This window comes from Iodobacter sp. (genome assembly GCF_025352645.1).
In the GTDB taxonomy this organism is placed as follows: Bacteria; Pseudomonadota; Gammaproteobacteria; order Burkholderiales; family Chitinibacteraceae; genus Iodobacter.
The window spans coordinates 1-47,736 of sequence record NZ_JANXSO010000022.1 but is presented as its reverse complement, the minus strand read 5'-3'; the positions used below and the strand labels follow the sequence as shown (position 1 = coordinate 47,736).

At 48.5% G+C, this 47,736-nt stretch carries 44 protein-coding genes; 19 read left to right on the top strand and 25 right to left on the bottom strand.

The features are described 5' to 3' along the window. Window positions 1–223: 223 nt before the first annotated feature. A complete protein-coding gene (locus Q0R17_RS02885; protein ID WP_374759849.1) occupies window positions 224–1,219 on the bottom strand; it encodes a TRAP transporter substrate-binding protein in 996 nt (331 codons plus the stop codon). Window positions 1,220–1,345: 126 nt separating this feature from the next. On the opposite strand from Q0R17_RS02885, the gene Q0R17_RS02880 reads away from it, so the two are divergent. Continuing rightward, window positions 1,346–3,244 (top strand): sensor histidine kinase, encoded by a 1,899-nt coding sequence (locus Q0R17_RS02880; RefSeq protein ID WP_293931958.1) that lies wholly within the window; start codon window positions 1,346–1,348, stop codon window positions 3,242–3,244. Then, the gene (locus Q0R17_RS02875) at window positions 3,241–3,834 is read left to right on the top strand and encodes a response regulator transcription factor (protein WP_293931956.1); all 594 of its coding nucleotides are present in this window, start codon (window positions 3,241–3,243) and stop codon (window positions 3,832–3,834) included. Before Q0R17_RS02880 ends, Q0R17_RS02875 begins: the two co-directional genes overlap by 4 nt. 199 nt (window positions 3,835–4,033) lie before the next feature. On the opposite strand, the gene Q0R17_RS20030 is transcribed toward Q0R17_RS02875, so the two are convergent. From Q0R17_RS20030 to Q0R17_RS02780, 20 genes are all read right to left on the bottom strand, one after another. Continuing rightward, window positions 4,034–4,204, bottom strand: coding sequence for a toll/interleukin-1 receptor domain-containing protein (locus Q0R17_RS20030; RefSeq protein WP_374759848.1), 171 nt, complete (start codon window positions 4,202–4,204; stop codon window positions 4,034–4,036). Window positions 4,205–5,147: 943 nt separating this feature from the next. Continuing rightward, window positions 5,148–5,909, bottom strand: a complete 762-nt coding sequence (locus Q0R17_RS02870; protein WP_293931954.1) for a hypothetical protein — start codon at window positions 5,907–5,909, stop codon at window positions 5,148–5,150. A gap of 113 nt (window positions 5,910–6,022) precedes the next feature. Continuing rightward, a complete protein-coding gene (locus Q0R17_RS02865; RefSeq protein WP_293931952.1) occupies window positions 6,023–6,601 on the bottom strand; it encodes a hypothetical protein in 579 nt (192 codons plus the stop codon). Between the two features lie 74 nt (window positions 6,602–6,675). Then, window positions 6,676–8,046 (bottom strand): hypothetical protein, encoded by a 1,371-nt coding sequence (locus tag Q0R17_RS02860; RefSeq protein WP_293931950.1) that lies wholly within the window; start codon window positions 8,044–8,046, stop codon window positions 6,676–6,678. 2 nt (window positions 8,047–8,048) lie between these two features. After that, the gene (locus Q0R17_RS02855; RefSeq protein WP_293931948.1) at window positions 8,049–10,817 is read right to left on the bottom strand and encodes a type VI secretion system Vgr family protein; all 2,769 of its coding nucleotides are present in this window, start codon (window positions 10,815–10,817) and stop codon (window positions 8,049–8,051) included. 363 nt (window positions 10,818–11,180) lie between these two features. After that, a complete protein-coding gene (gene mgtA / locus Q0R17_RS02850) occupies window positions 11,181–13,799 on the bottom strand; it encodes a magnesium-translocating P-type ATPase (RefSeq protein ID WP_293931946.1) in 2,619 nt (872 codons plus the stop codon). Between the two features lie 306 nt (window positions 13,800–14,105). Next, entirely contained in the window at window positions 14,106–14,444 is a 339-nt protein-coding gene (locus tag Q0R17_RS02845; RefSeq protein WP_293931945.1) for a hypothetical protein, read from the bottom strand. Between the two features lie 645 nt (window positions 14,445–15,089). Then, entirely contained in the window at window positions 15,090–15,737 is a 648-nt protein-coding gene (gene hisG, locus Q0R17_RS02840; RefSeq protein WP_293931943.1) for an ATP phosphoribosyltransferase, read from the bottom strand. 134 nt (window positions 15,738–15,871) lie between these two features. Next, on the bottom strand, window positions 15,872–16,276 hold the full coding sequence (locus tag Q0R17_RS02835; protein ID WP_293931942.1) for a DUF4870 domain-containing protein: 405 nt from the start codon (window positions 16,274–16,276) through the stop codon (window positions 15,872–15,874). A gap of 46 nt (window positions 16,277–16,322) precedes the next feature. Beyond that, the gene (murA, locus tag Q0R17_RS02830) at window positions 16,323–17,573 is read right to left on the bottom strand and encodes a UDP-N-acetylglucosamine 1-carboxyvinyltransferase (protein ID WP_293931940.1); all 1,251 of its coding nucleotides are present in this window, start codon (window positions 17,571–17,573) and stop codon (window positions 16,323–16,325) included. 103 nt (window positions 17,574–17,676) lie between these two features. Beyond that, window positions 17,677–17,856: a hypothetical protein gene (locus Q0R17_RS02825; RefSeq protein ID WP_293931938.1), complete on the bottom strand. Its 180-nt coding sequence runs from the start codon at window positions 17,854–17,856 to the stop codon at window positions 17,677–17,679. Continuing rightward, a complete protein-coding gene (locus tag Q0R17_RS02820; RefSeq protein ID WP_130106312.1) occupies window positions 17,853–18,098 on the bottom strand; it encodes a BolA family protein in 246 nt (81 codons plus the stop codon). The genes Q0R17_RS02825 and Q0R17_RS02820 overlap by 4 nt, the downstream gene beginning before the upstream one ends. A 7-nt stretch (window positions 18,099–18,105) precedes the next feature. Beyond that, window positions 18,106–18,861, bottom strand: a complete 756-nt coding sequence (locus tag Q0R17_RS02815) for an ABC transporter permease (protein WP_293931933.1) — start codon at window positions 18,859–18,861, stop codon at window positions 18,106–18,108. 273 nt (window positions 18,862–19,134) lie between these two features. Beyond that, entirely contained in the window at window positions 19,135–20,025 is an 891-nt protein-coding gene (locus Q0R17_RS02810; RefSeq protein WP_293931931.1) for an ABC transporter ATP-binding protein, read from the bottom strand. Then, a complete protein-coding gene (locus Q0R17_RS02805) occupies window positions 20,022–20,801 on the bottom strand; it encodes a VacJ family lipoprotein (protein WP_293931929.1) in 780 nt (259 codons plus the stop codon). The genes Q0R17_RS02810 and Q0R17_RS02805 overlap by 4 nt, the downstream gene beginning before the upstream one ends. 187 nt (window positions 20,802–20,988) lie before the next feature. Next, the gene (locus Q0R17_RS02800; protein ID WP_293931927.1) at window positions 20,989–21,255 is read right to left on the bottom strand and encodes a lipid asymmetry maintenance protein MlaB; all 267 of its coding nucleotides are present in this window, start codon (window positions 21,253–21,255) and stop codon (window positions 20,989–20,991) included. Then, window positions 21,252–21,854, bottom strand: coding sequence for a phospholipid-binding protein MlaC (locus Q0R17_RS02795; RefSeq protein WP_293931925.1), 603 nt, complete (start codon window positions 21,852–21,854; stop codon window positions 21,252–21,254). The genes Q0R17_RS02800 and Q0R17_RS02795 overlap by 4 nt, the downstream gene beginning before the upstream one ends. Continuing rightward, window positions 21,854–22,336 carry an outer membrane lipid asymmetry maintenance protein MlaD gene (gene mlaD, locus Q0R17_RS02790; RefSeq protein ID WP_293931924.1) on the bottom strand — a complete coding sequence of 161 codons (483 nt, stop codon included), beginning with the start codon at window positions 22,334–22,336 and terminating at the stop codon, window positions 21,854–21,856. Before mlaD ends, Q0R17_RS02795 begins: the two co-directional genes overlap by 1 nt. A 70-nt stretch (window positions 22,337–22,406) precedes the next feature. After that, complete coding sequence (gene mlaE, locus Q0R17_RS02785; RefSeq protein WP_293931922.1) at window positions 22,407–23,201, bottom strand: lipid asymmetry maintenance ABC transporter permease subunit MlaE; 795 nt, start codon at window positions 23,199–23,201, stop codon at window positions 22,407–22,409. Further along, window positions 23,194–23,997 (bottom strand): ABC transporter ATP-binding protein, encoded by an 804-nt coding sequence (locus Q0R17_RS02780; RefSeq protein ID WP_374759847.1) that lies wholly within the window; start codon window positions 23,995–23,997, stop codon window positions 23,194–23,196. The genes mlaE and Q0R17_RS02780 overlap by 8 nt, the downstream gene beginning before the upstream one ends. 351 nt (window positions 23,998–24,348) lie before the next feature. Between Q0R17_RS02780 and Q0R17_RS02775 the strand changes: the two genes are divergently transcribed. From Q0R17_RS02775 to Q0R17_RS02725, 11 genes are all read left to right on the top strand, one after another. Further along, window positions 24,349–25,701 (top strand): ExeA family protein, encoded by a 1,353-nt coding sequence (locus Q0R17_RS02775; protein ID WP_293931920.1) that lies wholly within the window; start codon window positions 24,349–24,351, stop codon window positions 25,699–25,701. Window positions 25,702–25,765: 64 nt separating this feature from the next. After that, window positions 25,766–27,616: a pilus (MSHA type) biogenesis protein MshL gene (gene mshL / locus Q0R17_RS02770; RefSeq protein ID WP_293931919.1), complete on the top strand. Its 1,851-nt coding sequence runs from the start codon at window positions 25,766–25,768 to the stop codon at window positions 27,614–27,616. After that, a complete protein-coding gene (locus Q0R17_RS02765; protein WP_293931918.1) occupies window positions 27,613–29,052 on the top strand; it encodes a tetratricopeptide repeat protein in 1,440 nt (479 codons plus the stop codon). Before mshL ends, Q0R17_RS02765 begins: the two co-directional genes overlap by 4 nt. Continuing rightward, window positions 29,049–30,755: a GspE/PulE family protein gene (locus tag Q0R17_RS02760; RefSeq protein ID WP_293931917.1), complete on the top strand. Its 1,707-nt coding sequence runs from the start codon at window positions 29,049–29,051 to the stop codon at window positions 30,753–30,755. The genes Q0R17_RS02765 and Q0R17_RS02760 overlap by 4 nt, the downstream gene beginning before the upstream one ends. Window positions 30,756–30,775: 20 nt before the next feature. Beyond that, entirely contained in the window at window positions 30,776–31,273 is a 498-nt protein-coding gene (locus Q0R17_RS02755) for a hypothetical protein (protein ID WP_293931915.1), read from the top strand. A gap of 73 nt (window positions 31,274–31,346) precedes the next feature. After that, complete coding sequence (locus Q0R17_RS02750; RefSeq protein ID WP_293931913.1) at window positions 31,347–32,543, top strand: type II secretion system F family protein; 1,197 nt, start codon at window positions 31,347–31,349, stop codon at window positions 32,541–32,543. Continuing rightward, window positions 32,540–34,093, top strand: a complete 1,554-nt coding sequence (locus tag Q0R17_RS02745; protein ID WP_293931911.1) for a hypothetical protein — start codon at window positions 32,540–32,542, stop codon at window positions 34,091–34,093. Before Q0R17_RS02750 ends, Q0R17_RS02745 begins: the two co-directional genes overlap by 4 nt. Then, window positions 34,090–34,677 carry a hypothetical protein gene (locus Q0R17_RS02740; RefSeq protein WP_293931909.1) on the top strand — a complete coding sequence of 196 codons (588 nt, stop codon included), beginning with the start codon at window positions 34,090–34,092 and terminating at the stop codon, window positions 34,675–34,677. The genes Q0R17_RS02745 and Q0R17_RS02740 overlap by 4 nt, the downstream gene beginning before the upstream one ends. Next, window positions 34,674–34,979 carry a hypothetical protein gene (locus Q0R17_RS02735; protein WP_293931908.1) on the top strand — a complete coding sequence of 102 codons (306 nt, stop codon included), beginning with the start codon at window positions 34,674–34,676 and terminating at the stop codon, window positions 34,977–34,979. Before Q0R17_RS02740 ends, Q0R17_RS02735 begins: the two co-directional genes overlap by 4 nt. A 2-nt stretch (window positions 34,980–34,981) precedes the next feature. Next, on the top strand, window positions 34,982–36,517 hold the full coding sequence (locus tag Q0R17_RS02730) for a hypothetical protein (RefSeq protein WP_293931907.1): 1,536 nt from the start codon (window positions 34,982–34,984) through the stop codon (window positions 36,515–36,517). After that, window positions 36,514–37,257: a type II secretion system protein gene (locus Q0R17_RS02725; RefSeq protein WP_293931906.1), complete on the top strand. Its 744-nt coding sequence runs from the start codon at window positions 36,514–36,516 to the stop codon at window positions 37,255–37,257. Before Q0R17_RS02730 ends, Q0R17_RS02725 begins: the two co-directional genes overlap by 4 nt. A gap of 60 nt (window positions 37,258–37,317) precedes the next feature. Here Q0R17_RS02725 and secA read toward each other — a convergent pair whose 3' ends face one another. Beyond that, complete coding sequence (secA, locus tag Q0R17_RS02720) at window positions 37,318–40,062, bottom strand: preprotein translocase subunit SecA (protein ID WP_293931904.1); 2,745 nt, start codon at window positions 40,060–40,062, stop codon at window positions 37,318–37,320. 100 nt (window positions 40,063–40,162) lie between these two features. After that, window positions 40,163–41,062 carry a M23 family metallopeptidase gene (locus Q0R17_RS02715; RefSeq protein WP_293931903.1) on the bottom strand — a complete coding sequence of 300 codons (900 nt, stop codon included), beginning with the start codon at window positions 41,060–41,062 and terminating at the stop codon, window positions 40,163–40,165. Window positions 41,063–41,089: 27 nt separating this feature from the next. Between Q0R17_RS02715 and Q0R17_RS02710 the strand changes: the two genes are divergently transcribed. Together Q0R17_RS02710 and Q0R17_RS02705 are read left to right on the top strand one after the other, a co-directional pair. After that, window positions 41,090–41,530 carry a DciA family protein gene (locus Q0R17_RS02710; RefSeq protein WP_293931902.1) on the top strand — a complete coding sequence of 147 codons (441 nt, stop codon included), beginning with the start codon at window positions 41,090–41,092 and terminating at the stop codon, window positions 41,528–41,530. Window positions 41,531–41,628: 98 nt separating this feature from the next. Continuing rightward, window positions 41,629–42,288, top strand: coding sequence for a type II secretion system protein (locus tag Q0R17_RS02705; RefSeq protein ID WP_293931901.1), 660 nt, complete (start codon window positions 41,629–41,631; stop codon window positions 42,286–42,288). Between the two features lie 106 nt (window positions 42,289–42,394). Here the strand turns inward: Q0R17_RS02705 and hda are convergent, their stop codons facing one another. Then, the gene (gene hda / locus Q0R17_RS02700; protein WP_293931899.1) at window positions 42,395–43,102 is read right to left on the bottom strand and encodes a DnaA regulatory inactivator Hda; all 708 of its coding nucleotides are present in this window, start codon (window positions 43,100–43,102) and stop codon (window positions 42,395–42,397) included. A gap of 184 nt (window positions 43,103–43,286) precedes the next feature. On the opposite strand from hda, the gene purM reads away from it, so the two are divergent. The 4 genes from purM (at window position 43,287) to Q0R17_RS02680 (ending at window position 47,511) form a co-directional block, all read left to right on the top strand. Then, the gene (purM, locus tag Q0R17_RS02695; protein WP_293931897.1) at window positions 43,287–44,324 is read left to right on the top strand and encodes a phosphoribosylformylglycinamidine cyclo-ligase; all 1,038 of its coding nucleotides are present in this window, start codon (window positions 43,287–43,289) and stop codon (window positions 44,322–44,324) included. 123 nt (window positions 44,325–44,447) lie between these two features. Next, window positions 44,448–45,083 (top strand): phosphoribosylglycinamide formyltransferase, encoded by a 636-nt coding sequence (gene purN / locus Q0R17_RS02690; RefSeq protein ID WP_293931895.1) that lies wholly within the window; start codon window positions 44,448–44,450, stop codon window positions 45,081–45,083. Beyond that, entirely contained in the window at window positions 45,083–46,237 is a 1,155-nt protein-coding gene (locus Q0R17_RS02685; protein WP_293931893.1) for a DUF3108 domain-containing protein, read from the top strand. The genes purN and Q0R17_RS02685 overlap by 1 nt, the downstream gene beginning before the upstream one ends. Window positions 46,238–46,242: 5 nt before the next feature. Further along, window positions 46,243–47,511: an RsmB/NOP family class I SAM-dependent RNA methyltransferase gene (locus tag Q0R17_RS02680; RefSeq protein WP_293931891.1), complete on the top strand. Its 1,269-nt coding sequence runs from the start codon at window positions 46,243–46,245 to the stop codon at window positions 47,509–47,511. Between the two features lie 69 nt (window positions 47,512–47,580). Here Q0R17_RS02680 and Q0R17_RS02675 read toward each other — a convergent pair. After that, a partial coding sequence (locus Q0R17_RS02675) for an IS3 family transposase (RefSeq protein WP_293931960.1) occupies window positions 47,581–47,736 on the bottom strand: 156 nt, incomplete at its 5' end.

Here is a 47,736-nt window from a genome sequence, read left to right as displayed (position 1 = left end):
CGGCACGATGGTTTTGGTACGGGAATCCCCCGCCGCATAAGTAGCTACATAATTTTAGGTGGCAGATCAGTGCTGCAGCTTCCCCCTTTGCAAAAGGGGGATTGAGGGGGATTTGTTTTTGTGTGGCTTGCTGCCGTAAATTATATGTAATGCCAAATCCCCCCTGCCCCCCTTTTTCAAAGGGGGAGAACACAATGCTGGTTCTTACCTCTCTCCAATCCCTTTATTCAACCGGTTTAAACGCTGTCTCTTTATAAATCTCTGTCAGCAAATCTTGGCCAAAGCGGGAGGCCATTTTTTGGTGGACGGGGATGAGCGCTTTGCGAAAAGCGGCGCGTTCGGCTGCAGTTGGGGTGTAGATGGTGGTTTTGCCACTGGCTTTGATGGCGGCAAGCGCTTTATCGGTTTCTTGCTTGGCGATCTGATTGGCGTAAGTGGAGGAATCATTCATCGCCGTGGTGAGAATGGTGCGAATATCTGCCGGTAGGCCTTCCCAGAAAGTTTTATTCACAATCACCGCATAACCCAAGAAGCCGTGGCCAGTTAGGGTTAAGTTTTTTTGCACTTCAAAAGCTTTGCTGGTGTAGAGGTTGGATGGTTCTAGCTCGGTGCCATCCACTACGCCGGTTTGCAGCGCTTGGTAAACCTCGGAAAACGCCATCACCTGCGGCAATGCACCTAAGGTACGCATTTCTTCATCTAGTACTTTGGATGATTGAATGCGGATTTTCATGCCGCGTAAATCTTCAGGCGTGCGCACGGCTTTATTGCTAGAGAAGTTTTTAAAGCCGTTTTCCCAGAAGCCCAGCGCCTTAATGCCCTTGGTTTCCAGCTTGGTAAATAGTCTGGCACCAATCGGGCCTTTCATGACTTTATCGACTTCTGCATAGTTATCAAAAATATACGGCAGATCGAAAATTTCGAACTCTTTCACGCCCAGTGGGCCAAATTTGGCTAGGCTAGGGGCCAGCATTTGTACTGCGCCTAATTGCAGCGCTTCCATTTCTTCTTTGTCTTTGTAGAGCTGGCTGTTTGGATAAACCTCTACTTTGACGCGGCCTTTGGTGCGTTCTTCGGCTATTTTTTTAAAGTAATCAGCAGCTTTGCCCTTGGGGGTATCCACGGCAACCACATGGCTGAACTTGATCACGATCGGCGCTTCGGCCGCAAAGGAAGAAGTGATAGTAAGTGCCAAGATGGCCGCTAGAAAAGTACGCATTACAATCTCCAAAGCTGTTGAATGTATTGATGATTGTTGACGAGCGAGATCATCTTTTCAATTGTGGTTGTCACGACTGTGGTAAACCACAGTAAGCTTATGAAAGGCTTGTGCTAGCATTAGCGCATGCATTTACTGACTACTATTTCCAAGCGTCTAAGCGCGCATCCATGGTTTGTTCCAAGACTGGCACTGCTGTTGTTTGTGGTGACGGTGCTCGGTTTATTTGCCTATTTACGTCATGGCGAGCATGAAGAAGCCCGCTTGGTGCTGATTAATGATGTGTTGTGGGTAGAGCAAAACCTGCGTTTTGTGCTGGGGCAATCAGAAGAGCGCTTGGCGGCCTTGTTGGAGCAGGCGAGAGATAGCGATCTCTCTGAGGCGGAGTTTCGGGATCGGGCACGTTTGATTATTGGCGCAAATTCGGCGATTACCGGGATTCATCTCAGCTCTAAACAGCAGCTGCTTAATTATGGGCAGGTGCTGACCAATGAAGTGAGCCGCGATGCTTTATTGCTGACCCGCTCTAATCGCCGCCCTAGTTATATTGTGCCCAGCCAATCCAAAGGTATGGTGGCGCTGCTGATTGCCGATCACGATCAGGAATTAATCGCAACCATAGCCTTGCCGCAGCTTTTGCAGCAGCAGGTGCCTTGGTGGTTTGCTTACAAGTATCGCCTTGCAATATTGAATGCGGATGGGCATGAGTTGGCGAGCAAATCCAGCATTACTGCCGATGATGAAAACTTGAGCTATCAACTCCCCTTTGATTCTTTAGGTAGCGGCATGTTGCTGCGCATTACGGCTTATCGTCACCCTACGGGGCTGGTGCAAAAGTTACTGACGGCGAGCGTGGTGGCTTTAGCTTTGATCGTATTATTTAGCTGGTGGCGATTGCGCCGCCAAATGCAGGCGCGGCTTTTAGCAGAAAACGCCCTGCGTGAAGAGCATGCGTTTCGCACCGCTATGGAAGACTCACTCTCGGTAGGGATGCGCGCCCGCGATATGGATGGGCGCATTGTCTATGTAAACCCAGCTTTTTGCGGCATGGTAGGTTATAGCGCTGAAGAGTTGATTGGTAAGCTGCCGCCGTATCCATACTGGAAGCAGGAAGATATTGCAGGGCATCAGGCACAAAACGATATTGTGCTCAGTGGTCTCGCCCCGCACGAAGGGTTTGAATCGATGGTGCGCCATCGTGATGGCCATTTGGTGGCGACGCGTGTTTACACCACGCCGTTGATTGATGCTACGGGTAAGCAGCGGGGCTGGATGAGTTCGGTGGTCGATATCACGGCCTTAAAAGCCGCCGAAGCACGGGAAAGAGAGCAGGAAGAAATGCTCCGCCATACGGGCAAGCTGATTACTATGGGTGAAATGGCATCCACCTTGGCGCACGAGTTAAACCAACCGCTAATGGCCATGAGCAACTACGCCAGCGCCGCCCGCCAGTTTGCTAATCAAAATAATCAGGAAATGCTGGATTCAACGCTTAGCAAAATTGCTGGGCAGGCCCAGCGTGCCGCCGCCGTGGTTAAGCGTATTCGCGAGTTTGTGCAAAAGCGCACACCACTACGCTCTTACTGCGATTTGAATGATATTGCGAGCAATGCTTTTGAATTAATCGATGCCAGCGCACGCAGCCAAGGCGTGCGTTTGCACTTTAATTTGGCGGCCGATCTGCCGCAAATCCATGCAGATGAAGTGCTGTTGGGGCAGGTGGTGCTTAATTTATTACGCAATGCGCTGGATGCTAGTGGTGAGCAGCCACAAAGCCGCCGCGATGTATGGCTGGCAACCTCTTGCGATAAGGATGGCGTGTATCTTTCGGTGTGTGACCGTGGCGCGGGCATTCCTCCCGAAGTAGCCAACCGCTTATTTGATGCTTTTTTCACCACCAAATCGCTGGGCATGGGTATAGGCTTAAATATTTGCCGCTCTATCTTAGAGCAGCACCAAGGGAAACTTTGGTTTGAAGCCCACCCACAAGGCGGCACCTATTTTTATATGAGCTTACCGCGATGAAAACTGTTTATTTAGTCGACGACGATATCGCCGTGCGCGATTCACTAGGCTTGCTGCTGCTTTCGCATGGCTATAGCGTGCACTCTTTTGCAAGTGGCGAGCAGCTCTTGGCCGAGATTCATCCAGAAAGTGAAGGCGTGGTGCTGCTGGATGTGCGCATGCCGGGCTTAAGTGGGCCAGATGTATTTAAGCTGCTGTATGAAATGGGCAGTGAGCTGATAGTGCTGTTTTTGTCTGGCCACGGTGATATCCCGATGGCAGTGCAAGCCATACGCCAAGGCGCGTTCGATTTTTTAGAAAAACCATGTAGCGAAAAGCAATTGTTAGAGCGGATCAATGATGCTCTAGATGTAGCGATTGGCCGCCATCAGCTGCGAAACAACCAACAATTACTAGAAAAACGCCTTGGCTCGCTCACCCCTCGTGAGCGAGAAGTGATGGATTGGATTTTACAAGGCAAGCTCAATAAACAAATCGCTGACGAAATGCAAATCGCCATCCGCACGGTAGAAGTCCACCGCGCCAACGTCTTCGCCAAAATGGGCGTGCGCTCGGCTTTGGATTTATCGCAGTTATTGAAGGTGGGGTAAAGATTGATCACTGTAGCTATGCAGCTGGCCGTATAAAAAAGCTTCAGCTAAAGCAGACCACGTACAGCTGTAAAACTTGCCAGCCTAGCAAACGGGCACTTATGCGACGATGGGTAGTGAGCAGGTGTGACGTTAAATCCTGCTATGTTTCATATCCTTAGAGCCGAAGCAAGCAGATTTAACTTTACTCTGACCCCAGTTATTCTCTGACCCCAGTTATTTTTCCCTCGGACAATGCTGCTGATAGGGACGCGCCAAGCTGGATGTCGTGAGTGTCGAAAAACACGTCATGCCCGAACGTCTTTAGGCGTTCGGCGAATTTCTCGACGATTGCTTTATCGCTGTGTGCGTAACTTAGAAATATGTGCATACCGTGGCTTTGGTGGAGGCATAACAATATGTAGACACCCTAAAGCGGCAGAAAAACCACCACCTTGGGGGCATAAAAACGCTGAGCCCCTTGTTAAACCCTTGCTGGGCGCAACCTGAAGTATTTTATGCCGATATATTACACCCGATTGAGCAGGGCTTCCCACCTTGCCTTGTTGTTTAGTCAGGTTAGCGATTGACTTCTTGGAGTGAGGCGTAAGGGCTGGGGCTGCATTTGAAATGAAAAAAATGTAATCAATAACTTATCTAATTAATTTTTATGCGGGATTTTTGCGGGGCAGGGTGATCATCTGTTGCGATTTGTGGTGATGTCTTTCAATATGACTTAATTCTAAGTGTCTGATTATGTTGGCTTGGTTTAAACCCCTCACGCATGGGGTACAAGGCTGAATAACTGGGGTCAGAACAAAATTAAATCCTACTATGCTTAATGCTCTTAGAGCCAAAGAAAGCGGATTTAACCTTATTCTGACCCCAGTTATTCTCGAAGCGGCTTCGGCTTGAATGAATTGTTAGGGCCCGCTCCACGCACCCCGAGTGCCCAGTACAAGGTTGAGCCGATGATTGAGTTAGCCGCGATGATCGAAGCCAGATCTAGGCCTAGCCACTCACCATGCTCAAGTGAGAGGAGCAAAAGGCTTAATAAACCCACCACTAAGCCGGCCTTTAGGTACTGTGAGAACCGCCGCTTATTGCGGGCATGTAAGCAAGTGAATCCAACAATGCTGAGAACAACCTGAGGCCACAGCCCAAGTATTGCGCCCACGAGTGCCCACTGTGTAGAAAATGGCCCTGGGTTAGGGCGTCCAAACTCATGCTCAAGGTAAAACGTGCCAACTAAAAGGACAGTGCAAAAACTAAAACTTGCGAGTGCCGCCAAAATTTGCCGCATGACCGGATCCTCCGTGCGGGGCCTAGTTTATTTATTCAATTTCACGCCAAACATTTTTCCATTTATCACCAAATAGTCGTTTTGGTAAAGTGTAATTTATATAAAAAACATAAACCATCATAAATATTAAAGGTGGCGATATTACAAATGAAATTGCGGCACAGAAAAACCTAACCATTAAATCTGGGTTGGGGGTCAGCTTATAAACGCCACCAACCATTGCCAATCCAACAAATATTAGCACTGGGAGCGCCGTCGCTATTAACTCTATAAATTTAAATGGGTACTTATTTATTGTGTCATCAACTGCATTTAAAGCCTTTTTTTGAAGAACAATTTTAATCCCATTATCAACAAATCCTAACTCTTCAAGTTTAATAACTGCTGGACAGGTATTTATTATTTTTATGGATCTTTGGATACTCATCCAAACATATACAGCAATGAATCCACCTAAAAATACAGCAAGAGAGAGGGGGACAGGTTTAGTTATCACGGCTAAGAAAAGCAAGTTAAAAGGAAATAAAACAAAGAGCACAGTAGAAAAAGAAATAGAAAATAATAAATAATTTAACGACGTGCTTTCAAGCTTGTTTTTTAAAATAAATAGCAACGAGACTAAGCATATAAAAAAGGAAAAAACATATGAAATGGTACTAACAAAGTAAATATCACTGCTAGTTTCACTGTATAGAACCTCACCAAATCCGTACCCAAATAAAACAAGAAAAAACAGCCCTATAAAAACCTGCTTGTATAACTGAGAAATAGAGAAATCGATTTCTTTACTCACAAAATACCTATTTTTTTTGATAAGCAGGATAATTACTTGCTGGGAATAACTCAATGCAGACAAGCCTGATCCCCAACAACTGTAGGCGGGTTATGACCCGCCCTTTAAGGCTTTCATTTTAATTTATTAATCCGGCCAGCGATCAGCCAGCAAGCGAATGAAAACTGATAGCAAATTAAAGAAATAAACCCAGCACCAAACAAAAGACATATGCCAGAAAAAGTAGGAAATACTCTAATTGTATTATAGCCCACGAGAAGTAGAGCAAGGATCGTCACAGAAAGGAATAATGGCAAATTATGCATAACAGATAAATTGTCATCAATTAGCTCTTGCGCACCCTTTTCAGAGTATTTTTGTTTTATAACTACTAATAGTTCTTCCTTTATCCCCCTTGCTTTTAACCACGTTTTAATTAGCATAAACGCTAAAGTCAGAACTAAAAGCGTGATCACGACAATTTTTGTTGTACCGCTATTTATTAGGTAGATACCAGGAAGACCAACTCCAGAAGAAAGGCAGGAAGCTACTAGAACAACCATACCTCTAGTTGCAATCTTTGCTGAGGCACTACTTGGAATGGCTTTGAAATTAAAAATTAAATTTACCATTGCAACAACCAGAGTGATTGTAATTAAAAGAATAACTGGGTTAAAAATCAAATCAACACCAACAGTATATTTTTTCAGCATCAGTACCGCGCCCAGTATAGACAATACCGTGATAAATATGAACCCGTATAATGCGGTCCTTTGTAGTGTGTTCATTATCTTGCCCATGCTGCAGCAGACTCTTTCGCACCTGTTGAGTTATCAACATAATCAACGATTTCAGCAGCAATGATATAGCCAACAATTACTATCGCTACAACCATAATTACAGGTGCACCTAAAGTGGCGGCCCCCATAGATATTATGGCAGCAAACGCTCCACCAATTGCAGCCGTTGCTCCCGCTTTTAAAACAGATACCCCCGCACGACCAAGAAACTCACTAAAGTCCTGACTACTTCCATCTTTCAAAAAAACTTCATTGGCATCGCCGAATATATCAATAACAGTGCCAATAGCGCCAATTTTCATACCCCCGCCAAAATTAGCTTTAGTTGTAATATAAATACGTTTCATTGAACCTAACCCTCCCCTCCCGCGATACTGGTAACCACTACCAAGATGCTCAAATTTTGCATTTCCAATTGGAGCTTTAATCGTCGTCTTTCTTGCCGCAACGCCTGTAAAAGTAAGTAAACGCCCTTTTAGTACATAGCGGTACATCCCTTTATTGGCTTTTTCAACATATAATTTCATGCCTAATGTGTTAAAAATACGCCAATTTGACTGTACATATCCTACAGTTTCTTTAAATGCATTAGCGGTCATAACATTACCAGTTAATGCTGAATTCGCTTCGTTTGCTAAATTGGCCACCACTACACCAAGTTGGCTATTATCTCTCGGTTCTTTGAGTAATTGAGCTGGGTCGCCACTAATTGATCCTGTTTGCTGAAGGGCATTAAGAGCTGCAGGCTTCAAGTCACTTTCAGCAATTAGGCCAACAACAGCACGCTCCTCAAACTTAGGTTTCTGCTCTACATATTTTATATAATCAAACTGGCTAGGTTTGAGCTTTTGGTCGGCAAGGTACTTTTGATAGAAATCCTGATTTCCTGGTTGGACTGATTGGTCATAAAACGAATTTAAATCCCCCACTTTACACTCAAGGGAATTACGTGATTGTTGCCCAATGATGACCATCATAGGCTCAGGTTTTATTTTTGGATCATCGTCATATTTTGTATCATCCAATTTATTTGGTGCATACTTTCCAATCACCACTCCATTAAGCTCCAGAACTAGACTTGTTCTAAAATTTCTAGATACCCAAATAGAAAAGCGCTCACCATCCTTAAATGTTGCTCTTTGGTTTTTGCTGGCTTCAACCAACACCTTGTCACGCTCATTATAAAAATCAGACTTTACAGCGCTTAAAGTATAGGTGTTTCCTTTTTTTAAATTTATATCAAAAACAACATCACGATGTTTACGTAAAATAACTCGATTAGCACACCCTGCAACAATCCCTTTTGCGTCTTGCCCCGGCAAGCAGATGTATATTTTTTTTTCTGGCAAATTATTCATTATTATTTACCTTTTCTAGTTATTTGACTTGCTTTGAAGCTATCAAAATCAATATCTTTTAATTCGGCCCAACCAGAGCTATCCAATGTCAATGAGTGCCCTGTGCCATCTTGGGACGCCAATTGAATTAATTCATTTTTTGGTGAGTTTCCATCTGCATCTTCATATCTTATTTTCATATTTGTCTTTTTGCCCTCAGATTTGAATGCCTTCACCAAGCTCGTAGGCCCACTGATCTCATGCTCCCCCCCTTTAATGCTTATTTCCCCTGGGCAATGGATTTCAATATTGCCGTCTTTTATCCGGATATAGCCGCCGCCAGAGGTGAAGAGCAGTTCATTACCTGCGGTGATTTCTGCATTTTCTTTGCAGGCGGTGATTTTAACGTTTTTATCGGCGGTGATTTCAATATCGTCGCTTTGGGCTTGCAGCTGGATTTTGCCTTTGGCTGCGATGATCTTCAGCGCAACCTTATCTTTTACCCCGGCCACAAACAGGCTGATGTGCTGGCCTACGTTGTGAATCCAGCGGCGGCCAGAGGTTTGATTGGTGTCACGCTGCGCGACTAAATCCAGGTTGGTGCCTGCGCTGAGGGTTTGGCTTTGCGGGCTGGTGATGGCTACGCCATCCTCGCCGTGCAGCAAGATAATTTTTTGCTGGCCTGCTTGATCTTTGGATTTGCTCTTGCCGTCTTTATCGGTGTTGCTGCCCGCTTCAAGGCTCTTGCTGGCGTGTACGTGGTGATAAAGATGGCCGGTGCTGGCAGTGCTGCCCGCGCTATTATCGGCCTCAATAGTTTTGCCTTCGTCGCCGGTTTCTATGCTGTCGGCAAGTTGGTTGGTGGCCGTTTCGCCTAGGCTTTGGGCCAACGCTAAAGCTGATTCAAGCTGGCTTTGCGCGGGGCTGTGGTCTAGCTGCTTGCCACTAGCGCCGCCTTTGGCTTCGGTGCTGATCAGCAAGCCATTGGCGCGAATTGCACCTTGATTGTCCGTGCGTAGCTCAAAGCCTTCGCCGCGTGGCTCGCCTTTTCCATCAGTGCGCGGGTGGATCAAATAACCAAGGTTGAGTTGGGTTTTACCATGTTCGCTAGATAGCTTAGTTCGGACTTCGCCCTTGGTATCATCGAATAGCAGTTCGCCGTATTGGCCGCCTTCATGCTCTTTGGTTTTAATGCCTGAAAGCGTTTTATTGGCAGGCAGAGCGCCAGCGCCGCTGAAGGCGGGCACTGGATGACTGCCGTTATAGGCAACCCCCGTTACAATTGGGCGGTCGATATCACCTTCAATAAAATCGACCAGCACTTCTTGCCCGATACGCGGGATGAACTGATGTCCCCAGCTTGCCCCTGCCGATGGATAGGCGACACGTATCCAGCAAGATGATTTATCGTCCAGATTAGCGCCAAACTCGGGGTGCTCAGCGGCACGTTGCCAGTGGAGCTGCACCTTGATTCGGCCATATTCGTCGGTGTGGACTTCTGTATCCGCAGGCCCAACCACGGTGGCGGTTTGCACGCCTAGGCTAGTGGGCTTGGTAAATTCTTGCCCACCCAGATGGCTAAGCACAGGCTGGCCGCGTCTTTGGGCGGTAAAGTCTGCTTGGTAAGGTGCGTTATCTTTTATCGAAGGGGCAAGCAGGCTGGGCGCAACTAAGCCAAGTTGCTGGGTTAAATCTACTGGCAAATTATTGTTTGCAGTGAATTTAAGCTCGGTGACGGCGAACTCTCGCTGCTCCGCGTCATCCCACTCGTGCGCGGGGTGATCTTCTAAGCGGAACCATTGCCCGGCTTGTAAGCTGCGCAATGTACCAGAACCGCTAAACGATTTTTTTTGCCCATCTAAAGCGTCCTGACGCAGCTTTGCATCGTTGCTGAGCTGGTCTAAATCGCTGGCGTAGTAATGTGCTTGAGGGTCGTAATATTCTAGGCTTGACTGAATTTGCTGCCCGCCTTCGCCCTGATCGATCGCGCTATTGTTCAGGCTGTGGCTGGTACTACTGGCTTTGTAATCGAAGCTGGCAAGGGAAACTGAGCTGCTGCCAATTTGACGCTGGCTGTGCCATTGGGTAAGAGAGTCACTTTTTTCGCTGGCATCGGCGCGATGAAAGCGAGCGATCGGCTCCAAAGCTTCGGGGATGGAGAAAACATCATCAAAAACCACGAGCTGCACTTGCGGGGAATCACCCGCCAAATGTACAAAGCGCCACGATAAACCGCATTCTTTCATTAAGCGGCATAGAAAGGCGTAATCATTCTCACGGTATTGCAGGCAATAAGAGCGGGGCGGGTATTCGCCCGATAGTTTGAAATCCAGCGTTTGCACTGAGGCAAATACAGGATTCTTGGCCTGATGTTCGGCCAGCACCTGTTTCACAATATCGACAGGGGATAAATCCTGAAACACCCGCGAAGTGCGGCGATATCTAAGCAACGCAAAAGGCGGCTCTACCGTCAGTGCGTACTTTGCAAAGCCCCCATCAGAGCCTAAAAGTTGTACCTGGCTAATGACCCCGCAACGCTCAATCGCATCACCATTGGCGTTTTCTATCGCCAATACCACCGGCAAGCCCAGTAGCGATTTGAGTTCTAAAGTACCATCGGGGGAGAGGCAGTCAATCTGATAGCAATAAGCCTGATTGATCCCCTCGCTACCTGTTACTCGCTGGGGCAATAACTGCTGGCCCCATGCTGCACCGTCGCCTAGTTGAAGAGAGATAAGGCGCTGATCTTGATTAAAAGCAGCGGCGAAAGAGGCAAGTAGATCAAAGGGCATGTTAAACCAAGGTCTTACGAGGAGGGTCATATATTACATGAAGCTTTTGCCATGCTGCTGTAGATATTTTGTGATTACTGCACAACACCTAAGAATTTTTATGATTGATGTAAGTAATATGCCCTATCCGCACACGGCTAAATAAAGTGGCAGGGGTTGAAATTGTTCTAATCCCCTGTTTTTTGCCAATAAAAATGCGGCCTTGTGAGCCGCATTTTTCCTAGAAAACATTAGAAACATTGATTGCATCATGGTAATGAAATTATATGGTTAAAAGGCATTCTTTCGACATATTTGCTGCTGAAGCCTTTTTTCATATTAAAAAAATTGGGTTATGGTTTGCATTTTGATACGCTTAATTGTTTAAAACCACACCCCATAACGGCGGATGTAGATAGTTTTAACGAATTGTGCCAGTGCCATATAGCCGATCATGGTGGCGATCAGCCAGTACCAGTAGGAAGAGTCTAGTGAGACAAAGCCTAGCGATTCGGCAATGGGCGAGAAGGGTAACCAGCAGCCAATTGCAACGGCAATCACGGTAGAGAGCATCACTGGCCATGCCGCGCGGCTTTGCAGAAAAGGAATCTTCTTGGTGCGTAGCATATGCACCACTAAGGTTTGCGAGACTAAGCCAACAATAAACCAGCCAGAATTCATGATCAGCTGACCACCGCCGTGGGCGTAATAGGCGGCTCCTGCGCCAAATACGGTCCACATCAAAATATAAGTGGTGATATCAAATACCGATGAGGTTGGGCCAAGCCAGATCATAAAGCGGCGGATATTGCCTGCTTCCCATTTACGTGGCTGCTGCAGGTATTCCTTATCCATTTTGTCCCAAGGTAAAACAATCTGGGAAATATCGTAGATTAAGTTTTGAATCAGTAATTGCATCGCCAGCATGGGCTCCCAAGGTAGCCAAGCCGATGCCACCAGCACCGAAAACACATTGCCAAACGCAGAGCTGGCCGTGATATTCAGGTATTTCAGAATATTGCCGAAGGTTTCGCGGCCCGTAATGACCCCTTCTTCCAGCACCATCAAATCTTTGTCTAGCAAGATAATATCGGCGGTTTCTTTGGCGATATCTGCCGCGCTATCCACCGAAATACCTACGTCGGCATCGCGTAGCGCTGGTGCGTCGTTAATCCCGTCACCCAAGAAGCCAACGGTGTGGCCATTGGCCTGTAGGGCTTTTACCACGCGTGATTTATGCAGCGGTGTAAGTTTGGCAAATACGCTGCAATCCTTGACGGCTTGGCAGAGCGCGATATCGTCCATCGCTTCGATTTCTGGCCCTAGCAGCGGGATGCCCGGCTCTAAGCCAACATCGCGGCAAATTTTACTGGTCACGATAGGATTATCGCCAGTAAGCACTTTGACCGTTACGCCGTAATCACGCAGCGCTTTAATGGCGGGTGCGGCCGAGGCTTTAGGTGGGTCGAGAAAGGTTAGAAACCCGCGCACGACTAGATCGGATTCATCAGCCACCAGATAGTGTTTTTTGTTTTTTGTAATGGTTTTAGTTGCCACTAATAAAACGCGGAATCCTTGTTCGTTATAGGCTTGGGTTTGGCTGAGTAGGCGGCTCCTTGCGGCTTGGTCTAAGGCGAGAATGTTGGAGCCCGCTTGATAGTGTGTCGACACGGCCAGCATTTCTTCTACTGCGCCTTTACAAATCATCAGCTGCTGATCTTGCTGATCGGCGACGACTACAGTTAAGCGGCGGCGGATAAAATCAAAGGGTAATTCGTCTACCTTGTGGTAATTCCTAGGTAAATCGCTCACATCTTTGGCGCGCTCCAGCACCGCAATATCCATCAGATTTTTAATACCGCTCTGGTGAACGCTATTGAGCCACGCCAGCTGTAAAATGCTTTCGTCCAGCAGGCCTTGGCAGTTGAAATGTTCTTCCAGAATGATTTTATCTTGAGTTAACGTGCCGGTTTTATCGGTACATAACACGTCCATTGCGCCAAAGTTTTGTACCGAATTCAGCCGTTTTACCACCACTTTGCGTTTGGCCATAGCGATTGCGCCCTTGGCCAAGTTGGCAGAAACAATCATCGGCAACATTTCTGGGGTTAAGCCCACCGCAACTGCCATTGCAAAGGTCAGTGCAGATAGCCAATCGCCCTTGGTTAGCCCGTTAATCAAAAAGACAATCGGTACCATCACCAGCATAAAACGAATCAATAGCCATGAAACGCTGCTTACTCCGCGGTCAAAACTGGTTTCTACCCGCTTATGGCTAAGGACATTTTTGGCTAGAGCGCCAAAATAGGTTTGGCTACCGGTGGCAACCACCCTAGCGCAGGCTGTGCCGCTAACTACATTGGTACCCATAAAGCAGATATTGTTGTTATCCAGTAGGCTTTCTGCCTCGCTACTGCTGGACTCGGCTGATTTTTCTGCTACATCGCCTAAGGTATCGTATTTCTCAACCGGCAGCGCTTCGCCGCTGAGTACGGCTTGGCTGACAAATAAATCACGCGACTCTAGCAGCTCGATATCGGCAGGAATCATATCGCCCGCTTGCAAATAAACAATATCGCCAACTACCACATTGCTCATTGGCACTTCTAGTTTGCGCGCCAAGCCCGTGGCGCTCGTGCGTAAAACGGTGGCGGTATTGCTGACCAAGGATTTGAGTTTTTCAGCGGATTTACCGGTACGGTATTCCTGAAAGAAGCGCAATAAGGCGCTTAAGGTCACCATGGTGGTGAGGATGATAATCCCTATCCAGCTTTGTTCTTCTGGGCCAACCATTTGCACATCGGTGATATAGGTGATGATGGCCAATACCAATAGCACCATCACAAAAGGGTTTTTAAATGCAAGATAGAGTTGGATGATGGCGTGTGGCGGCTTATCGTGAGCTACTTCGTTAAGGCCATGTGTATGTAAGAGTTCGGCAGCTTGGCTGTCGCTTAAGGCTTTGGGGTGTTGCGGATGAGCTGGTGTGTGATTTTGCGTCATGCTGCTTATTCCTGTTCACCAGCGTGCAGGGGTGCGATGCATTATTTAAGCAAAGCAGTCCCCTTGCGCACGGGTGTGGCGCTGAAATGAAAAAAGATATTTAATTCGCTCGCTGAATTGCTTAATTGCAATTCAGCGAGCGGTATCGGTTGGTCTGGCATGATTTTATTCCTTAGAAATAAAAATAGAATGATTAAATGGCCCATATCAAATATTCAGAACGAGCGTATCCTATTCATTAATTAATGGATTAATGATAAATTAAACTAATTGGCAGTTGATTTCAGATAATCAATGCACAAATGATTAATGTGCGTGACTAGCCATAGTTTTGCGCCTTAAGCCCCACTTAATTTGGTTTACATCGTGATGCTGGCTGAGGCTGATGGCCATCTGGTTAAAATTTTGCTGCAGATGGGCCGATAAATGCAGCAAGACCGACAAGCAGTATTTGCCTTCGGGCAGGCGAAAAACCTTCAGCTGCTGCGCCTGCAGGCCTAAGTGATTTAGATTTTGAATCAATAGCTTGCGCAAATTGCTGATGCTAGATTCGGCACTGGTAATTTGTAAAAAATACTGTGAGTTATTGGTTTTACGGCCGTGCAAAGCCCTTAGGGCAATGATGAGTTTTTTTAGATAATGCATGATTTTCCTCCGGTTAGGGGAGGATGCGCGGCTCCTGAAGAGCCAAATCAATAAGCATGTACCGGCCCATTAAACCCCGTGCGCATAAGCGTAGCGGCTGTTTATTAAGCGCTGATTTTTTCAGCAACAATGGAATAGGTGAGTACGGGCGGCCAAAAGCCAAAAGACACCACACCCTGCGTAACAGGATATGGCAGATTGAATCTACTTTATCCTGCTATACCGCGGTTACAAACACAGATTGATTACATCCGTCGTTGTCCACAGACAGCCTCTTAGATAGTTAATATGTGGCGGATTCTACCCAATAATTAATTAATGTCAATGCGAATTAATTAATTACTTTGTATTTGTGATTATTCAATGCGCTGAGCATTAAATATTGATTTGGAATTGAGCAGATTATCAGGCGTATTCATCTGCTTGAAATCAGTGGATTCAAATAGGTCATAGGTTCTCAAGTATTTCGAAAATCAGCATTGTCACTCCCGCGTAGGCGGCAATCCCGCTAGGTTACTGGATCCTTGGCAAAAGCACGTGTGTGTGACGCTTTTTTAGCCCGCTTAAAATTCATGAAAACTTGTGATTCACTACTTACTCGCAAAAATAATGCCCTCACGGTGATGAGGGCATTCAGTTTACGATTTAAGCGCTACGCGCGGCTACCGTTGCGGCAAAGGCATCCAGCATGGGCTGGATGCGCTCGTGTTTTAGCTTGAGCGAGGCCTGATTTACCACCAGGCGTGAGCTAATCTCACGGATGTCTTCTACCGCCACCAGATTATTGGCTTTAAGCGTGCTTCCTGTGGACACCAGATCAACGATGGCATCGGCTAGGCCCACCAGTGGGGCCAGCTCCATCGAGCCGTAGAGCTTGATTAGATCGACGTGTACGCCCTTATTAGCAAAGTGCTCGCGGGCGCACTGGGTGTATTTGGTGGCAATGCGTAAACGCGCACCTTGCTTAACTGCACCTTCGTAATCAAAGCCCTGTTGCACTGCCACCATGAGGCGGCATTTGGCGATATCTAAGTCGAGCGGTAGATAGAGGCCCGCACCACCGTGCTCTAGCAGCACATCCTTACCGGCAATGCCTAAATCGGCAGCGCCGTATTGCACATAGGTTGGTACATCGGTTGCACGAACAATGATGAGCCGCACATCGTCCATATTAGTGCCAATAATTAGCTTGCGGCTGGATTCTGGAGCCTCACTGGGCACAATGCCTGCGGCGGCCAGTAGCGGCAGCGTTTCCTCGAAGATACGACCTTTAGACAGTGCAATGGTAATCATGGTGTGTACCCGTGTAGGGGGCGCGGCAGCCGTGCCCAGTAGCAATTATTCTGTAAATGTAAGGGCACGGCACGCCGTGGCCTCAGGTGATTATTTTGTAGTGTAGGGGCACGGCATGCCGTGCCTTATGGTCATTATTTAAACAATTTAAGCGAAACGGGGTATTTAGAAGGCCAGCCGTTGATGGCTTTTGCACCTTCCCATAGTGCAAAAATAGCGGAGCCTATGGCCACCCACCAAAGGGGGAGTGGGCTTTGTAGGGCAAAACCTGCCAGCATTGCCAAGGCATAAAAGCAGCCCATTAAGAGCTGAAAATTGCAGGCGTTAATGGCATGTTGTTCAACAAAATCTGAATGTACGCGCGCAAATTGCAGCACCAGCACTGGAATCAACAACGCCAGCACCGCCATCGGCAAAATTGGCAGCCAAAATACCCCAGCTAGATGGGCCAGTGCGGCAGCGCCTTTTTCGTTTTGTGAAGGAGGACGCGGCTTATCGTCCTGCTCCTCTGCTGCGGGTTTGGGATTGAAGATCAACATGGGGTACCCAGGAGTAGGGACACGGCACGCCGTGCCCAACAAACAATTAGGAAATTCTTTCGATTTGCGCACCAACCGCCGACAATTTACGCTCGATATGCTCGTAGCCACGGTCGAGGTGGTAGATGCGATCAACAATGGTTTCACCAGTGGCGATCATCCCTGCAATCACTAAAGAGGCCGATGCACGAAGGTCGGTTGCCATGACGGTTGCACCTTCTAGCTTTTCTACCCCAGTCACAATCGCCGTATTGCCTTCGGTATTGATTTTAGCGCCCATGCGGATTAGCTCGGGTGCGTGCATAAAGCGGTTTTCAAAGATGGTTTCGGTAATGATGCCCGTGCCTTCCGCTACGCAGTTCAGCAGCATAAACTGCGCCTGCATATCGGTTGGGAAAGCGGGGTAGGGCATGGTGCGGATATTCACAGCCTTAGGGCGCTGTTTCATATCAATGGCGATCCAATCGTCACCTGCTTCGATATACGCACCGGCTTCGCGCAGCTTTTCTAGTACCGCTTCCATGATATCGGCACGGGTATTGCGTAATACCAGCTTGCCTTGCGCCACGGCGGCGGCGATCAGGAAAGTGCCGGTTTCGATGCGATCCGGCACGATGGCGTGCTCTGCGCCGTGCAGCTCGGCAACGCCTTCGATGGTAATGGTGTCTGTGCCGTGGCCGCTGATTTTTGCGCCCATTTTGATCAGGCAATCTGCCAGATCGACGACTTCTGGCTCACGTGCGGCGTTTTCGATAATCGTAATGCCGTCTGCCAGTGTGGCCGCCATCAGCAGATTTTCTGTGCCGGTTACGGTGACCATATCGCAAACAATGCGTGCACCTTTTAGCTTACCAGTGGCTTTTACATAGCCGTGCTCGATCACAATCTCGGCACCCATTGCCTGCAGGCCTTTGATATGCTGATCAACTGGGCGTGCGCCAATGGCACATCCTCCTGGCAGGGAAACCTGAGCTTCACCAAAGCGAGCTAAAGTAGGCCCAAGCACCAAAATCGATGCGCGCATGGTTTTAACCAGCTCGTAAGGGGCGATCAGGGTGGTGACTTCATTGGCGGTGATTTCGTATTCGTGGACATTATCGGTCATTACCCGCACGCCCATGCCTTGCAGCAGTTTTTGCGTGGTTTTAACGTCAGCTAATTGCGGAACATTGGTCAGGCGCAAAGTGCCTGCAGTCAGTAAGCTAGCGCATAAAATAGGTAAGGCGGCGTTTTTTGCGCCAGAAATTGAGATTTCGCCGGAGATTGGGTTGCCACCGATAATTCTTAGTTTGTCCATTTTTCTAACTCAGTTGTTGTCCACTAAAAGCACAAAAGCGTGATTTGTGGTTTTTTGGTCGTTTAGGGTGTGCAGTGTTTGCACACCGATTTCATTAGGGTTGTTATTTAAAACAATACCAAAACAGCGCGGCAAGGCCTGCGATCAGCCAAGGTAGATTGGTCAGGGCCGCCAGCTTTTGCGAGCTGCGATCCAGTGGTTTTCTGGCTTCAACGATGGCTTGCTCAAGCTTGGCGCGATTATTTTCAATGGCGTCTAGATTGAAGCGATCATCTTGGCTCATTGGAATTGCTCAGCCCATTCGCTAGGAGTTAGCGTTTTCTCCAGCGATAGGGCATGCAATTCGCCAGAGTCTAGCTCTGGTTTAACCGATTCTTTGACTAGGCGATGGCGGGCTAACAGGCCAAGGCCTTCAAAGCGTGGAGAGGCGATGCGGGCATAAAAGTGATGGCCATCACCGGTAACTTCAACGGCGGTTGCGGCGAGGCGCTCGGTAAGCAAGGCTTGTACTGATTCGGGAGTCATAGATTGCTTAATGCCTTAATTTGTAGCCAGATTTGATTAATGCGTAAGCCGCACTCGATAAAATGGTCAGTGAGAGCAACGCAACAGCAAAAGCATGCCAAGGCGATACATCACTCACACCAAAGAAGCCGTAGCGAAAACCATCAATCATATAAAAAACTGGGTTCCAGCTTGAGATGCCCTGCCAAAAGGCAGGCAAGCTGTGGATGGAGTAAAACACGCCGGATAAAAACGTCAGCGGCATGATTAAAAAGTTTTGAAACGCTGCAAGTTGGTCGTACTTTTCTGCCCAAATCCCTGCCAATATGCCAAGCGCAGCCATCAGCGCGGAGCTAGTCAGCGCAAAGGCTAAAATCCATAGTGGGTGAGCAAAGGCAGGCAGATTAAACCACATCGTCATCACAAGTACACCGGCCCCCACCACCAGCCCACGCACCATGGCGGCAAGCAGATAGGCAAGGAAAAACTCTAGGTGCGATAGCGGTGGCAGTAGCGCAAAAATCAGGCTGCCAGTGACTTTGGATTGAATCAGGCTAGATGAAGAGTTGGCAAAACTATTTTGCAAAATCGACATCATCACTAAGCCAGGAATCAAAAACGCCGTGTATTGCACACCAGGATAAGGCTCTACATGGCTATCAAGTACATGGGCAAAGATCAGCAGATACATCAGTGCAGTGAGCACGGGTGCAGCAACGGTCTGAAAAGCAACTTTCCAAAAACGCAGTACTTCTTTATAAAACAGCGTGTAAAAACCTTGCATAATCTCGTCTTGGCGTATGGGGCATTTGTAAAAAACTATTGGGGAGAAACCTTGTGCATTCGAGCGCCAGCATATCTTTATTTAAAACCCAAATCTTGTACCTTGGAGGGCACTAAGAGCACGGAGCTACACTGAGAAAAGCTGCAAACTGAGTATTGCATTAGTGTTTGTAACCCTATTGCCTTTCTCTGTGCTCCTCTGCGTTATCCTTTTACTCTGTGTGGTGCAAGATTTGGGTTTTCAGGCCATGTAGCTAAAAATCGCGTGCCCACCTTACTGCATCATGTCCACAAAAATGGTTTCTAGATCTGCCTTGCCTACTTCGATATCTCTGAGCTGCACTGCGTTATTTCTAAGCTCGCTTAAGATGGCTTCAAGGTCACGGCAATCTGCTAGTTTTAGCTCAAAGCCACTGTCTCTTTCGCAAATCAGCAGTGGGGCGAGTGATGCAGGCAGAATGGCGGGCTTAATCTTGATAAACAATTCACGCGCAGCGCCACGGCTCATCAGCGTGTCTTTGTCTTCTAGTGAAATCAGCTCGCCTTTTTTGAGCATGGCGATGCGGTTACACAGTGCTTCGGCTTCTTCTAAATAATGCGTTGTTAGCACAATGGTGTGGCCGTCTTTATTGAGGCGGCGGATAAAATCCCACAGGGTTTTACGCAGCTCCACATCAACGCCGGCCGTTGGCTCATCTAACACAATCACGGGTGGGCGATGCACTAAGGCTTGCGCCACCATGACTCGGCGTTTCATCCCACCAGAGAGCGCACGCATATTGCTATCGGCTTTGTCGGTGAGGCCTAAATTGTGGAGAATTTCATCAATCCACGCGCCATTATTGCGTAGGCCAAAATAGCCAGACTGAAACGTCAGTGTTTCACGCACGGTAAAAAAGGGATCGAAAACCAGCTCTTGCGGCACAATCCCTACTGCGCGGCGTGCTTCGCGGTAGTCTTTTTGTACATCAAAGCCCATCACCGAGATATGCCCCGATGTTGGGCGTGAAAGGCCTGCTAAAGCCGAGATCAGTGTGGTTTTTCCTGCGCCATTAGGGCCAAGTAGCGCAAAAAAATCACCCTGCTCTACCGTGAAACTCACCCCTTTTAAGGCGTGGAAATCACCGTATTGCTTGGCTACGGCATCAAAAACGATAGCGCTCAAGGAGCTACTCCAACTGCGGCACTGGCTGGTGTACTTGCATTGGGTGCTTTAGCTGCATCCATAGCATCTAACTCTGCATCCGTTGGGCCTAATTGCAGTGGTTGAGGTGGCGCGCCATCCCATACACGGTAATAACGCCGCTGTAGGTAGGAGTCACGCAAAAAAGCATATGGATCTGCTTGGGCATCGATCATTGGATCTAAAGGCAGCAGTTGGCGACGTTGTTCTACGCCCCAAGCGCCATAGCGGGCAATTTGCGTGCCAAAGTCTTGCGTGCCATTCCAAATATCTAAAGGATCGGCAAAGAGGCGTACAGCAAGGTCACTGCTATCGCGCAGGGTGGTTGGGCCGCGTAGTGGGATCATTAAATAAAGGCCGGAGCCCATTCCCCAGCTACCTAAGGCTTGGCCGATGTCTTCATCGCTTTTTTTCAGCCCCATATCACTGGCCCAATCGACTAAGCCAAACATGCCCAAGGTGCTGTTGATGGCGACTCGGCCTAAGCTATGACCAGCCTCAGTGCCCTTGCCTTGTAATAAAGCACCAAAAGAGGCGAAAAAGTCATCAATATTGGCGAAGAAATTGCTCGCGCCTTGTTTGATTGGGCCTGGTGAATATTTCTCGTGTGCTTCAGCAGCAGGTTTGAGAACCGCTTTATCAACCGCATTATTGAAGGCGAAAATGCCACGATTGACCGGCTCGATAGGATCGTAGTTATTCTGTGGCGTCGCACATGCGCCAAGTAAGAGAGCAAATAGGGGGAGAAGGCGGCGCATGTGTGTGTTTATATCAGTGATTAAGGTCGATATTCTAGGCTGATTTGGCCTGTTGCGGGCCGATAAATTATTATCTGCCCGCTGGATAAGCAGAACACAGCACTGCCCACAAAATATCGACCATTATTGCTAGCCGTTTTTTGCTGCACAGGCTGAATCCGGCGTATCGCTCTGTGGCTTAAGACTGCTATTTCAAGGGCAGTATTGTGCTTACACCATAGAGGCGAATCAGCCCAGCTAGGCCTTCAGTCAGCTCTGAGAAGCATAGCTCGGCCCCCTGCTTACGCGCACTACGCAGCCAGTGCAGTAGTACCGCCACTGCGGAGGAATCTGCTGCACTTATTTGGCTAAGATTTACTTCCAGTAGCTCGCCTTGGCTGAGCGTTGGCAAGGTGGTCAGCTGTGCTGCGGCCGTGTCTAAAGTGAGCTTGCCACTGGCTTGAAACACTTTCATTTGCTTGCGCTACGCTGTGCGTTATTGCGATCAGAGAGCTGCTTGATTAAGCCATCAATGCCGTCTTTGCGGATGATCGTATTAAATTGATTACGGTTGTTATTGATAAAGCTAATGCCATCTACGGCAATATCGTAGGTTTTCCAGCCAGCATCGGTTTTTTCAAAGCTAAAATCGAGTGGGATCGGTTTTTGCCCTGGTAGGCTAACTTCGGTACGCACGGCCATTTCGCTTGCATCGTTGCCTGGGCGAGTGCCTTTTACATCCACTTGAGCATTTTTATAAATAGAAAGTGCGGATAGGTAAGTGCGCACCAGCATGGTTCTAAATTCGCGGGTTAAGGCTTGCTGCTGCTCTGGTGTGGCTGTTTTCCAGTAACGGCCAACGGCCAGCATGGTCATACGATTGTAATCGGCCAAAGGGGCAACGCGTGCATCAACAAGATCGCGTGCTTTAAGGGGCTCTTTATCATTTTTTTTAATGATATCAAGCACATCGCGGCTCACATTTTTAACGATGACTTCAGGTGCTTCAATTGCTGCAGCTAAGCTACAGGTGGCGATAAAACCCATTGAGAGGGCAAGGATCCATTTTTTCATTATTTTTGCTCCGATTTTTGTTCACCAGCGGTTTCTGCTTTGTTAAACAGCACACGACTAATTAATTGCTCCAGCACGATCGCTGAAGAGGTAATGGTAAAGCTGTTGCCATCGGCAAGCATTTTGCTATCTGCACCCGAGGTCACACCAATATATTGCTCACCCAAGAGGCCAGAGGTCAGGATTTCTGCTGAAGCATCTTTACTAAAATGATAGCGGCTATCCATATCTAGCTTCACCCTTGCGACGTAACGCTCTGTATCTAGAGTGATACTACTCACACGGCCTACTAAAACCCCAGCACTTTTCACTGGCGCACGCACTTTCAGGCCACCCACATTTTCAAAATTTGCAATTAGCTCATAGCTATTCGATGCCGGCAGTGTGGTTTGGCTGCTGACACGTAAAGATAAAAACAGTAAGGCGGCAATGCCTGCAGCGGCAAATAGGCCTACCCAAAAATCAATCATGCCTCGTTTCATTCTTTAAAAACCCCTTAATCTGACACGTAACGACAACTGACACATCATGAAAAAACCTAAGCTTGCTGCTTTAGATGCCTCTAAACATAAAGGCCGTGAGTACAAAATCCAGTGCCAGAATCACCAGCGAGCTTGTCACCACGGTACGGGTGGTGGCTCCCGATACGCCTTCGGCGGTGGGTGGCGCGTCATAACCTTCAAAAACGGCGATCAGTGAGATGGCAACACCAAACACCACACTCTTTATCACGCCATTGATCACGTCTTGACGAAAATCAACGGCGCTTTGCATCTGCGACCAAAAAGCGCCTTCATCTAAGCCAAGTAGTTTTACACCGACTAAATAACCACCAAAAATACCCATCGCGCTAAACATTGCCGCCAGTAGCGGCATAGAAATCACGCCACCCCAAAAGCGCGGAGCCACCACACGGGCAATTGGGTTAACCGCCATCATTTCCATGGCAGCTAATTGCTCGGTGGCTTTCATAAGGCCGATTTCGGCAGTAATGGCAGAGCCTGCTCGGCTGGCAAACAGTAAGGCTCCAACCACGGGGCCAAGCTCACGAACTAAGGACAGTGCAACTAAAATACCTAAGGATTCGGTAGCACCAAAGCGCTGCAACGTGTCATAGCCTTGTAGGGCTAACACCATCCCAACAAATAAGCCCGATACCCCAATAATCAATACCGACAGCACACCTGCAAACCAAATTTCACGCATTGTAAGCTGAAAACGGATCAGCGAGGTAGGTGAATGACGCAGAATAGCCAGCATAAAGCGGCAGGCAAAGCCCAGCTTGATGATGACGTTGCTAAATGGTCGGCCCAATGCTGAAAGGGCTTTAAACAAAAAATTAGGCAAGGCGCTGCTCCAGACCAAGATCCGTGGCATAAGGCACGGCGGGTTTATGGAAAGGCACTGGGCCGTCGGTTTCCCCATTAATAAACTGTTTTACAAAGGGGTGAGTTGAGGCGCGAACCTGCTCTGGCGTGCCTTCTGCCACAATTTTGCCATCGGCCAAAAAGTACACATAATCGACAATCGAAAGCGATTCTTCTACATCGTGGGTCACAATCACCGATGCCGTGCCCAGTGCATCGTTTAAATCTCGAATAAGTTTGCCGATTGTGGCCAATGAGATTGGGTCTAGCCCTGTAAATGGCTCGTCGTACAGCATCACCGCAGGGTCTAGCGCAATGGCGCGGGCTAGCGCCACGCGGCGTGCCATCCCGCCGGATAGTTCGGAGGGCATCTGCTCGCTCACACCACGCAGGCCAACCGCGTTTAGCTTCATCAGCACTAAATCATGGATCATCGTTTCGGGCAGATTGCTGCGTTCTCTCAGTGGAAAGGCCACATTATCGAAGACGGATAAATCGGTAAATAAAGCGCCAAATTGAAACAACATGCCAAGCTTTTCGCGCATCTTGTAGAGGCGAGCTTCATTCATACTACCAACATCGTCACCCGCAACATTGAGCTTGCCAAGATCTGGACGAATTTGCCCGCCAATGAGTTTGAGGAGCGTGGTTTTACCTGAGCCAGATCCACCCATAATGGCGACCACTTGCCCACGCTTAATGCTAAGGGATACGTCGGTGAGCACCGCCCGTTCGCCGTAGGCAAAGCTTACATTCTCAAATTGCACCAGAGGCATTTCGCAAGATACTCCTGACATAAAGAGCGCTATTGTAGGTTGCTCTGTCTTAATCAGATAGATGAACTTTGTATGAAATGGTACGGAATTATTGCCATGCAGCAAAGGTAGTAATAGGTGGGAGTTGATAATTTGCTGTGATGACAAGCTTGTAGCGGTTCTTTATTGCATTTTCTTCTAATGTTTTTAGCTAAAAAGTGCGTATAAAAAAGCCCTAAATACAACACTTAAATTTGGCTCGTTTGCTATCGCTGCAATATCTAGCACTTAGCTTGCGGTCTGCTTTATTTGGGCAATACTTGTCTGCACCCTGCCAGTTCACTGTTTGTTTTAAGCAATTCGCGTACTAGTATGAAAGCCAGTGTTCATATTCTGGCAGGATTACTTATGTACTTAGAGCACTTTGGCTTAAATGAACCCCCTTTTAGAATTACACCGCACCCAGAGTTTTTCTTTGCGGGTGCTGAGCGTGGCGCAACTCTAGACGCGCTTATTTATGCCGTACTGGCAGGGGAAGGTTTAGTCAAAGTGGTAGGTGAGGTGGGTAGTGGTAAAACGATGCTATGTCGCGTTTTAGTTGAGCGCTTACCTGCCAATATTGATAGTGTTTACATCGCTAATCCGGCCATGAAACCGGATGAGTTGATGTTGATGATTGCAGATGATCTAGGTTTGGCCAGCGATGCAACACATACCAGCGCTAAAGTTAGAGATTTGCAAGCCGCCTTACTAGAGCGCTTTGCCGCTGGGCGGCAAGTGGTGATTTTGATTGATGAAGCACACGCTATGCCAACTGCCAGTTTAGAGGCGGTTAGGCTGCTGTCTAATTTAGATCATGGCCATCATAAATTATTGCAAATTGTACTATTTGGCCAGCCAGAATTAGATAGCCGTTTAGCGCAGCAAGATTTACGTCAATTACGCGAACGCGTGACCCATGCTTTTCAGCTTGCACCATTAAAAAGTGATGATATTGAAGCCTATATAGAGTTTAGGATGCGGGCCGCAGGCTATCGTGGGCCTGAGCTATTTCAAACTCAGGCGCTTAAGCAAATTTATATTGAATCAGAAGGTTTAACTCGGCGAATTAATATTTTGGCAGACAAATCGTTAATGGCCGCATTTAGCCGTGGCGAGCATTTAGTGAATGCGCAGCATGTAAAAGCTGCAATTAAAGACAGTAGTTTTAAATCGCTTAAAAAAAGGCCCATGATGGCGTGGGTGCTCTTTATGGGCGTATTAGCCGGGGGAGTTGGGGCGAGTTTAATTCAGCAGCCAAATATAAAAATGGCCTCCGCTCCACTGGCAGCCCCAGCGCCTTTGCAATCAGCTAGCTCGGCTGAAGTGCTTATACCTAGTATTAAATTAACTGAGCTATTAAAAAATAAAATAGCTCAATCAAGGTACAAATTTAATCATGCAGAGGCAAATCATATTGCCATCATGCTATTAGTGACTGATCGTGAGCATAGCGAAGATTTAGAAAAATACTTCATGCAAACTAGCCAGTTACTGCCAAAAGATCAATTGCTTATTTATCCGGCAGAAATACGCGGTAAAAAAGGTTGGGGTTTAGTCTATGGTTTATTTACAGATAAAGCTAGTGCACAAGTAGCCATGCTAGCTTTACCAGATCGATTAAAGAAAAATAAACCCATTTTGCGTACCGTAGCAGGAGTGCGTGATGAATTGTGGAATTTATAACTTAAGCTTTGCAGATTAATTATCTGCTTTATTTGATCTGTGGTATTTGCATGAGTACTCATCAATGCGGTGGCAAATTCTTATTCTGCTGTTATTACTTAGTGCATGCGCTAATCAAACGGGCTTGCAAGTTGAAAGCGGACGCCATTTAGAATTAAAACCCGTAGCCAGTAATATACCTAAGCCAATATTAAGCACGCCTATTTTAGCTAAACCACAAGCCGTAGCTAAGACGGCTACCTATAGCGTGGTGGTACACAATGTACCCGTGGCTGAAATATTATTTGCCTTAGGGCGCGATGCTAAAATTAATGTAGATGTGCATTCAGGGGTCAGCGGCAATGTAACCTTGAATGCTATTAATCAAACTCTGCCGCAAATTTTAGAGCGAATGAGCCGGCAAGTGGATTTGCGCTGGGAGTTAGAAAATGGTGTTTTGATTATTACTCCAGATATCCCTTACTTTAAAATATATAAGATGAATTATTTTAATTTATCTAGAAATGTAAAATCTAATGTCACCTTGGCTAATTCGGTAAGCAGTGGCAGTAGTGGTTCTGGTTCTGGTAATAGCTCAAGCACGCAAATTGATATGGTGGCCGAGCATCAATTGTGGAAGCAAATAGAGGCAAATTTAAAAGATCTTTTAAATGTAGCAAAAAATGATGCACAGTCCAATGGATCACAGCTTGGAAGTATTGTGCAGGAGAAAAGTGCGATCGCTGTAAAAACCAATAGCTCTGCGGATAAAAAAGAAGTGGTGCAAACGGCCGCAGAAGCAGCAAAAGCCGCCAAAGACGTTGCGCAGACAAATAAAATAAACGCAGAAACAGAGAAATTAAAAGCGGGCGAATCACAGCCCATCAATAAAATTACTAGCCCTGTGGTCATTAATAATAGTCGCCTTGTGATTATGAATCCAGAAACAGGAATTATCACCATAAAAGCCAGCCAAGCTGAGCATGTAAAAGTAGCCGAATATTTAAGCGCTATTCAGGGAGGCGCATTGCGGCAGGTTTTGATTGAGGCAACAATTGTAGAGGTATTGCTTTCTGACCAATATCAAGCCGGTGTGGATTGGAGCCGAATTGGCACCACTGAAAATCAATTAAATTTCACTCAATCTAATATCGCCAGTAATATGGCTACGCCACCCTTTAGTCTCTTGAGTTACGCTAAAACAGGGGGGGTATTTAATGGCACGTTTAATTTTACTATAAAGATGTTAGAGCAATTTGGTCGTACCCGCGTGTTATCTAGCCCTAAAATAATGGCGCTTAATAATCAAACGGCGGTGATGAAGGTAGTAGAAGAACAGGTTTATTTTACGATTAAAGTAACGCCCCCTGTGATTACCGATGGCAAACCAACCACTCAAGCCACTTACGACAGCGAATTACACACCGTGCCGATTGGCTTGGTGATGCAGGTTACACCGCAAATATCCGAAGACGGCCAAATTGCCTTAAATGTGAGGCCAACTATTACTAATATTAATTCTTTTGTGGAAGACCCTGCGGTTGCTATTTTGGCCGCCAGTAGCTCATCGCCAATTAAAAGCTTAGTGCCTATTTTGCAAGTGAGAGAATTTGATTCAACATTAAAAGTGGCCAGTGGGCAGGTGGCTATTTTAGGTGGATTAATTCAAGACTCTTTAAATAATGATAGACAGGGATTGCCAGGTGTTTCGCGTTTGCCCTATATAGGCGATTTATTTAGCTATCGGAATGATAAAGTTAAAAAAATTGAATTGGTGATATTTCTGCGGCCAGTTTTAATTAAAGATGCCAGCACGCAGGGTGATTTAAAAGATTATCAGCAGTTTTTGCCTAATGATCAATTTTTTAAAGGCAGTATGGATCATGATTTATCGGCATTTCAGTCAGGCAGTACGCCGTTAGAGTCATTGCCATGAGTTTATTACTGCAGGCACTTAAAAAAGCGGAAGAGGCTAAACGCTTACGCGAAGCTACCGCTCTGGAAGGGGGGCCACAGTATGAAGAGGCCGTGGCTGCCAGCCAGCCAGTGGCCGCAGCGCTTAGCGTAAGTGAGCTAGCCTTGGAGCTGGAGGCCCCGATTGAGCCGCCGCATGACTTGAGCCCACCGGCTAGAGAGGTAACAACAGTACCATTGCCGTTAGAGGCCAGCCCACCGGTAGAAGAATGGCAGTTTGTGCCACTGCCCTTGCTTGAAGAGGCGGTGCTTGAGGCAAAATCAAACCCTGTTATCCCTTTGTCTGAGCCTTTAATAACCGCAGAGCCTACAGCTTCTGCTGCAGAGATTCCTCCACCAATCGAGGATGATTTAACTTGGCTAAAGCAAGCCTCAGCAGCCTCTGTTCCAGCTCCTCTTCCCCCAGTTACACCCGTGCAGCCAGCAGAGCCTATGCTTGCGCCAACATTAACGCCTACTCCGCCTGCGCCTTTTGCAAAGCCCTTAGTTAAAGCGGCTTCACGCTCTAAAATCCTGCCTTGGCTAGTGCTAGCAGGTGTGTTGATTGCGGGGGGTATGGGGGGATATTTTTGGTGGCAATATCAATCCTTAATGGTTACGCAAGCACCTGCTGTTGCCGCTGCGGCGGTGGAGGTTGCGTCGCCGCCAGCTGCGTCAGCCCCCATTGTTTTATCGCCACCCCCATCGCCTGTTACTCCAGAGCTGAATGAGCCTACCGTGGTGGTGAAAGTACCCGCACAGATTGTGCCTACATCAATACCGCGCCAATTCAAGAACAATGTAGCCAGTGTAAAAGAGCGTTCTGGTGGTCCTGATGGGGCGGGCGTGCGCTTTGATACACAAAATAATGAGGCAGCAGTGCCGCTGCCGCTGGTGATGGCCTACCGCGCCTTTCAAGAAGGGGATTACCGCCGTGCAGAGGAGGCATATCGGCAGATGCTGCAGCTTGATGGTCGAAATAGGGACGCTTTATTAGGCATGGCGGTGTTGGCGGTGAAGCGGGGCGCGGGCAGTGAGGCTGCACAGTTTTATCGGCAAGTCTTGGCGCTTAATCCGCGGGATGAGGCTGCTCAAGCAGGCTTGTATGCGCTCACACCAAGCAGCGAAGGCTCAGAAGCGGGCTTACGCCAATTAGCCAGCCAGCAATCAGGAGCCGCGTTTGCCTTGGCTAATTTTTACGCAGGGCAAGGCCGCTGGAGCGAGGCGCAGAGCGCGTATTTTCAAGCTTTGTCTTTGGATAGCAATAATGCCGATTACGCCTTTAATTTGGCGATTAGCCTAGAGCATTTACAAGAGACTAAAACCGCTGCTAGGTATTACCGCCAAGCCTTGGCAGGGCGAGGCTCTTTTGATCGGGCGGTTGCTGAAGCCAGATTAAAGGAGCTGGAGTTGCCATGAACGCGCCAGTCAGAAAACTGCCGCTGGGCGAGTTGCTGGTTTCTAAAGGCCTGCTCTCAGAAGATCAGCTACGCATTACTTTGTTTGAGCAGCGCCGTAGCGGTGTGCCCTTAGGCAAGCTGATGGTGTCGCTGGGCTTTATTTCTGAAGGTATTCTGCGCGATGCGCTTTCAGAAAACCTAGGCCAAATCAGCGTTGATTTATCCAAAATATTGGCGGATACGCAGGCGATTAAGCTGATCCCCAAGGATGTGGCCAAGCGGCATATGTTGCTGCCGGTATCGCTAGATATAGAGCGTAATAAGCTGACGCTGGCGATGTCTAATCCCAATAATCTGGTGGCGCTCGATCAAGTACGCATGCTGCTGAAAGACAAGTATGAGTTGGAAACACTGCTTGCAGCAGAATCTGATTTAAACCATGCCATCGATCAGTACTATGGTTTTGAGCTGTCTATTGATGGCATTTTGAATGAGATTGAAACCGGTGTGATCGACTACGCCAGCTTGCAAAATGCCGAGGCCGAGTACAACCAGCCAGTTGTGCGGCTGATCGATGCTCTGCTGGCCGATGCCTGCACGCGCGGCGCGTCGGATATCCACTTTGAGCCTGAATCGTCTTTTGTACGGATTCGCTACCGCATTGACGGTGTGCTGCGGCAGATTCGCGCCCTGCACAAAACCTATTGGCCGGCGATGGTGGTGCGGCTAAAGGTGATGAGCAATATGAATATCGCCGAAACCCGCTCGCCACAAGATGGCCGAATCTCGCTCACCCTTGCGGGCCGCCCGCTGGATTTTCGGGTGGCAGCGCAGCCCACTACTTGGGGCGAGAATGTGGTTTTGCGGATTTTGGATCGGCAAAAAGGCTTGGTAAAGCTAGATAAACTGGGGCTAAGCAAAGAAAACCTCTACCTTTTGCAGCTGATGATTGCTAGGCCGGAAGGGATTATTCTGGTGACTGGCCCCACTGGCTCTGGCAAAACCACCACGCTCTATTCAATCTTAAGCAGCGTGAATACCGAAGCCGTCAATATTATGACGCTGGAAGACCCCGTGGAATACCCGATTCCCATGCTGCGGCAAACCTCGGTGAACGAAGCGGCCAAAATGGATTTTGTAAACGGTATTCGCTCGATGATGCGGCAAGACCCAGACATCATCCTGCTGGGCGAAATCCGTGATCGCGATACCGCCGATATGGCGTTTCGCGCCGCCATGACCGGCCACCAGGTTTACTCCACCCTACACACCAATTCCGCCATCGGCTCGATCCCGCGCTTGCTGGATATTGGCGTGCTGCCCGATGTGTTGGCGGGCAATATTATCGGCATTATCGCCCAGCGCTTAGCCCGAAAATTATGCCCGCTTTGCCGTGAGCCTTATCAGCCAGATGACTTTGAACGGCGCTTACTTGGCGTGGCTGAAGAGGTGGGAGAGCTGACAATTTATCGCCCAGCAGGCTGCCCCAAGTGCGATCACCAAGGCTACAAGGGCCGGATTACGGTGATGGAAGTTTTAAAAATGAGCGTTGAGCTGGATGAGCTGATCGCCAGACGTGCCACTCGGCTAGAGATGAAAAAAGCTGCCGAAGTACAGGGCTTTAAAACCATGGCTGACGACGCATGCCGCCACGTCATTGACGGCATGACCTCGCTGGCCGAGATTTCCCGCGTGATCGATCTGACCGACCGAGTGGGCTAAGTTGAATAAGGAGGATAGCAATGTATATACGCGAACATATCTCACGAGTGATTGATGGCAAAACCTATAACACCCGCACCGCCTTAAATTGCCATATGCATACCGAATCGAAAGACGATCAGGGTGTGCCTTATATCATTGATCTTTATCGTACCAAAAAAGATCAATATTTTTTGGTTGAGCACAATATTCCTCACCCCTATATGGAAAAGGAAAAAGCTGCTGCGGTAGATGTGCTGACACCCATCTCGCTAGAGCAGGCCGAGGAGTGGGTCGAAAAATATTGCCCTTGGCGCAAGGAAAAAATTTTTTCGACCAATAGCGAGGCAAACCTCACTACTTTAACGCTGCGGATCGACAAAATGACCAAGGCCCAATTGGTGGCGCAAGCCACTAAACACAATTTAACGCTCAACGCCTACTGCTTGCTGAAGCTTGAAAAAATACTCTATGAAAAAGACGTTCCACGCGGAGGCGGAGGTATTTTTCTAGAGCGTGGTTTGAATTTGCGTGATTAGGCCTGCAACCATTCTATGGGCGCTGGCTAAACTCTCTTTGTAGGGGGTGATTGTGAGCAAATAAGGGAATCAGATGCAGTTTATCTATCGTGCTGTAGATAGCACTGGCTTAATAAAAAAGGGTAAGTCAGAAGCTAATAACCTAGCAGATTTAGAGCTGCGTCTAGAGCGCTTGGGTCTTAGCCTTATTCACGCTAGTGAGGCCACTGTTGGCGGTGTTTTGGGGGGTAAAAAAGTAGATCGGCGGGAGTTGATTACGTTTACTTTTCATATGGAGCAGCTAACACGGGCAGGGGTGTCTATTTTGGAAGGGCTATCTGATTTGCGGGATAGCTTAGAAGAGCCGCACTTTCGTGCTGTGATTGCCCATTTAATTGAAGATATCGAAGGGGGTCGCCAGTTTTCACAGGCTTTGGCGGCGCATCCACAAGTGTTTGATGCTATTTATGTAAATTTAATTAAGGCAGGCGAAGCCAGCGGTAAATTACCAGAAGTATTACTTAATTTAACCGATTCATTAAAGTGGCAAGATGAGTTGGTTTCTCAAACTAAAAAAATAATTATGTATCCAGCTTTTGTGGGGGTGTTGGTGCTGGGAGTCATTACTTTTTTAATGATTTACCTTGTCCCTCAATTGGTTTCTTTTGTGGCCGCAATGTCGCAAACTCTGCCATTAAATACCAGAATATTGATTGCTATTTCAAATGTTTTTATTAATTATTGGTGGGCGATATTTAGTACGCCCGTAATTTTATTTTTTGCGATTCGTTTTCGCCTGCGCCACGATGAAAAATTTAGGCATCAATTTGATGGATGGAAATTATCAATTAAGCCATTTGGCCCTATTTTGCATAAAATTATTTTGGCGCGTTTTGCTAATTTTTTTGCACTGATGTATGCGGCGGGCATTCCTATTTTGGATTGTATTAAAATTTCAGAAGGGATTGTTAGCAATAGCGTCGTAGCCGAATCTTTACAACGCATCCAGGCGCAGATTCGTGAGGGGCAGGGGGTGACGGCGAGTTTTAGCCAGGAAAAAATGTTCCCTCCCTTGGTATTACGCATGTTAAAAGTGGGCGAGGGCACAGGGCAGCTAGACCATGCTCTGCTGAATATCTCCTATTTTTATAACCGTGATGTCAAAGAATCCATTGAGCGTGTGCAAGCCCTCGTTGAGCCTTCTCTTACCGTGGTATTGGGGCTGATTTTGGCGTGGATTATGTCCTCAGTGCTGGGGCCGATATTCGATACAATTAGCAAAATACGATGAGCTATATTCACCGCACCCTTTTATTATCGAATACACAGCTGATTGCCTTGTATATAGAGCAAGGGCAATTAGTTGAAGAGGCTTGTTTTGGTTTAGATAATATGGGTAAAGAAGCCTTTTTAATTTATTTAGAGCAGCGAAAAGAGTTTGTTTTTAGTTTATTAGTGGATGTCGTGGAAGAAGACTTTCAATTAGAATCTATTCCCCATTTAGGCAAAAAAGATCGCCATGCCTTATTGATGCGCCGCGTAGAGCAAAGCTACCGTACCACGCCTTATCGCCGCTTTATTGTGCAAAAAGAAGCTAAAAAAGGCGAGCAAGACCAAGTATTACTATCGGCCTTAAGCGCGGCTGCGCCGATTGATGCGGTGGTTAATGCCCTATTAGAAAAAAAAGTAGTGTTACAAGGGATTTACTCGGCGGCGTTATTGGCTGGGGAAATGATGCATCGCTCGGGATTGGGGCTTGCGCATTATTTGTTGATTTCATTTAGCGCTGATGGCGGTATGCGGCAGACGTATTTATCGGCCGAAGGGCTTAAATTTAGCCGCGTGAGTAGCTTGCCAGAAGGGATAGATTTGCAAGATGCGGCGCGTATGGCCGAGGTGATTGTGCTTGAGTCTTTACGCGCTAGGCAGTATTTATCAACCTTACGCTTGCTGGGCCGAGACGACAAAGTGCAATTGGCCGTGGTGGCATCCAATGGTTTAGATTGCCAAGCGGCTATCAGCCAGCGTTTGCAAACCAGTGGAGATGCTGGGCATTTTACGATTAGTGATGTGCCGCTGGGCTTATTAGCACAAAAACTGCGGCTCCCCGCTGGCGATTCGCTGCTGAGCATTTTATGTAGCTGGCTGATGCTGCGGCCACCTGCTAATCACTATGGGCAAGCCAAGCATTTAATCCACGCCAGTTGGCAAAAATGGGGGCGGATACTGCGTTATGGTGCGTTTTCAGGCTTGTTTTTTGTGCTGATTTGGAGCGGATTGGCGATGCAAGAGGCAAGCGATGTGCAGGCCTCGATTAACCAATCCTTGAAAAAAACCGCGCAAATTGATGAGCGTTTACGTCGATTTAGCCTTTTGCTTAAGCAAAGCAATGCTAGCGATCCTGCCGCCATGGAAGGCGTGCATGAGCTATATAACCAGCAGTTGCTAACTTGGCCTGATATCGAGTTAACGCTGCAGCAAGTCAGCCAAGTTTTGCTGGAATTTCCTGAGCTAAGCTTAGATGAGCTGCGTTGGCGCTCTGGCCGCACGCCGCTAGAGCCTGCTGCCGATGCCTCGGCGGTGGCCACTCAGCAGCCCGTTGTTTTGGAGCTACAAGGGCGGGTTGAGCCGTTTTCACAGCAGTATCGGCAAGCTTTAAACAGTGTCAGTCGCCTCAGTAGCCGCTTATCTACCTTGCCCAATGTAAAAGTAGATACGTTGCAATTGCCTTTAAATATCAGCTCCACAGCCAAAGTGGAGGGGCAGGTGCTGGCTACTAGGGATGATGAGAAGCGGGTTGATTTTGTGCTGCGCTTAAGTTGGGAGCCAAAAGCACCATGAAAATAGCTGGGCAAGCTTGGCAATTTATTCGCCACGATTTAATCCTAAGTGGCGCAGCGCTGGTTTGTGCGCTGCTGTTTATTGGTCTTTCACAAACTTATCTAGGCTATATGCAAGCCGAGCAGCAGATTTTGCGTAGCCATTTGCAAAGCTTAACCCTGCAAGCCGATGCGCAAGAAACCGCGTGGAATAATGCCGTGCAATATGGCGCGCTTTATCAACGCTTAAGCCGACAAGGCATTATCAATGCGGAGCATCGGCTAGATTGGATTGAATACTTAACTGAATTAAACCGTGAAGTGCCGCAGTTAAAGATTGCTTTTCGGCTGGAGCCGCAGCGTCCTTTAAGTGCGGCGGTGGAAAATGTGCAGCTTTACGGCAGCAAAATGCAATTGAATTTTGAGATTAAAAATGAAGAGGTATTTTCAGATGTCCTAGCAGGGTTGCAGCAGCTGGCTGGCTGGCCAGCTTTAGAGCAATGCGTTTTAGCCCGTAGTGAAGAGGCTAGAATAAAAGTGGCGTGCGATATTGAATGGCTGAGTATCGGCCCCATTGCTCAGCCCGTGGCGGAGGTGGCGCAATGAAATACGGCTTCTTGTTGATGTTGTTGTTTCCTTGCCTTGTGGCGCAAGCAGATTGGGGCAAGTTATTTTTTAGCCCTGCTGAGCGCGCCTTATCAAGAGGCGATGGCAGGCCGCAGGCAGAAGCATCTGCGGTGATTGATACGTTTAGATTAGATGGTGAAATAACGCGTAATGGTAAAAAACTACGCTGGGTGAATGGCGAGCTTAGCCACGTTCCGCTCCCCTCTGGGCTGAAAGTTGGCCAAACGCTGACACGTAAAACGGGTGCGAAGCGCGATGTCTATCAGCCGCCGCAGGAATAAGCATGCAGCGCGTATTTAATCAGCGTGGCGCGATTGCCTTGATGCTGCTTATGGTGGTGGGGCTAGGTATTGCCGCTGCGGTTTTATCGCGCTTTAGCCATCATATTTTTGAGCTACGGCGTGAGCAGCAAACGCTCAATGCCTTGCAGCAAGCTAAGCAAATTTTGCTGGCCGATGCCTTGGCAAAGCGCGGAGGTGCTCTGGTTCGCCCTGGTGAGTTTTATTGCCCAGATCGCAATGTGCAAGGTGAGGCGGGCTATGGGCAAAGTGGTTTAGGTTTAGCCACGCCATCTTGCCCTAGTAATCAGCCCGCTACCCGTATCGGCAGAATTCCTTGGGCGACTTACCATGCCGAAGAATTACGCGATAGCTCGGGCGAGCCTTTATGGATGGCGGTGGCCGATGGTTTTCAAGAAAGAATAACGCTGCCGCTTAATAGCGATACCGCTCCCCAAGCGCCTAATCCTTGGTTTCTTGCCGCAGCCAATAGTGGCGCGCAGGCTTTGTCTAGTGCAAGTGATCCTATTGTGGTGGTGATTCTAGCCCCTGGCCCCGCGCTAGCAGGGCAAAACCGCAGCACCACGGCTCAACAGCGTAATCCCAGTAATTATTTTGAATGTAACCGGCAAACGGTTGGTGGTGCTTGCCTTGGGGCACCCAATAACTATGCCAATAATAGCGCCACACTAGGTCGTTTTTTAGATGGCCCTCGCCTAGATAGCAGCGGCAACCCAACACTGAACGATAGAGTTATCACTATTCGGCGCAGCGAATTAATCGGGCCATTAGAGCAAAGAGCGGCCAAGGAATACCAGCAGCTATTCGATTTATGGGCTAGGCAGGTGGGCAGCAAACGGCTATTGCCCATTCCCAGTAATCCACTCGATGTGGGCTTGCCTTTCCCCGCCAAACCAGATGACGTGGGCTGCACGCAAACGGGAGCGGTTAGCTTGCTGCCATCGGCTTGTGCGCCTAATCCCGCCATTTGCCGAGGCCGTCCACCTAGATCGGTTGAGCTAACAGGTGTGGGGTTAGTGGTTTCACCTTTGTATTTGGTGAATCCCATTAATATGCCCGCTAGCATCGCTAGTTTGGCCAACTGGCAAAGCCTGCTGGTTGAATACGATTGGCTGTATCGCAATCGCTGGGAGCAAGTGTTTTTTTATGCGCTAGCCAATACGCCAAGCTGCGCTTTGCCTGCTATGCAATTACTCAATATGCAGCTGCCTAGCGATATGGCAGGGATAGAGGCGGTATTGATGAGCACAGGCGTGGCGCAAACGGGGCAGCTACGCAGCACGGTTTTAGAAAGAGCTAGCCTAAGTAATTACCTAGATTTGGTGACCAGCGGTATTGCACCACCGCCCTTTGTGAGCAGCATTAACCGCAGCGCTTGGGATTTACTACCGCTACCAAGCAACCGCTATGCCAAGATGCAGGCTACGGATGTGGGCAATGATGCTTTGTATTATCGCTATACCTCTAGCGCACTTCCCGCTACATCCAAATGGCTATATGCCCCAAAGGATAGACCATGAAGCAGAGTGGCTTTACTCTGGCTGAAATTGCCATTGTGTTGGTGATTGTTGGCATTATGCTGGCGGGTGGTCTGGGAGCATTTAAGGCGCAAACTGACGCGCAGCGCAGCAATGAGGGCCGTGCGCAATTGGCTGAGATTAAAGAATCTTTACTAGGCTTTGCCGTACAAAATGGCCATCTGCCTTGCCCTGCAAACCCTGCCCTGACGACCTTTGTGGAGGATCGCGCGGCTAACGGTACGTGCAACCGTGCTCAAGGCCGCGTTCCTGGTGCAAGCCTAGGTCTCGCCAAATCAACGGATCCCTATGGCCAGCCGTTTACTTATCGGGTAAGCACCGACTTTGCCGATAATGGCCCCGCCTCAGCCCCCCCGCTGATTACGGATAGCAATCAAACCTTGGGAGGATGCCCGGTTGGTAGTGCGGCTGCGCCTGGCATCAGTTTTATGCTTTGTTCCCGCGGGGATATTTTTGTTTTACCAACCTCAGGTGCAGCAACGCCATTGGCTTCACAGCTGGTGGCGGTGATCGTGATGCATTTTCGCCACGGCCCACCCAATGCAGGTGCGGGATCGGTGGATGAGCAAGAAAACACCAGTATCAACACCACCTTTATTAGTAAATTACGCGTCGATGATAATCCGGCCACGCCAGTGGATGAAGAATACGACGATATAACAGACTGGATCAGCCCCTCCATCTTGATTGCAAAAATGCTGGCGGCAGGTAAGTTGCCTTAGTTGCTTAAACATAAAAAAACCCCACAGCGCGCTGTGGGGTTTTTCTTAGGGCTAAGCGCTTTAAGCAACTTGGCCGTGGCAGTGTTTAAACTTCTTGCCAGAGCCGCATGGGCAGGCATCGTTACGGGCTACGCCAGAGAATTGCAGCTTTGGGCCACCTTCTGCTTGCATTGCCTGCATTAAGGCTGCTTTGATCTGCTCATCGTCACCACTGGCTAAGATGGCTTCTAGATCGGCGTGGTTAAATTGCAGTGCCGACGCTGGGATTTCTTGTGGGCGCACGGCTTCTACATCTTCTGGCGAGCGTACTTGCACGGTCATTACAATTTGCATGACCTCACGCTTGATGTTTTCTAGCAGTTGCGAGAACAGCTCGAACGCTTCACGTTTGTATTCTTGCTTAGGGTTCTTTTGTGCATAGCCGCGCAAATGAATACCTTGGCGTAAATGATCGAGCGATGACAAATGCTCACGCCAGCTTTGATCTACGTGTTGCAGCAGTACCGAGCGCTCAAACTGGCGGAAAGTAGTTTCACCAGCTAATTCAACTTTGGCGTTATAGCTTTCTGCCGCGGCTACTTGCACGCGCTCTTTCATGGCTTCAATGGTGAGCGTGGTATCGTTTTTAACCCAGTCAGCAATATCTAGCTGGATATTTAGCTCGCTCAAGGCACGCTCTAAGCCAGCCACATCCCACTGCTCTTCCATAGAATCGGTAGGAATATGCAAATTGAAAAGATCGCCAATCATGCTGTCACGCATGGCACTAATGGTGTCGCTGACTTCTTCGCTTTCTAAGATTTCATTACGCTGACCGTAAATAGCCTTGCGTTGCTCGTTAGATACATCATCGTATTCCAGCAATTGCTTACGAATATCGAAGTTGCGGCCTTCAACCTTGCGCTGCGCGGATTCAATCGCGCGGGAAACCATACCCGCTTCAATTGGCTCGCCTTCAGGCATTTTTAAGCGATCCATCACCATTGCCACGCGATCCCCTGCAAAAATACGCAGTAAGGAGTCTTCTAGCGATAGATAAAAACGGCTGGAACCAGGGTCACCCTGACGACCAGAGCGGCCACGCAGCTGGTTATCAATACGGCGTGATTCATGGCGCTCGGTACCAATAATATGCAAGCCGCCCGCGGCCACTACCGCATCATGGATGATTTTCCAATCGGCTTTCATGGCTGCAATTTTGGCGAGTTTTTCGGCGTCACTCAGCTCAGCGTCTTGCTCAACCGCTTTGATTTCGCGCTCAATATTACCGCCCAGTACGATATCCGTACCACGGCCCGCCATATTTGTGGCAATGGTAATCACGCCAGGCGAGCCTGCTTGGGCCACGATATCGGCTTCACGCGCGTGCTGTTTGGCGTTCAGCACATTGTGCTTGAAGCCGTCTTTTTCTAGCATTTCAGAGAGCAGCTCAGATTGCTCAATCGAGGTTGTACCGACCAAGACGGGTTGTTTACGCTCTTGGCAGCCCTTGATATCGGCAATGATGGCGTTGTATTTTTCGCCGGCGGTTTTGTAAACCTGATCTTGTCTATCGTCACGCACCATCGGGCGATTCGTTGGCACGATCACGGTTTCTAGGCCGTAAATTTGCTGGAATTCGTAAGCTTCAGTATCGGCCGTACCGGTCATACCTGATAGCTTGGTATACATGCGGAAGTAATTTTGCAGAGTAATCGTGGCAAGAGTTTGATTCTCTTGATTGATTTCTACGCCTTCTTTGGCTTCAACCGCTTGATGCAAACCTTCAGACCAGCGGCGGCCAGACATTAAACGGCCAGTGAACTCGTCAACAATGACAATTTCGCCTTCTTCGGTCACCACATAATGCTGATCGCGCAGGAATAATGAATGCGCGCGCATTGCCGCGTAAAGGTGGTGAACTAAGCTGATGTTCACTGCCGAATAAAGGCTGTCGCCCTCTTTGAGCAGGCCTTTTTGGCTGAGGATAGCCTCAACTTTCTCGTGCCCTGCTTCAGATAGCAGTACCGAGTGGGCTTTTTCATCTACCCAGAAATCGCCTTCTGATTCTTCCTCAGATTGGCGAGTAAGCTGGCCAGGGATATCGTTAACCAGTTGATACATCTCGATGCTGTCTTCAGCAGGGCCAGAGATAATCAAAGGGGTGCGCGCTTCATCGATCAGAATCGAATCCACTTCATCGACAATGGCGTAGTTGAGTTTGCGCTGTACGCGCTCACCCACGGTGAACACCATATTGTCGCGCAGGTAATCAAAGCCGAATTCATTGTTGGTGCCGTAAGTAATGTCGCAAGCGTAAGCTTGTTGCTTATCGTCGTGCTGCATTTGGCCCAAGTTCACGCCGCAAGTTAGCCCTAAGAAGTTGTAGAGCTTGCTCATCGTGGCCGCATCACGGCTGGCCAAGTAATCATTCACGGTAATCACGTGCACGCCATTGCCTGATAAGGCATTTAAGTAAGCGGGCAAGGTTGCAACCAGTGTTTTACCTTCACCGGTACGCATTTCAGAAATCTTGCCTTGGTGTAGCGCTAAGCCACCCATTAGCTGTACGTCAAAGTGACGCATGCTTAAGCTGCGCTTAGAGCCTTCGCGGCAAACAGCAAAGGCTTCTGGCAGAATTTGATCAAGCGTCTCACCCTTGGCGACGCGTGCTCGGAATTCTTCCGTTTTAGCCCGCAGGTCATCATCAGATAGCGCTGCAATACCGGCTTCGAGCGCGTTGATCTGCTTTACGATGGTGCCATATTGTTTGAGCAGGCGGTCATTACGACTTCCGAAAACTTTTTTGAGCAAATTTGCAATCATCTAAAGCTACCAGCAATGGGCAAGGCCCGGTTAGTGTGACAACGGCGGTTAGAACATCCTAATCCGCCGTATATGCGACCATTTCAATTAAAATTCAAGATCAATCGCCAGATTTTATCTCAGCAAAGTTAATCATTTTGTTTGCAGGGCCAATAAAGCGTAAAGGGTTTTGTGCAATTCCCTTATAGCGAATCTCAAAATGCAGATGTGGCCCCGTTGAGCGCCCTGTGCTTCCTAGTAAGGCAATGGTCTGGCCAGCGTTGATTTGCTCACCTACTTTTACGTCCAATTTGGATGCATGAGCATAGCGGCTGGTGATTCCGTTGCCATGATCTAAGTCAACCATATTACCATATTGGGGGTGGAAGGCCGCAAAGCTGACTTTACCACTGGCTGCAGCCATAATGGGCGTGCCAGTTTCCCCCACAAAATCGATTCCTTCATGAAAGACTTGGTTGCCGTTAAAGGGGTCTATCCTTTTGCCAAAGCTAGAGGATTGTAATCCTACATTCAGCGGGGCTTTGGAAGGGAGTTGCCATGCTTTTGGCTGCAGTAAGATGCTTTCTGCTAAAGCGAGCTGATCCAGCCTTGCATTTAAACTGCTGCTCGCCGCATCAATTTCACGGCCAAGGGTTGCGGCCGTTAACGGTGTGCCAGTGTGTTGTATCCCGCCCCGTGGCACGGGTTGGTTGGATAAAAACGGCTTGATATCAATGCCGGTTTTATTGCCAACTTGGCTGGCTAGGCCATCTAAACGCAGTAATTTGGCTTGCAGCTCGCCCACACGAATGGCGAGTGCGTCGATTTCAGTCTGGCGGGTGTTATTGTTACCCGGCATTAATCGCCATAAGGCTTGATTAGAGCTGGGTTTGATCAGCGAGCCCAAGGCGAAAGCGATCGATGCCACTAGCAAAAGCATAAGCAGGGCTAGACATATAATTTGTCGGCTATCGAGCGAAACCGCTTTGCCTAGCCGATTAGACATCACAATGATATTCATTGAATTTAACCTTTGCGAACCATCTTAATGCTGAAAAAAACCACTCTAAAGCAGGTCGGCAATGACCGACAGCTCGCCAGCCTGATGCATCAGGTGGACGATTTGGCGAGCGTTTTAGCCCAAGTGCGGGGTGTGCTACCGCCAGCGATGGCGAGTCATTGCCTTGGAGTGGCTTGGTCCGGCGATACTATTTTAATTGGTGTGAGTGGCAGTGCTGCTGCATCAAGGGTGCGTCAATTAGCGCCACAGATTTTGGCCGCACTGCAAGTCGGCGGGTGGAAAGCTACCGCAATCTTGCCCAAGGTGCAAGTTGGCCTGCAAAGCACAAAGGCCATTCGAAGCAAAGACTTACATTTAAAAGCGGGTGCTTGCGTGGCTTTTTCTGAGCTATCTGCCAATTTGGAGGATGGGCCTTTAAGGGAGGCAATTACGTCATTATTAAACCGACATGCACCTAAAGACAGCTGACCCCGTGGATTTGGTCTATAAATGCTGTAAGGCCCTGTAATCTAATGCTTTTATGGATTTCATGCCACATGAGACTAAATCTACGAAGGAGCTGGGCGATGAGAATAAAGCAATGCGAGGGTCAGGCTAAGCAAACAGGCTTTACCTTGGTCGAGCTAGCCATTGTGCTGGTGATTATTGGCTTGATTTTAGGGATGGCGTTTAAAGGCAAGGATTTGATTGATGGGGCGAAGGTGAAGAGTATGGCTGCCCAATATAATAAGGTGCAGGCCGCGTTTAATATTTACTTTGAAAGGTACGGGGCCTATCCGGGGGATGGCTGTGCTGCTCTTCAAGCCTTAGGGCCTTTTACTCCATGCGCAGGGGCGAAAAATGGCATATTGGATACGGTAGCCGAGGCAGGTTCGGCGTTGATTCAACTGCAAAACTCGGGTTTATTGACTGCTGCGGATGTTCAGTCGCCATTTGGTGCGCCTTGGAGTGTTTCTGTTTCTACTTCCGCCTTTTTCCCTCCTGCAGGGACTAATTATTTGTCATTCACTGCGGCCGGAGTACCCGTAACGGGAGCGGCAGCAATTGCCGACTCTCGCATGGTATGTGCTTTGGATAGACTGATAGATAACGGGGACAACGGCAATTTAGTCACTGCAGCTGGAACGGTGGTAAGAAGTACCACTGTCTATACTCCCACCGTTGATTGCTGGGGGGCCCCATATGCGGGTACAAGAGCAAGTATCGGTATACGGCTATTACCCTGAGTTGTGTTCCTGCCTAACTGATGTTACGTAGTCTCGTAGGATGCTCTCGCAGCGCAGCGCGCCTCACTCCCTCAACATTCTCCGTAAAAAACTTAAATTTATTTTTTTACCTAAAGAAATCCGAGCTTTCCCCCAGCTCGGGTTTGCTAATTCCTCGAATCACTTCCCTAAGTAAAGACGCGGTCACTGGCCGTTTTTCGGTTAGGGAAAGATGATTGGCGATATCCAGATGCTGATACAGCGTGGGTAAATCGCGTGAAGCGTGGCGTAGTAGATAATCGGCTAGATCATCGCTTAGCTCAAAACCTAAGCTAAAGGCGCGGCGCTTAAGGGCGTCGGCTTTTTCAGGATCAGATAGAGGTTTAAGTTGATACACCAAGCCCCAGCCTAAACGTGTGCTTAAATCTGGTCTAAGTAGCAGCAGCATGGGCGGTTTAGAGCCAGCAGCCAGCAGCAGTCCACCGCCATCTTTCAGCGTATTAAAGTGATCAAATAAGCGAATCTGCTCATCGCGGCTAAGCGCTTCAACATTATCGACGATCAGGGAGGCTTCTTGCGGCAGCGAGCTAGGCAGCGCGTCGTAGGCGGCATCGGTAAAAAAGATTTGAGCGCCAGCGGGCAGCATGGCGCGCGCGGCGGCGAGTAAGTGGCTCTTGCCACTGCCGCGTTCTCCCCACAGATAGAGAAAACGCACGTCTCCCTCACCAAGGCTCCAGCAACCAAGTTGGTAGAGTAGCTCGGCGTTTTCGCCTCGAATAAAGTTCTCAAAAGAGGGCGGGGCTGGCAGTTGTAAGTCCAGCACGAGTTGCTTCATGCGGGAGGGGCTCCATTGGGTCGATGACGAGCGTGCGGGTGTTTTTTCACAAGATGCGATAAAATGCTTTGCTTTGCAGCAGGTGCTATCCCTTTTAGGGACACTCATCTGCACTAATATAACGAATGTTCGCCATTCTAGCGCAGAAGCCACTAGTGGCGCTGCCAGTTTCACGAGGCCTTGCATGACCAATCAAAGCTTGAGCTACCGCGATGCGGGTGTCGATATCGATGCCGGCGATCAGTTGGTTGAAAATATTAAGCCCTACGCCAAGCGTACCATGCGCCCAGAGGTGCTGAGTGGTATTGGCGGTTTCGGCGGTTTAGTCGAAATCAGTAAAAAATACCAAGAGCCTGTTTTGGTGTCCGGCACCGACGGTGTTGGTACTAAACTCAAGCTCGCTTTCGAGCTAAATCGCCACGATACAGTCGGTATTGATCTGGTTGCGATGAGCGTGAACGATATCTTGGTACAGGGTGCCGAGCCATTGTTCTTCCTTGATTACTTTGCCTGCGGCAAGCTAGATGTGCCAAATGCAACTGAAGTGATTCGTGGTATCGCCTTTGGTTGTGAGCAGGCAGGTTGTGCACTGATCGGTGGTGAAACGGCCGAAATGCCTGGTATGTACCCTGCGGGCGAATACGATCTGGCTGGCTTTGCGGTTGGCGTGGTAGAGAAAAGCAAAATCATTACGGGCGACGATATCGTGCCGGGTGATGTGGTACTTGGTTTGGCATCGAATGGCGCGCATTCCAATGGTTACAGCTTGGTGCGTAAAATTATGCACCTTGCTGAAGCGGATTACGCTGCAGAATTTGAAGGCGGCAAAAGCTTGGCTGATGTGGTGATGGCTCCAACCCGTATTTATGTCAAACCGCTGCTGAAACTTATGCAAGCGATGACCGTCAAAGGGATGGCGCATATCACGGGTGGTGGTATCAGCGAAAACGTGCCTCGTGTATTGCCAAGCAATGTGGTTGCGGCTATCGATGCTCAATCTTGGACCATGCCTAAGTTATTCCAATGGCTGCAAAAAGAAGGCAATGTGGACGCGCAAGAAATGTACCGCACCTTTAACTGTGGCGTAGGCATGGTGGTGATTATGGCTGCAGATCAAGCTGCCGCCGCGATTGCCCTGCTTGAAGCCGAAGGTGAAACCGTTTACACACTCGGTACGATTCGTGCCCGCGTGGGTGATGAGCACCAAACGCAAGTTGCATAAATGGTTGTAGGGGTACGGCATGCCGTACCCGCGTGTTTATATCAGCACGCGTGGGCACAAAGGCGTGCCCTCCCTACAATACAGGGCGAGGGCTCTTACCTCGCCCTTTCGCTTTTGAGACTTATGAAAAATATTGTTATTTTGATTTCTGGCCGTGGCAGCAATATGCAAGCCATTGTGAATGCGCAAATCACAGGTGCAAATATCTGCGCTGTGATTGCCAACCGCCCCGATGCCGCAGGCTTGGTGTGGGCCGCAGAGCGTGGCATTGCCACCGCCGTACTGGATCATAAGCTCTACGCTGGGCGAGAGGCTTTTGATACGGCCCTAGCTGCGCTGATCGATGGCTATGCGCCAGATCTGATCGTGCTGGCGGGCTTTATGCGCATCTTAACGGCTGATTTTGTAAATCATTATGCGGGCCGTCTCATCAATATTCATCCATCACTTTTGCCTGCTTATACCGGCTTAAACACGCACGCACGGGCCTTGGCTGATGGCGTAAAAGTGGCGGGTTGTACCGTACATTTTGTGACTGCCGAGCTAGATCATGGCCCTATCATTTTGCAAGCCGCTTTGGCTGTGCTTGATGATGATAGCGTAGAGAGTTTATCCGGCAGAATGCTGGTGCAAGAGCATCTTATTTACCCGCAGGCAGTACGCTGGTTTGTTGAAGATAAACTAAGCATTGTGGATGGTAAGGTGCGTGTAGCCAGCCATAGTCCTGCCGCTGTTTTGATTTCCCCGCCGGTGTTGTGATGGGGCGCTGGCCGGGCTTAATACTGAGTGTGGCCGCGCTGTTGTCGATGCTATTGCATTTGGGCTGGATTTTTAACGAGCAAATTTATGCTTGGGTCACGCAAAAGCCTTTTACAGAGAGCGAGCTTAAAAAAGTCACGCAAAAATTAAGCGCGATTGAAGATGCCACCAGCAGTAAACCGGCAGGGCTGGCTGGGGTTAAGCCCGTTGAAAACCATGTAGTGTATTTGCAAACAGGGCAAAAACCGCAGCCCATTGTACTGGTTCCACCTAAGGCGCAACCTAAAGCCAAAGTGAAAATGGTTGCGAGTGCGGTGTCCGTGGCAAAAGCTTCTGAACCGGCTAGCGCAGCCAGTGCGGTAGTGGCAAAACCTGTAGTGGCTGTGGCAAGCAGTGTGCCTGAGGTGGCTTCGCAAGTAGCGCAAGTCATTGTGGACTCGCAGCCTGAATCAACATTGCCGCCATTAAAAGAAAGCCCCTTGATGTCGGAGCAAAGCTATCCGGCGCAGGTAGAAATTACCTATGCTTATGGGATCTTTCCGATCCGTATGAGTTGGAAAGCTGAAGCTGGGCACTATGCTTTGAAGTTGCGTGGCGCTTTGTTTTCTAAATCGCGCGAATTTATTAGCAATGGAGAGGTTGGCCCCGAGGGGGTCATCCCACAACGCTTTGCTGATTATCGTGACGGAAAAATGATTAATGAGGCTCTATTTGATTGGAAGGCCAAGCAAGTCACGCTAAATGACGGTGGTAGTAGTAAGCTTGAAGCACTAAAAACAGGCGATCAGGATATTTTTTCTGCTGCTTTTCAACTGGCCCTGCAAGGCGCAAAAATGAAAGACTTTACTTTCACCATTGCCAGTGGCCGCAAAATTTATAAAGACGTGCCGTTTGAAATCAGCGGCCAAGCCAGCTTGCATCTTGGTGATCGACAGATCGAAGCCATTTTGCTGCGCGGGCGCTTTGAGGACCGAACGTTTGATTTCTGGCTAGCGCCACAGTGGCATAACATGCCCGTACGGATGACATTATCGCTAGGTAGCGAAGGTAGCTTCGATATCTGGGCCAACGATATCAAAATTAATGGCGAAATGGTGTTGGAACCCCCAAGCAGCAGCCGTAACGCCAACTCTAACCGCATGATGCGAAGATAAAAGACATGATTGCTTTAAACAATAACCGATACCACGCCACCATTTCTGTTCTATCTGAAATGTTGGTTTTTGCCGCCCCATCCGATGCCACCATGTCGCGTTTCTTTCGCAGCAACCCCAATCTGGGCGGCCAAGATCGCCATATGATTGCCGAGTGCGTTTACGGCATTTTGCGCAATAAAATCCGCCTAGAGTGGGTTTTGGGTGGCCCGAGCAATGCACGTAGCCTACTCACGGCTTATTTAGTGGTGGTGGAGCGTCGTAATCTGCGCGAATGCGGCGATTGGTTTCCAGATACCGAAAAAGACACCTTTGCCCTATGCAAAAGCAAAAAACTAGCTGAAGCACCGGTCTATGTGCGTGCCGATTTGCCGGAATGGGTGGTGGCAGATTTAATCGCTGGTGGCATGAGTGATGCCGATATCCTAGCGCTTGGCGCGGGCCTGCAAGGCGCTGCGGCACTGGATCTGCGTGTAAATAGCTTAAAAGCCAAACGCGAACAAGTCGCTGCCGAACTAAAAGACGTGGGTGGAATTGATACCACGCCAACGCCATATTCACCTTGGGGCCTGCGTGTAACGGGCAAGCCTGCCATCAATAAATACCGCGCCTTTACCGAAGGCCGTGTAGAAGTACAAGACGAAGGCAGCCAGCTCTTGGGCCTGCTCACTGGCGCAAAACGCGGCCAGATGGTGGTGGATTTCTGCGCCGGCGCCGGTGGTAAAACCCTGCTACTGGGCGCGATGATGAATTCTAGTGGCCGCTTGTACGCCTTTGATGTATCAGAAAAGCGCCTGAATAACTTCAAGCCACGCTTGGCCAGATCTGGTCTATCCAACGTTAACGCGCAGCTGATTTCTAGCGAAAATGATCAAAAAATTAAACGTCTAGTTGGCAAAATTGACGCGGTATTGGTGGATGCGCCTTGCTCTGGCATGGGCACAGTACGCCGTAACCCAGACTTGAAATTCCGCCAAAACCCAGCCAGCGTGGCTGAACTGAACGCCATGCAAACCAGTATCTTGGCTTCCGCTTCCCGCCTAGTGAAGCCCGCAGGCCGTTTGGTTTACGCCACATGCAGCTTCTTGCCATCCGAAAACGAAGCCATTGTCGAAGCCTTCCTCGGCGCCAATCCAGACTTCAAACTGCTGGATGCGCCGGAGCTGCTGAAAGCCGAGCAAGTAGAAATCGAGCTAACCGGCCCTTACTTCAAGCTATCCCCGCACCTGCATCAGGCCGATGCGTTTTTTGCAGCGGTAATGCAAAAAGTTTGATTCTGCGTGTCTGGTGATCAAAAAAGCCCATCTCTTGAACTGACCCCAATTAGTTGGACAGTATAAAAGCTAGGTACTCAAGGTCTGGGTTCTGTATTGCACAGGACTCAGCCCTTTTAACTTCAACTTGATTCGGTCGTGGTTATAGTAATGAATGTAATCCACGATGCCTTGCTCTAGTTGCTCAAGACTAGTGAATTTTTCTAAGTAGAAGAACTCTGACTT

Excerpts from the sequence above, each read along its gene's own strand:
- Q0R17_RS02885 (WP_374759849.1), bottom strand. The coding sequence starts at position 1,219 with ATGCGTACTTTTCTAGCGGCCATCTTGGCACTTACTATCACTTCTTCC.
- Q0R17_RS02880 (WP_293931958.1), top strand. The coding sequence starts at position 1,346 with ATGCATTTACTGACTACTATTTCCAAGCGTCTAAGCGCGCATCCATGG.
- Q0R17_RS02875 (WP_293931956.1), top strand. The coding sequence starts at position 3,241 with ATGAAAACTGTTTATTTAGTCGACGACGATATCGCCGTGCGCGATTCA.
- Q0R17_RS20030 (WP_374759848.1), bottom strand. The coding sequence starts at position 4,204 with ATGCACATATTTCTAAGTTACGCACACAGCGATAAAGCAATCGTCGAG.
- Q0R17_RS02865 (WP_293931952.1), bottom strand. The coding sequence starts at position 6,601 with ATGCTGAAAAAATATACTGTTGGTGTTGATTTGATTTTTAACCCAGTT.
- Q0R17_RS02860 (WP_293931950.1), bottom strand. The coding sequence starts at position 8,046 with ATGAATAATTTGCCAGAAAAAAAAATATACATCTGCTTGCCGGGGCAA.
- Q0R17_RS02855 (WP_293931948.1), bottom strand. The coding sequence starts at position 10,817 with ATGCCCTTTGATCTACTTGCCTCTTTCGCCGCTGCTTTTAATCAAGAT.
- mgtA (WP_293931946.1), bottom strand. The coding sequence starts at position 13,799 with ATGACGCAAAATCACACACCAGCTCATCCGCAACACCCCAAAGCCTTA.
- Q0R17_RS02845 (WP_293931945.1), bottom strand. The coding sequence starts at position 14,444 with ATGCATTATCTAAAAAAACTCATCATTGCCCTAAGGGCTTTGCACGGC.
- hisG (WP_293931943.1), bottom strand. The coding sequence starts at position 15,737 with ATGATTACCATTGCACTGTCTAAAGGTCGTATCTTCGAGGAAACGCTG.
- Q0R17_RS02835 (WP_293931942.1), bottom strand. The coding sequence starts at position 16,276 with ATGTTGATCTTCAATCCCAAACCCGCAGCAGAGGAGCAGGACGATAAG.
- murA (WP_293931940.1), bottom strand. The coding sequence starts at position 17,573 with ATGGACAAACTAAGAATTATCGGTGGCAACCCAATCTCCGGCGAAATC.
- Q0R17_RS02825 (WP_293931938.1), bottom strand. The coding sequence starts at position 17,856 with ATGAGCCAAGATGATCGCTTCAATCTAGACGCCATTGAAAATAATCGC.
- Q0R17_RS02820 (WP_130106312.1), bottom strand. The coding sequence starts at position 18,098 with ATGACTCCCGAATCAGTACAAGCCTTGCTTACCGAGCGCCTCGCCGCA.
- Q0R17_RS02815 (WP_293931933.1), bottom strand. The coding sequence starts at position 18,861 with ATGCAAGGTTTTTACACGCTGTTTTATAAAGAAGTACTGCGTTTTTGG.
- Q0R17_RS02805 (WP_293931929.1), bottom strand. The coding sequence starts at position 20,801 with ATGCGCCGCCTTCTCCCCCTATTTGCTCTCTTACTTGGCGCATGTGCG.
- Q0R17_RS02800 (WP_293931927.1), bottom strand. The coding sequence starts at position 21,255 with ATGAAAGTGTTTCAAGCCAGTGGCAAGCTCACTTTAGACACGGCCGCA.
- Q0R17_RS02795 (WP_293931925.1), bottom strand. The coding sequence starts at position 21,854 with ATGAAAAAATGGATCCTTGCCCTCTCAATGGGTTTTATCGCCACCTGT.
- mlaD (WP_293931924.1), bottom strand. The coding sequence starts at position 22,336 with ATGAAACGAGGCATGATTGATTTTTGGGTAGGCCTATTTGCCGCTGCA.
- Q0R17_RS02780 (WP_374759847.1), bottom strand. The coding sequence starts at position 23,997 with ATGCCTCTGGTGCAATTTGAGAATGTAAGCTTTGCCTACGGCGAACGG.
- Q0R17_RS02775 (WP_293931920.1), top strand. The coding sequence starts at position 24,349 with ATGAAAGCCAGTGTTCATATTCTGGCAGGATTACTTATGTACTTAGAG.
- mshL (WP_293931919.1), top strand. The coding sequence starts at position 25,766 with ATGCGGTGGCAAATTCTTATTCTGCTGTTATTACTTAGTGCATGCGCT.
- Q0R17_RS02765 (WP_293931918.1), top strand. The coding sequence starts at position 27,613 with ATGAGTTTATTACTGCAGGCACTTAAAAAAGCGGAAGAGGCTAAACGC.
- Q0R17_RS02760 (WP_293931917.1), top strand. The coding sequence starts at position 29,049 with ATGAACGCGCCAGTCAGAAAACTGCCGCTGGGCGAGTTGCTGGTTTCT.
- Q0R17_RS02755 (WP_293931915.1), top strand. The coding sequence starts at position 30,776 with ATGTATATACGCGAACATATCTCACGAGTGATTGATGGCAAAACCTAT.
- Q0R17_RS02750 (WP_293931913.1), top strand. The coding sequence starts at position 31,347 with ATGCAGTTTATCTATCGTGCTGTAGATAGCACTGGCTTAATAAAAAAG.
- Q0R17_RS02745 (WP_293931911.1), top strand. The coding sequence starts at position 32,540 with ATGAGCTATATTCACCGCACCCTTTTATTATCGAATACACAGCTGATT.
- Q0R17_RS02740 (WP_293931909.1), top strand. The coding sequence starts at position 34,090 with ATGAAAATAGCTGGGCAAGCTTGGCAATTTATTCGCCACGATTTAATC.
- Q0R17_RS02735 (WP_293931908.1), top strand. The coding sequence starts at position 34,674 with ATGAAATACGGCTTCTTGTTGATGTTGTTGTTTCCTTGCCTTGTGGCG.
- Q0R17_RS02730 (WP_293931907.1), top strand. The coding sequence starts at position 34,982 with ATGCAGCGCGTATTTAATCAGCGTGGCGCGATTGCCTTGATGCTGCTT.
- Q0R17_RS02725 (WP_293931906.1), top strand. The coding sequence starts at position 36,514 with ATGAAGCAGAGTGGCTTTACTCTGGCTGAAATTGCCATTGTGTTGGTG.
- secA (WP_293931904.1), bottom strand. The coding sequence starts at position 40,062 with ATGATTGCAAATTTGCTCAAAAAAGTTTTCGGAAGTCGTAATGACCGC.
- Q0R17_RS02715 (WP_293931903.1), bottom strand. The coding sequence starts at position 41,062 with ATGAATATCATTGTGATGTCTAATCGGCTAGGCAAAGCGGTTTCGCTC.
- Q0R17_RS02710 (WP_293931902.1), top strand. The coding sequence starts at position 41,090 with ATGCTGAAAAAAACCACTCTAAAGCAGGTCGGCAATGACCGACAGCTC.
- Q0R17_RS02705 (WP_293931901.1), top strand. The coding sequence starts at position 41,629 with ATGAGAATAAAGCAATGCGAGGGTCAGGCTAAGCAAACAGGCTTTACC.
- hda (WP_293931899.1), bottom strand. The coding sequence starts at position 43,102 with ATGAAGCAACTCGTGCTGGACTTACAACTGCCAGCCCCGCCCTCTTTT.
- purM (WP_293931897.1), top strand. The coding sequence starts at position 43,287 with ATGACCAATCAAAGCTTGAGCTACCGCGATGCGGGTGTCGATATCGAT.
- purN (WP_293931895.1), top strand. The coding sequence starts at position 44,448 with ATGAAAAATATTGTTATTTTGATTTCTGGCCGTGGCAGCAATATGCAA.
- Q0R17_RS02685 (WP_293931893.1), top strand. The coding sequence starts at position 45,083 with ATGGGGCGCTGGCCGGGCTTAATACTGAGTGTGGCCGCGCTGTTGTCG.
- Q0R17_RS02680 (WP_293931891.1), top strand. The coding sequence starts at position 46,243 with ATGATTGCTTTAAACAATAACCGATACCACGCCACCATTTCTGTTCTA.